Here is a 57,407-nt window from a genome sequence, read left to right as displayed (position 1 = left end):
GATGGCAGCCGCCCACTGAGCCAGCAACAGGGCCTGGTGCGCCGTTTGCGCCAGCAGGTGGGCTTCGTGTTCCAGAACTTCAACCTGTTTCCCCATCGCACCGCCCTGGAAAACGTCACCGAAGGCCCGCTGGTGGTGAAGAAGACGCCCCGGGCCGACGCCGAGGCATTGGGGCGCAAGCTGCTGGCCAAGGTCGGCCTGGCCGGCAAGGAAGACGCCTACCCACGGCGCCTGTCCGGTGGCCAACAGCAGCGCGTGGCGATCGCCCGGGCGCTGGCGATGGAACCTGCGGTCATCCTGTTCGACGAGCCGACCTCGGCCCTCGACCCGGAACTGGTGGGTGAGGTGCTGGCAACCATTCGCGGCCTGGCCGAGGAAAAACGCACCATGGTCATCGTGACCCACGAAATGGGCTTCGCCCGTGACGTGGCCAACCGCGTGGTGTTCTTCGACAAGGGCGTGATCGTCGAGCAAGGCGAAGCCAAGGCCTTGTTCGCAGCGCCCCGGGAAGAACGCACCCGGCAGTTCCTCAGCAAGTTCCTCTCCGCCGGACATGAGGCGCAGTAAGTTAGTCCCCTGCAAACTTCCAGGGACGGAAGTTAACACCCCCTCTCGCACCTGTTATCACGATACAACTTGCAACTTCCATGCTGAATAAAAGCGTCGACCATCCCTGCCTACGGCGCAACATTCCCGTTGCTTCATTGCCATTCATTACCGCAATAAGATGCCCAACCAGCGGGCGTCATAACGGAATAATCCGAGGAAAAGTAACTTTACCGCGGAGCTTTCCTGACATTAGTGCGTAGGAACATTCTGAAGCCTGGTTCAATGTTTTATTCGGCAAGTTGCTCTATTGACACCGAAACTGACGAGCCCTTATCTAGTGTCCTGTCTCACAGGCGAGGCACACTTTTTTAATTCTGCGCAGCCATTAATCGTCATTTGTTTCAATAACTGTGCACGACTAAAAATATGTCGCGAACACCCGCGCCTTTGATCTTCCCGAAACGGACTTCGTTTTAAGCATCAAGGAGAACACCATGACATGTACGTCGAATCTTCCCGGGCTGGCCGCACCGACCCTGGCCAATGCCCATCCCGCCGGCATCAACATCACCAGCGCCGCCTGCCTGGAGGTCGCCATCGCCCCCTACCCCGGCATGGACGCCGGCGACCTGATCGAACTGTTCTGGGACAACTGCTACGTGGGTTCCCGCCTGCTGGCGCCGGAGGATCTCCCGGGCAGCGTCACGTTGCGAGTGCCCGAGAGCTTCATCGTCCATGGCACCGCGCACCTGCACTATCGGGTGATGCAGGTCGGGCGCGGGCCGGCGTTGTCCGCCACGCGAAAGGTGCAGGTGAAGCTCGATTGCCCCGGCGGCCAGCCGTCCGCCTTGAGCGGTGATGAAAACCAGGGGCTGGCGCCGGTGCGCATCCCCGAGACCATTCGCCGCAAGGGCGTGAACCCGAGCCAGGTCAAGCGCGGCGTACCGCTGACGATCGAACCCTACCTGAACATGGCGGCCGACGACGCGATCACCCTGCGCTGGGGCGACGTGCGCATGGACCTGCCGCGAATCAAACCGAGCGAGGTGGGCCAGCCGATCCACGTGTGGGTGCCGCCGCAGCTCATCCTCGAAGCGGGCGAGGATCTGCGCCTGGAAGTGAGCTATTGCATCCTCGACCGCGTGGGCAACAACTCCCAATGGGCACCGCCGCGGACGTTGAAGATCGGTTGCGCCAATGCGTACCTGAAAACCCCGGCGAAAGAAGCCCTCATGGTTGCCGAGTCCCCCCGAACGTAAGTCTGTGAGGCGATGTGGCGAGGGGCTTTATCCCCGTAGGGCTGCGCGGCAGCCCCAATGCAGCGGCCTCCTGCTTAACCCATGCAGGGAGTCGCAGCCGACGGGGATAAATCCCCTCACCACAAGGCGCTCGGCAAAATCTCTCTATTTATATTCCCAAAAGTTAGTTCATAAATTATTTATACGCGTTTAGGGTATATGCACCGGACCACCGGACATTCTTGATTTTTTTGCTCGCCGCCTTCATCGCGGCGTTTTTCAGAGATGTGAGGTGGGTATGGTACGGAACACAAACACCCCAGCGCAGTGCACCCAGGCACTGCCAGCAGCCACGGAGTGGCTGTAATGTCGGACTTGGCCCAGGCAAATGTCCACAGCGACCTGGACATCGCACCGCTGCTGTTGCCCGCACACGTGCTGCGCAACGATGCCGAGGCGATCGAAGCCGCCCACGAACTGGCCCGCGTCGCTCGCCAGCAGGCCGCACGCCGCGACCAGCAACGCAAGTTGCCCTGGTCGGAAATCGAACAGTTCACCCGCAGCGGCCTGGGCAGCATCACCCTTCCCCGGGCATACGGCGGCCCACAGGTTTCCTTCGTCACCCTCGCCGACGTGTTCGCGATCATTTCCGCTGCCGACCCGGCCCTCGGGCAGATTCCCCAGAACCAGTTCGGCGTGCTCCAACTGATTCTCGGCACTGGCACCGAACGGCAAAAACAGATCCTGCTGCAAAGCGTGCTCGAAGGCTCGCGCATCGGTAACGCCGGGCCAGAACGAGGCGTTCGCCATACCCTTGAACTCAAGGCGCGGATCACCGCCGACGGTGACGACTACGTCATCAACGGCCAGAAATTCTATTCAACCGGCGCGCTGTTCGCCCATTGGGTGGCGGTCAAGGCCTTGAATGACCAGGGCCGGCAGGTGCTGGCGTTCGTGCGGCGCGGCACCCCGGGGCTGCGCATCGTCGACGACTGGTCGGGTTTCGGCCAGCGCACCACGGCCAGCGGCACGGTGCTGCTGAACAATGTGCGGGTCGAGGCCGAACTCGTCCTCGACAACTGGCGCATCAACGACGTGCCGAACGTCCAGGGCGCGATTTCGCAACTGATCCAGGCAGCCATCGATGCCGGGATCGCCCGGGGTGCCCTCGACGATGCGATCGCCTTCGTGCGCGAGCGGGCCCGGCCCTGGATCGACGCCAAGGTCGAGCGAGCCAGCGACGATCCCTATGTGATCGCCGACATCGGCAAATTGAAAATCGAATTGCATGCCGCCGAAGCGCTGTTGCGCAAGGCCGGACGAGTGCTGGACCAGGTCACGGCCGCCCCGGTCACCGCGCAATCGGCGGCCCACGCTTCGATTGCCGTGGCCGAAGCCAAGGCGCTGACCACCGAGATCGCCCTGCAAGCCAGCGAAAAACTCTTCGAGCTGTCTGGCAGCCGCGCCACCCTCGCCGAATTCAACCTCGACCGCCACTGGCGCAACGCGCGGGTCCATACCCTGCACGACCCGGTGCGCTGGAAGTACCACGCCATCGGCGCCTATCGCCTCAACGGCAGCTTGCCGGCCCGGCATTCCTGGATCTGACGACCCGACCTCTGGAGCAGCACATGACGCTTTCCCATCACGTCGCGGTGATCACCAGCGATGAACAAGCCCTGATCGTGGCCAGCGACCTGGCCGATGACTTCAAGCGCGACAGCGCCCTGCGCGACCGGGAGCGCCGCCTGCCGCATCCGGAACTGGAAGCGTTTTCCCGTTCCGGCTTGTGGGGCATCAGCGTACCGAAGGCCTATGGCGGCGCCGGGGTGTCCAACGTCACCCTGGCCAAGGTCATCGCCCTGATCGCCCAGGCCGACGGGTCCCTTGGGCAGATTCCGCAAAACCACTACTACGCCCTGGAAGTGCTGCGGGTAAACGGCAGCGAAGCGCAGAAGCAACGGCTGTACGCCGAGGTGCTGGCCGGCCAGCGCTTTGGCAACGCACTGGCCGAGCTGGGCACCAAGACCGCCCACGACCGCACCACCCAACTGCGCAGCGATGGCGGCGGCTATCGCATCAACGGGCGCAAGTTCTACGCCACGGGGGCGATCTACGCCCAGCGCATTCCCACCTCGGTGGTGGATGAAAACGGCGTGCAGCAACTGGCGTTCGTCCCTCGCGACAGCCAGGGCCTGACGGTGATCGACGACTGGAGCGGCTTCGGCCAGCGCACCACCGGCAGTGGGTCGGTGGTGTTCGAGGACGTCCAGATCGCCGCCGAGGACATCGTGCCGTTCCAGAGCGCCTTCGAGCGCCCGACCCCGGTAGGGCCGCTGGCACAGATTCTCCACGCCGCCATCGACACCGGCATCGCCCGCGCGGCCTACGAAGATGCCTTGCAGTTCGTCCGCACCAAGACCCGGCCCTGGATCGACGCCACCAGCGACGTCGCCACCGAAGACCCGCACACCCTCAAGAGCTTCGGCCAATTGAGCGTTCGCCTGCACGCCGCCGAAGCCCTGCTGGAACGGGCCGGCGAATGCCTCGACCAGGCCCAGGCCGACACGAATGCCGACACGGTCGCCGCCGCCTCGATCGCCGTGGCCGAGGCCCGCGCCATCAGCACCGAAGTGTCCCTGGCCGCCGGCAGCACCCTGTTCGAACTGGCCGGCAGCCAGGCGACGCTCGCCGAACATGGCCTCGATCGGCACTGGCGCAATGCCCGCGTGCATACCCTGCACGACCCGGTGCGCTGGAAATACCATGCGGTGGGCAACTTCTATCTCAACGACGAGAAGCCGCCGCTGCGGGGGACGATCTGATGGCGGCCGGCAAGAAAAAGATCCTCCTCAATGCGTTCAACATGAACTGCATCGGGCACATCAACCATGGCCTGTGGACGCACCCCGAGGACACCTCGACCCAGTACAACACCCTGGAATACTGGACCGGCCTGGCGCAATTGCTCGAGCGCGGGCTCTTCGACGGGCTGTTCATCGCCGATATCGTCGGCGTCTATGACGTCTACCAGCAGTCGGTGGACGTCACGCTGAAGGAGTCGATCCAGCTGCCGGTCAACGATCCGCTGCTGCTGGTCTCGGCGATGGCCGCCGTGACCCGCCACCTGGGTTTCGGCCTTACCGCGAACCTGACCTACGAACCGCCGTACCTGTTCGCCCGGCGCATGAGCACCCTCGACCACCTGAGTCGCGGCCGGGTCGGTTGGAACATCGTCACCGGCTACCTGGACAGCGCCGCCAAAGCCATGGGCTTGAGCGCGCAGGTCGAGCACGACCGCCGCTACGACCAGGCCGACGAGTACCTGCAAGTGCTCTACAAGCTGTGGGAGGGCAGTTGGGAAGACGGCGCGGTGCTCAACGACCGCGAACGGCGGATTTATGCGCAACCTGAAAAAGTCCACAAGGTCCGGCACCACGGCGAGTTCTACCAGGTCGAGGGCTATCACCTCTGCGAACCGTCGCCCCAGCGCACGCCGGTGCTGTTCCAGGCCGGCAGTTCGGAACGGGGCTTGCTATTTGCCGGGCGGCATGCCGAATGCGTGTTCATCAGCGGCCAGAACAAACCGGCGACCAGGAGCCAGGTGGACAAGGTCCGCGCCAGTGCCGTCGAGGCCGGGCGCAACCCTGACGACATCAAGGTGTTCATGGGCCTGAACGTGATCGTCGGCGAGACCGAAGCCGCCGCCTGGGCCAAGCATGCCGAGTACCTGGGCTACGCCAGCGCCGAGGCCGGGGTGGCGCATTTCTCCGCGTCGACGGGGATCGATTTTTCCGAATACACCCTGGACGAACCGATCCAGTACGTGAAGAGCAACGCCATCCAGTCCGCGACCAAGACCCTGCAGAACAACGACTGGACCCGGCGCAAGTTGCTCGAACAGCACGCTCTGGGCGGTCGCTACATCACCGTGGTCGGCTCGCCCGAACAGGTGGCCGATGAACTGGAATCGTGGATCGCCGAGACCGGCCTCGATGGCTTCAACCTGACCCGCATCGTGACACCCCAGAGCTACGCCGACTTCATCGACCTGGTGATCCCCGAACTGCAACGGCGCGGTTCTTACAAGACCGAATATGACAACGGCACCCTGCGCGAAAAACTGTTTCGCGCAGAAGCTCATTTACCCGAGCAACACACCGGTTCGAGCTATCGGCACTGACATTGCGGGAGCAAGGCACTGTGGGAGCAAAGCTTGCTCGCGATGCAGACACCTCGGTTTTTGAGAGACCGCATCAACTTCATCGCGGGCAAGCCTTGCTCCCACAGGGCTGTGTTCGCCACAAAAAACGCACCGCCCCATTAATGACTGGAATACCCGACATGACCAAGCAACGCCTGACCCTGCCAGTCAAAGCACTGGCCCTGACCCTCGGCCTGTTCAGCTCGGCCCTGTTCGCCGCCGATGGCCCCTTGAAGATCGACACCACCGCCGCCTTCGCCATTCCCCTGGAGGCCGCCGTCGAGGAGGCCGGCAAGCAAGGCCTGAAAGTCGAGCTGGTGGAGTTCAGCGACTGGATCGCACCCAATGTCAGCCTGGCCGCCGGTGATATCGATGTGAATTACTTCCAGCACATCCCGTTCCTGGAAAACGCCAAGGCCGCCGCCGGGTTCGACCTGGTGCCCTTTGCCCCGGGGATCATCAACAACGTCGGCCTGTATTCGAAGAAATACAAAAGCTTCGACGAGTTGCCCGAGGGCGCGAGCGTGGCCATTGCCAACGACCCGATCAACAGCGGTCGTGGCCTGCAACTGCTGGCCAAGGCCGGGCTGATCAGCCTCAAGCCCGGGGTGGGCTACAAGGCCACCGAAGACGACATCATCGCCAACCCGAAGAAGCTCAGGATCCTCCAGGTCGAAGCCGTGCAACTGGTGCGCGCCTATGACGACGCCGACCTGGTGCAGGGCTACCCGGCCTACATCCGCCTGGCGAAAACCTTCGATGCCACGTCGGCCCTGCTGTTCGATGGCCTCGATCACAAGGAGTACGTGATCCAGTTCGTGATCCAGCCCAAGAGCAAGGACGACCCCAGGCTGGCCAAGTTCGTCGATATCTACCAGCACTCGCCCGCCGTTCGTGCGGCCCTCGACAAGGCCCACGGCAAGCTCTACCAGGCCGGTTGGGAAGGTTGAACATGAATGCCATCAACGCCAGGCTTCGCGAGCAAGCCCCCGCCCCGGCGAGCGCCGACCCGACCGAACTGCACCCGGATCTGAACCGTGCCCATGTGCGCTTCATCGGCCTGGGCAAGACCTACGACGGCGCCCAGGGCCCGGTGGCCGCCCTGCAAGGCATCGACCTGGCGATCCAGCGCGGCGAGGTGTTCGGCATCATCGGCCGCAGTGGCGCGGGCAAGTCATCGCTGATCCGCACCATCAACCGCCTCGAACAACCGAGCAGTGGACGGGTGCTGATCGACCAGGTGGACATCGGCCAGTTCGATGAGGACCACTTGGTGCAACTGCGCCGGCGCATCGGCATGATCTTCCAGCATTTCAACCTGATGTCGGCCAAGACCGTGTGGCAGAACGTCGAATTGCCGCTGAAGGTGGCGGGCGTACCCAAGGACCAACGCCAACGAAAGGTCCGTGAACTGCTGGAACTGGTCGGCCTGCAAGGCAAGCACCAGGCCTACCCGGCGCAACTCTCGGGCGGGCAGAAACAACGCGTCGGGATCGCCCGGGCGCTGGTCCATGACCCACAGATCCTGCTCTGCGACGAAGCCACCTCGGCCCTGGACCCGGAGACGACCCAGTCGATCCTCGGGCTGCTGCGCGAGATCAACCAGCGCCTGGGCCTGACCATCGTCCTGATCACCCATGAAATGGCGGTGATTCGCGAAGTCTGCGACCGGGTGGTGGTGCTCGAACAAGGCCGGATCGTCGAGCAGGGACCGGTCTGGGAAGTGTTCGGCAACCCCCGGCATGCCGTCAGCAAGACGCTGCTCGCGCCCTTGCAACACGCGGTGCCCGAGGAACTGCAAAACCGTTTGCAAGCGCAACCGGCCTCGGCGCAAGCGGCGACCGTGCTGCGCTTGCAGTTCACCGGCATCGACCAGCACGAGCCCGACCTCGCCGCCCTGTTCAACGCCCTCGGCGGGCGAGTGCGCTTGCTGCACGGCGGCATCGAACGGATCCAGGGCCACGGGCTGGGGCAATTGCTATTGGCGGTGAGCGGCTCGTCGTGGGGCGCCGAGGAACTGCGGCAGCGAGCGGGCGATTGGGCACAACGGGTGGAGGTGCTGGGTTATGTGGTTTGATCGGTTATTGCAGGGCTTTATCGACACGTTCCTGATGGTCGGGGTGTCGTCGCTGATCGCGTTGCTGGCGGGCATACCGCTGGCGGTGATCCTGGTCACCAGCGGCAAGGGCGGCATCTATGAAGCGCCCGCCTTGAACAAGGCCCTGGGCGCATTCGTCAACCTGTTCCGCTCGATCCCTTTCCTGATCCTGATGGTGACGCTGATCCCGTTCACCCGGCTGATCGTCGGCACCACCTACGGCGTCTGGGCCGCCGTGGTGCCGCTGACCATCGCCGCCACGCCGTTCTTCGCCCGCATCGCCGAGGTCAGCCTGCGGGAGGTCGACCATGGGTTGATCGAGGCCGCCCAGGCCATGGGTTGCCGGCGCTGGCACATCGTCTGGCACGTGCTGCTGCCCGAAGCGCTGCCGGGCATCGTCGGCGGCTTCACCATCACCCTGGTGACCATGATCAACTCCTCGGCGATGGCCGGGGCCATCGGCGCCGGCGGCCTGGGCGACATCGCCTACCGCTACGGCTACCAGCGTTTCGACAGCCAGATCATGCTCACGGTGATCGTGTTGCTGGTGGCACTGGTGGCGCTGATCCAGGTGGGTGGGGACCGCCTGGCGCGGGGCTTGAACAAGCGCTGAAACGCGGTTCATTGTGGGAGCGAGCTTGCTCGCGATTGGCCGCGAAGCGGTCAGGAGGCTTGCGGTATAGTCAACTGACACTCCCCACCCAAGCCCTTGACCATGAAACACACCACCGACGACCTGCACGCCATCACCGCCACGACCCTGGGCCATTACAACGCCGTGGCAGAGAGCTTCCGCGAAGATACCCGCGACCACGATGTCAGCCAGAACATCGACGCCTTGCTGCGGCACATCCAGGGCCAAGCACCGCTGCACATCCTGGATTTCGGCTGCGGCCCGGGGCGCGACCTTCGCACATTCACAGCCATGGGCCATGTCGCGGTCGGCCTCGACGGCTCGGAAGCGTTCGCCCGGATGGCGCGCCAGGACAGCGGTTGTGAAGTGTGGCAACAGGACTTCCTGGCGCTAGACCTGCCGGCCGAGCACTTTGACGGGATTTTCGCCAACGCGGTGCTCTTTCATGTTCCCGTCCAGGAGCTGCCTCGGGTGCTGGCGCAATTGCATGCCACGCTCAAGCCCGGCGGCGTGCTGTTCAGCTCCAACCCGCGAGGCGAGAACCAGGAAGGCTGGAATGGCCAGCGTTTCGGCGCCTACCACGACCTGGAGGCTTGGCGCGCATTGCTCAGCGAGGCCGGCTTCGTCGAACTGGAGCACTACTACCGACCGGCGGGGCTGCCGCGCGAGCAACAGCCGTGGCTGGCGAGTGTGTGGCGTAAAAATTGAGGACTAACCCCTGTGGCGAGGGGATTTATCCCCGTTGGGGTGCGAAGCACCCCTAGTAGCCGCTGTCTCGGCGCTTCAAATGGAATGCAGCGCTTGCATAGGGGCGCTTCGCACCCCTGCGGGGATAAATCCCCTCGCCACAAAGGACGGTGCTTGAATCATTCCTGCTCTTTCAACCACTTCTGCGACAACTGCTCCAGCCTCCCGTCATCCTTGATACGCCCCAGTGCGTTGTCCAGGCTGGCCTTGAACGCCGGGTTGCCCTTCTGGAACGGGATCACCAGGTGCGGCGCCGGGCCACTCTTTTCCTCTGGCTGGAAAGACTGCGCCATCATCAGCGGGCGCTGGGTTTCATCCTTGCTCGCCAACCATTGCGCATCCGGTTGACTGTAAGCGGCACTGGTGTCGAAACGTTCGGCCAGTTCCGGGGTCATTGCTATGTGGTTGATGGCGACGTCGTACTTGCCGCTTTCCACACCGGTCAGCAGGTCCGCGGCATCGGTGACCACGAAGTCGGCGCGCACATCCAGCTCACTGGCGAGCATTTGGCCCAGTTCCACTTCGAAACCGGTGAGCTTGCCGTCTTCCTTGAAATTGAACGGCGCGGCATTGGCCTCCAGGGCGATGCGCAGCTCGCCACGGTCGTTGATGTCGTCGATCAACTCGGCATGAGCCAAAGGGCTCAAAAGGGGTAGCAGGCAGATCAGGCCAGGCAGGAAACGCATGGTCACTCCTTGGTATTTATACAAGCGACGCTCGTTTCAGGCTCGCTTTGCTATGGTTGTTGCAGCCTTCGACAACGATTGGTCATGAAGTTGTCATGACCCTGCGGATTTCATGAAAAAACTGGAGAAAAAAATGAAAAGCTTTATGTCTCGTACCGCGTTGGCCAGCCTGTTGCTGGGCGCTTCGATGCTGGCGACCGCCGCGACTCCCGCCCCCAAGGGCGCTGAAGTATTCATCGTTTCCCCGGCCGACGGGGCCACTGTCCCCCAGGAATTCAAGGTCAAGTTCGGCGTCAAGGGTATCGCACTGGCGCCGGCAGGTGACGTGACCAAGAATACCGGGCATCACCACCTGCTGATCGACGTCGACCAATTGCCGGCCGCCGGCGCAGCGATTCCGAACGACGCCAACCACATGCACTTCGGCAAGGCCCAGACCGAGGAGATCATCAAACTGGCCCCGGGCAAGCACACCTTGCAACTGGAACTGGGCGACAGCGGCCACATGCCGTTCGATCCGCCCATCGTCTCCAAGAAGATCACGGTGAATGTGAAGTAACGGCCTATCGGCTGGCCCAACACAGCCCCCTGTGGGAGCGAGCTTGCTCGCGATGACAGTCTGTCCGACACGTTAATATTGGCTGACATGCCGCCATCGCGAGCAAGCTCGCTCCCACAGGTTTCCAGGTTGTGTCATAAAAAAACGGGAGCCCCTGCGGGCTCCCGTTTTTCACTGCAGGCCAGGCCGGCTTAGAACAGCACGCGGCACCGGATGGTGCCCTTGATGTGCTGCAGTTTCTCTTGCGCCAGGTCCGAATATTCGGCATCGACGTCGATCACGACGTAGCCGACTTTCTCGTTGGTCTGCAGGAACTGGCCGGAAATGTTGATGCCGTTTTCGGCGAAGACCTTGTTGATCTCGCTCATCACACCCGGGATGTTTTCGTGGATGTGCAGCAGGCGGTGCTTGCCAGGGTGAGCTGGCAGGGCCACTTCCGGGAAGTTGACGGACGATACCGACGTACCGTTGTCGCTGTACTTGACCAGCTTTTCCGCCACTTCCAGGCCGATGTTGGCTTGCGCCTCAGCGGTGGAGCCACCGATGTGCGGGGTCAGGATCACGTTGTCCAGGCCGCGCAGCGGGCTTTCGAAGATGTCGTCGTTGGAGCGCGGCTCCACCGGGAACACGTCGATGGCGGCGCCGATCAGGTGCTTGTCCTTGATCGCTTCGGCCAGGGCTTCGAGCTTGACCACGGTGCCACGGGCGGCGTTGATCAGGATCCCGCCCTTCTTGATGGCGCGGATTTCCTTCTCGCCGATCATCCACTGGGTGGCGGGGGTTTCCGGCACGTGCAGGGTGACGATATCGGACATGCCCAGCAGCTCGTGCAGGTCGTTGACCTGGGTGGCGTTGCCCAGCGGCAGCTTGGTCACGGTGTCGTAGAAGTAGACCTGCATGCCCAGGCCTTCGGCCAGGACCGACAGTTGGGTGCCGATCGAGCCGTAGCCGACGATCCCCAGCTTCTTGCCGCGGATCTCGAAGGAGTTGGCCGCACTCTTGATCCAGCCGCCACGGTGGCAGGAAGCGTTCTTCTCGGGGATACCACGCAGCAGCAGGATCGCTTCGGCCAGCACCAGTTCGGCAACGGAACGGGTGTTGGAGTACGGCGCGTTGAACACCGCGATGCCGCGCTCGCGGGCCGCGTTGAGGTCAACCTGGTTGGTGCCGATGCAGAAGCAGCCGACCGCGACCAGTTTCTTGGCGTGGTCGAAGATCTCTTCGGTCAATTGCGTGCGGGAGCGAATGCCGATGAAGTGAGCATCGGCGATCTTTTCCTTGAGCTGGGCTTCCGGCAGAGAACTGGTGATGTACTCGATGCTGGTGTAGCCCGCCGACTTGAGGACGTCGACAGCCGATTGGTGGACGCCTTCGAGAAGAAGGAACTTGATCTTGCTCTTATCGAGAGAAGTCTTGCTCATCTGCGTAAACCTGTGTCCCGGGGAAAAATGGCAGGGAATCGGACAGCGCGGGGCTGGCCCGACCGGCGTGACAGCCGTCGCCGCAGAACAGCCGTTGGGCACTACGCTGCGGGGTCGGTATGCTAGCATACCGACCCTGCTAATCACTCATTCCTGCGACGTGAAGCGTTCTCAGGATGACCATGAATTGTTCGAGAGTTCTGTCGATGACCATTCCTGACCTGATAGCTGAGTTGAAGACCCTGGTCGAGCCCGGCAAGGTCCTGACCGACGCCGACTCCCTGAACGCTTACGGCAAGGACTGGACCCGGCATTTCGCCCCCGCGCCAAGCGCGATCGTCTTCCCCAAGAGCATCGAGCAGGTGCAGGCCATCGTGCGCTGGGCCAACACCCGCCAGGTCGCCCTCGTACCCTCGGGTGGACGTACCGGGCTCTCTGCCGCCGCCGTGGCCGCCCATGGCGAAGTGGTGGTGTCGTTCGACTACATGAACCAGATCCTCGACGTGAACCTCACCGACCGCACCGCCGTGTGCCAGCCAGGCGTGATCACCGAACAGTTGCAGAACAAGGCCGAGGAGCACGGGCTGTACTACCCGGTGGACTTCGCCTCGGCCGGTTCGAGCCAGATTGGCGGCAACATTTCCACCAATGCCGGCGGGATCAAGGTCATTCGCTACGGCATGACCCGCAACTGGGTAGCAGGCCTGAAGGTCGTCACCGGCAAGGGCGACCTGCTGGAACTGAACAAGGACCTGATCAAGAACGCCACCGGCTACGACCTGCGCCAATTGTTCATCGGCGCCGAGGGCACCCTCGGTTTCGTGGTCGAGGCCACCCTGCGCCTGGACCGGGCGCCGAAGAACCTCACGGCGATGGTGCTCGGCACGCCGGACTTCGCCTCGATCATGCCGGTGCTGCACGCCTTCCAGGGCAAGCTCGACCTGACCGCCTTCGAATTCTTCTCCGACAAGGCCCTGGCCAAGATCCTCGGTCGCGGTGACGTGCCGGCGCCGTTCGAGACCGACTGCCCGTTCTATGCCCTGCTGGAGTTCGAGGCCAGCACCGAAGACGTTGCCAACCAGGCGCTGGAAACCTTCGAGCACTGCGTGGAACAGGGCTGGGTGCTGGACGGCGTGATGAGCCAGAGCCAAACCCAGTTGCAGAACCTGTGGAAACTGCGCGAGTACATCTCCGAGACCATCTCCCACTGGACGCCATATAAGAACGACATTTCGGTCACGGTGTCGAAAGTCCCGGATTTCCTCCGGGAAATTGACGCCATCGTTGGCAAACATTACCCGGATTTCGAAGTCGTCTGGTACGGCCACATCGGCGACGGCAACCTGCACCTGAACATCCTCAAGCCGGAGAACCTGAGCAAGGACGAGTTCTTCGCCAGATGCGCCACGGTGAACAAGTGGGTGTTCGAGATCGTCGAGAAGTACAACGGCTCGATCTCGGCCGAACATGGCGTGGGCATGACCAAGCGCGACTACCTGGCCTATAGTCGTTCGCCCGTGGAAATCGAATACATGAAGGCCGTGAAGGCGGTCTTCGACCCGAACGGCATCATGAACCCGGGCAAGATCTTCGCGGCTTGACCCCTTGAACCACCTGAATTTCAGCAGCAGGAGTCGGTAATGAGCTATCAGCACCAGTACGTCGACGGCACACGCATTCACTTCCCGGTGGGAAAAGTGGTGTGCATTGGCCGCAACTACGCCGAACATGCAAAGGAACTGGATAACCCGGTGCCCACTGAACCGCTGCTGTTCATCAAGCCGGGCAGTTGCGTGGTGCCGCTGGAAGGCGGCTTCAGCATTCCGTCCGAGCGCGGCGCGGTGCACTACGAGGCAGAGATCGCCGTGCTGATCGGCAAGCCGCTGTCGACACGGCCGAGTGCCGAGGAAATCCTCGACGCCATCTCCGGCTTCGCCCCGGCCCTGGACCTGACCCTTCGGGACAAGCAGGCCGAGCTCAAGGCCAAGGGCCTGCCCTGGGAAGTCGCCAAGTCGTTCGACGGCGCGGCCGTGATCGCGCCGTTCGTGCCCAGCAGCACCTTTGCCGACCTCACCGACATCCCCGTGCGCCTGACCATCAACGGCGAAGTGCGCCAGGACGGCAACAGCCGCCTGATGCTCAACCCCATCGTGCCGATGATCCAGTACATGGCCGGCTGCTTCTCGCTGCAGGCCGGCGACGTGATCCTCACCGGCACCCCGGCCGGTGTCGGGCCGCTGAATGCCGGCGATGAATTGGTGCTGGAACTGCCGGGCGCGAGCCGCTTCGAGAGCAGCGTTCGCTAACGCGGTTTTGTTACCTCAGCATCAAATGTGGGAGCGGGCTTGCTCGCGAATGCGGCGCATCAGACACATAAAGGTCGACTGACACACCGTATTCGCGAGCAAGCCCGCTCCCACAGGTGTCTGGCTTTCTTCCTGAAGACTGTCGTTTTACTGTTTTTTCACATGCCACCCGGATAATTCCGGCGAATGCGGCATCTGAGCCAGCCATTCCCTTAGCCCGAATTCCCTGGAACGCATTCTCCCCATGGCCAAACCCCACGCGCTGTCCACCACCAAGCCCGCCCGTCGTTCCCGCTTCGCCCTGCCCTGGTATGCCTGGTCATTGCTGGCCGTGGCCGCGGCCTATGGCCTGGTGTTCGCGATGCACTGGGATGACCGCGGCCTGCTCTGGCTGGCGGAACGCTTCCAAAGCCCGGCCCAGCGCCAGGAAAGTGTCTGGCTGCCGGACTATCGCGCCGTGATCGACGCCAAGCCGCTGCCTGGCATGGAGAAGGACGAGGCGTCCGATGTGACCTACAACCCGCAGACGAGGACATTGTTCGCCGTCATGGGCAAGAATCCGTTCCTGGTGGAGCTTTCCCTGCAGGGCGACGTGCTGCGCAAGATGCCGCTGGTGGGCTGGAGCAACCCGGAGGGCGTGACCTATATGGAGAACGGCCTGCTGGCGATTACCGATGAGCGCGATCACAGCCTGTCGATCGTCCAGGTGGGGGCCGACACCCGCGAGCTGAACAGTACCGATTTCCCGCGCTACGACCTGGGCCCGTCGAAGAACCAGAACAAGGGCTTCGAAGGGATCGTCTGGGACCCGCGCAACCAACAATTGGTGCTGGGTGAAGAACGGCCACCGGCGCTGTTCACCTGGAAAAGCGACGGCAGCCAATCGCTCAAGGGCGACAAGCAGATCCATGTCAGCAATGAGCTGGACCTGCGCAACCTCTCGGCCCTGGCGATCGACCCTCGCACCGGTCACATGCTGGTGCTTTCGGCCGATTCCCATCTGCTGCTGGAGCTCGACGAGAAAGGCGACCAGGTCAGCTTCATGACCCTGCTGGGCGGCTTCAACGGCCTGAAGGACACGATCCCTCGCGCCGAGGGCGTCACCGTCGATGAGGCGGGCAACCTGTACATGGTGAGCGAACCGAATCTGTTCTATCGTTTCGAAAAACAACGCTGACCTTGTAGGATTATTCCTCCTTCGCTGTAGGGTGTGGCACACGGCCATTAAGCTTCAGTTCAGGTAGTCGTGATATTTCAGCCGCCTGTTCTTATCCGAGCCCACCCCAACATGCGTCGATTCGCCCGCCCCAAGCCCCTGATCCTGATGCTGCTGGCCATCGCCCTGATCGCCGCGATCGCAGTGGGACAGCACCTGCGCCTGTTCGAGCGCGCCTGGTTCAACCTCAATGCTCTCTGGAGCCCCGCCCACGGGCAGGCCATTGCACTGGACCAGTACCGGGTCACGGTGGAAGCACAGGTCATCGAGGGCCTGGCCGACGATGTCTCGGCGCTGACCTTCGATCCGATACGCAAGAGCCTGTTCACCGTCACCAACCAGAATCCGGAGCTGGTGGAGCTGTCACTCGATGGCCGGATCCTGCGGCGCATCGCCCTGGTGGGCTTCGGCGACCCGGAAGCGGTGGAGTTCATCAGCGAAGACACCTACGTCATCACCGACGAACGCCAGCAGCGGCTGATCAAGATCCACCTGGACCAGGACACCCGCTTCCTCGACGCCGCCGACGCCGAGCAGATGACCCTCGGCGTGCACATGAGCAGCAACAAGGGGTTCGAAGGGTTGGCCTACGACTCGGTGGGCAAGCGGCTATTCGTGGCCAAGGAACGCGACCCGATGCTGATTTATGAAGTGCACGGGTTTCCCCATCTGAATCCAGAAAAGTCCTACGCGGTCCATGTGATCAACAACCCCAAGCGCGATGCCGGCCTGTTCGTGCGCGACCTTTCCAGCCTGCAATACGATGAGCGCAGCGGTCACTTGCTGGCGCTGTCGGAGGAATCGCGATTGATCATCGAACTGGATATCGACGGCCGCCCGCTCAGCACGTTGTCGCTGAGCAAGGGGCGCCAGGGCTTGCAGCAGACCGTGCCCCAGGCCGAAGGCCTCGCCATGGACGACGACGGCACTTTGTACCTGGTGAGCGAGCCGAACCTGTTCTATGTGTTCAAGAAGCCGCAGCCTTGAGCCACTGATCCTGAACAACAAACCAATGTGGGAGCGAGCTTGCTCGCGATAGCGGTATGCCGGCCAACATTAATGTGCCGGCTAGACCGCTATCGCGAGCAAGCTCGCTCCCACAAGGGTTGCTTCACTCAAGAGAGCAGGTTATTCCGCCCGCAGGGTCTTCACCCCTTCAGCCGTGCCCAACAACAGCACATCGGCCGGGCGCGCCGCGAACAGGCCATTGGTGACCACGCCGACGATGGCGTTGATCTGGCTTTCCAGCTCCACCGGGTGGGTGATCTGCAGGTTGTGCACGTCCAGGATGATGTTGCCGTTGTCGGTCAGCACGCCTTCACGGTAGACCGGGTCGCCGCCCAGCTTGACCAGTTGGCGGGCGACATGGCTGCGAGCCATCGGGATGACTTCCACCGGCAACGGGAACGCGCCAAGCACCGGCACCAGCTTGCTGGCATCGGCGATGCAGATGAACGTCTTGGCCACGGCGGCGACGATCTTCTCGCGGGTCAGGGCCGCGCCGCCGCCCTTGATCAGGTTCAGGTGCGCGTCGCTTTCATCGGCGCCGTCGATGTAGAACTCCAGGTCGCTCACGGTGTTGAGCTCGTACACCGGGATCCCGTGGCCCTTCAGCCGCGCGGCGGTGGCCTCGGAGCTGGCGACCGCGCCATCGAATGCGCCCTTGTGCCTGGCCAGCGCGTCGATGAAGCAGTTGGCCGTGGAGCCGGTGCCGACCCCGACGATGCTCTTGTCATCCAGTTTCGGGAGGATGAGGTCGACGGCGGCCTGGGCCACGGCCTGTTTGAGTTGATCCTGGGTCATGCGGGCTCCGAAAACGGGCAGGGAGTTAAGAGGGGCGCGAGTATAACCCAACAAAACCTCGGGATTCGTGTGGTCGCCCGGCCAAAAGCCGGGTTAGACTCCTTGGCCCTGCCCAACCCGCCCAGTGATGCTTTCCGATGCTTGAACAGTACGTCAAAAAGATCCTCACCTCGCGCGTTTACGACGTTGCCGTAGAAACCCCGCTGCAGACCGCTCGCCAGTTGTCCGAACGGCTGGGCAACGACATCTGGCTCAAGCGCGAAGACTTGCAGCCGGTGTTCTCGTTCAAGATTCGTGGGGCCTACAACAAGCTGACCCAGCTCAGCGACGAGGAGCGCGCCCGCGGCGTGGTCACGGCCTCGGCGGGCAACCATGCCCAGGGCCTGGCCCTGGCGGCCAAGGTGCTGGGGGTCAAGGCCACCATCGTGATGCCCAAGACCACCCCGGAGATCAAGGTCGAAGGCGTGCGCTCCCGTGGCGGCAAGGTGGTGTTGCACGGCGACTCGTTCCCTGAAGCCCTGGCCTACTCGCTGAAACTGGTCGACGAAAAGGGCTACGTCTACATCCACCCGTATGACGATCCCCACACCATTGCCGGGCAGGGCACGGTAGCGATGGAAATCCTGCGCCAGCACCCCGGGCGCCTGGACGCGATTTTCGTCCCGGTGGGCGGTGGCGGGTTGATCGCCGGGATCGCGGCCTACGTGAAATACCTGCGGCCGGACATCAAGGTCATCGGCGTCGAGCCGGACGACTCCAATTGCCTGCAAGCGGCCCTGGCCGCCGGTGAGCGCGTGGTGCTGCCGACGGTGGGGCTGTTTGCCGATGGCGTCGCCGTGGCACAGATCGGCCAGCACACCTTCGACATTTGCAAGCACTATGTGGATGAAGTGATCACCGTCAGCACCGACGAGATCTGCGCTGCAATCAAGGATATCTACGACGATACCCGCTCGATCACCGAACCTGCCGGTGCCTTGGGCGTGGCCGGGATCAAGAAGTACGTCGAGTCCCGAGCCATCAGCGGCCAGACCCTGGTGGCCATCGATTCCGGCGCCAACGTCAACTTCGACCGTTTGCGCCACGTGGCCGAGCGCGCCGAACTGGGCGAAGGCCGCGAGGCGATCATCGCGGTGACCATCCCCGAGCAGCCGGGCAGCTTCAAGGCTTTCTGCGAAGCCATCGGCAAGCGCCAGATCACCGAATTCAACTACCGCTACAACACCGGCAGCGAAGCCCACATCTTCGTGGGCGTGCAGACGCACCCGGAAAACGACCCGCGCACGGCGCTGATCGCCAGCCTGACCGAGCAGGGCTTCCCGGTGCTGGACCTGACCGACAACGAATTGGCCAAGTTGCACATCCGCCACATGGTCGGCGGGCACGCGGCCCACGTCATCGACGAAGTGGTGCTGCGCTTCGAATTCCCGGAACGCCCGGGCGCGCTGTTCAACTTTCTCAACAAGCTGGGCGGGCGCTGGAACATCTCGATGTTCCACTATCGCAATCACGGCGCGGCGGATGGCCGCGTCGTCGCCGGGCTGCAAGTGCCTCACGATGAGCGCCACCTGGTGCCGGCGGCGCTGGAGGAAATCGGCTACCCCTACTGGGATGAAAGCGACAACCCGGCGTACCAGCTGTTCCTGGGCTGATAAAGCCAGGATCGGGGCTAGGCTATTGGGCAGGACTTGAGGAAATCGAACGATGGAAACGCTGACTGCGCTGAAGATCGCTCACGTCGTCGCCACGGTACTGCTCCTGGCGGGCGCGGTGGGGCTGGCCATCTGGGTCTGGCGGACACGCCGCAATGGCGATGCCACGGCACCGGCCCGTACCCTGCAACGCCCTCGGCTGTTTGTCTGGCTGGCGATGGGCCTGTCCCTGGCGAGCCTGCCGTTCACCGGCTGGCAGATGGTGCATCAGGTCGGCTGGCCACTGGGGCAGACCTGGCTGCTGGCTTCCAGCGTGCTTTATACCCTGGCGGCGCTGGCGGGGTTCTGGCTGCTGGTGCGGCTGAACACATTGCGCAGGGCGCCGGGAGGTAGTGGCAAGTTTACCTTTGCCTTGGCGTTGTTCAGTGTTCTCTGCTTTATCGCCATTGCAGGGTTGATGGGGGCCAAGCCGGTTTAAGGCTTTGGACTGTGTTGCCTTTATCGCGAGCAAGCTCGCTCCCACAGGGTTCTGTGATCGACGCAAATCCCCTGTGGGAGCGAGCTTGCTCGCGATAGGGGCTTCAGCCACGCAACGAAATCACCGGCCAACCCCGCTTCTGGGCCTCGGCCCGCAGGTTCGGATCCGGATCGACCGCCACCGGATGTGTCACCACCTCCAGCAACGGCAGGTCATTCATCGAGTCGCTGTAGAAGTAACTGTCCTCCAGCGAATAGCCGGTCTCTTGCAACCAACGATTCAGCCGGGTCACCTTGCCTTCGCGAAAGCACGGGATATCGGTGCTGCGGCCACTGTAGCGGCCGTCGATCATCTCGCACTCGGTGGCGATCAGGGTCTCGACCCCCAGGCGCTCGGCGATCGGGGTGGTGACGAAGCGGTTGGTGGCAGTGATGATCACCAGCTTGTCGCCGGCGTCACGGTGCTTTTTCAACAGGTCCAGGGCCTGGGGCAACACAATCGGCTCGATGCAATCGCGCATGTAGTCCAAATGCCACTGGGCCAGCACGTCCATCTCGGTGCGGCCCAGGATTTCCAGGCAAAAATTCAGGTACTCGGCGTTGTCGAGCTTGCCGGCCAGGTAGTCCTGGTAGAACGCGTCGTTGCGCGCCTTGTAGGCGACGGCGTCGAGAAAGCCGCGCTCACACAGGTAATCGCCCCACGCGTGGTCGCTGTCGCCGCCCAGCAAGGTGTTGTCCAAGTCGAATAAGGCCAGCCGCATTGCAGTTACTCGCTGAAAAATCTGAAGAAAGGTGTCCAGAATACGGACTTTTCACAAGAGTGCACATAAGGTAGGCCGGCGCGTTGCTGCTTTCACAACCTTTGTGGAACAATGCGGCGACATGCGTTTGCGAGGTTGTTGCCGTGATCGACCCCGATGGTTTCCGCCCCAATGTGGGGATCATTCTGACGAATGATGCAGGGCAGGTGCTATGGGCTCGCCGTATCAATCAAGACGCCTGGCAGTTTCCCCAGGGCGGGATCAACCCCCAGGAGACGCCGGAAGAGGCCTTGTACCGCGAGTTGAACGAAGAAGTGGGGCTGGAGCGAGAAGATGTCGAAATACTCGCCTGCACCCGCGGCTGGTTGCGCTATCGTTTGCCGCAACGCCTGGTCCGCACCCACAGCCAACCGCTGTGCATCGGCCAGAAGCAGAAATGGTTTCTCCTGCGCCTGATCTCCAACGAGCAGCGGGTGCGGATGGATTTGACCGGTAAACCGGAGTTCGATGGCTGGCGCTGGGTCAGCTATTGGTATCCGTTGGGCCAGGTGGTGACATTCAAGCGCGAGGTGTATCGACGCGCTCTCAAAGAGCTTGCCCCGCGCCTGCTGACGCGCGACTGACGACGGAGTTCGACCCCGAGCCATGCTCAATACGCTGCGCAAGATCGTCCAGGAAGTTAACTCCGCCAAGGATCTCAAGGCGGCGTTGGGGATTATTGTATTGCGCGTCAAAGAGGCCATGGGCAGCCAGGTCTGCTCGGTCTACCTGCTGGACCCCGAGACCAACCGTTTCGTGCTGATGGCCACCGAGGGCTTGAACAAGCGCTCGATCGGCAAGGTCAGCATGGCCCCCAACGAAGGTCTGGTCGGCCTGGTCGGCACGCGCGAAGAACCCCTGAACCTCGAGAACGCCGCCGACCACCCGCGCTACCGCTACTTCGCCGAAACCGGCGAGGAACGCTACGCCTCGTTCCTCGGCGCCCCGATCATCCACCACCGCCGCGTCGTCGGCGTGCTGGTCATCCAGCAAAAGGAGCGGCGCCAGTTCGACGAGGGTGAAGAAGCCTTCCTCGTGACGATGAGCGCGCAACTGGCCGGGGTGATCGCCCACGCCGAGGCCACCGGCTCGATCAGTGGCCTGGGCCGCCAGGGCAAGGGCATCCAGGAAGCCAAGTTCGTCGGCGTGCCCGGTTCGCCAGGTGCGGCGGTGGGCACGGCGGTGGTCATGCTGCCGCCCGCCGACCTCGACGTGGTGCCGGACAAGACCATCACCGACATCAACGCCGAACTGGCGCTGTTCAAGACCGCCATCGAAGGCGTGCGCGCCGACATGCGCGCCCTGTCGGCCAAACTGGCGACGCAACTGCGCCCCGAAGAGCGCGCACTGTTCGACGTCTACCTGATGATGCTCGACGACGCCTCCCTGGGCAGCGAGGTGACCACGGTCATCAAGACCGGCCAATGGGCCCAGGGCGCGCTGCGCCAGGTGGTGACCGACCACGTCAACCGTTTCGAACTGATGGACGACGCCTACCTGCGCGAGCGCGCCTCCGACGTCAAGGACCTCGGCCGCCGGCTGCTGGCCTACTTGCAGCAGGAGCGCCAGCAGACCCTGGTCTACCCCGACAACACCATCCTGGTCAGCGAAGAGCTGACCCCGGCCATGCTCGGCGAAGTGCCCGAAGGCAAGCTGGCGGGGCTGGTCTCGGTACTGGGCTCGGGCAACTCCCACGTGGCGATCCTGGCCCGGGCCATGGGCATCCCGACGGTGATGGGCCTGGTGGACCTGCCGTATTCCAAGGTCGACGGCATCCAGATGATCGTCGACGGCTACCACGGCGAGGTCTACACCAACCCCAGCGACGTGCTGCGCAAGCAGTTCGCCGACGTGGTGGAAGAAGAGAAGCAACTGGCCCTGGGCCTGGATGCGCTGCGCGACCTGCCTTGCGTGACGCTGGACGGCCATCGCATGCCGCTGTGGGTCAACACCGGCCTGCTGGCCGACGTGGCCCGGGCGCAGAAGCGCGGTGCCGAGGGCGTAGGCCTGTACCGCACCGAAGTGCCGTTCATGATCAACCAGCGCTTCCCCAGCGAGAAGGAACAGCTGGCCATCTACCGTGAACAACTGGCCGCCTTCCATCCGCAACCGGTGACCATGCGCAGCCTGGACATCGGCGGCGACAAATCGCTGTCCTATTTCCCGATCAAGGAAGACAACCCGTTCCTCGGCTGGCGCGGCATCCGCGTGACGCTCGACCACCCGGAAATCTTCCTGGTCCAGGCCCGCGCCATGCTCAAGGCCAGCGAAGGCCTGAACAACCTGCGCATCCTGCTGCCGATGATCTCCGGCACCCACGAGCTGGAAGAAGCCCTGCACCTGATCCACCGGGCCTGGGGCGAAGTGCGCGACGAAGGCACCGACGTACCGATGCCGCCGGTGGGCGTGATGATCGAGATCCCGGCAGCGGTGTACCAGACCAAGGAACTGGCACGCCAGGTGGACTTCCTGTCGGTCGGCTCCAACGACCTGACCCAGTACCTGCTGGCCGTGGACCGCAACAACCCACGGGTGGCCGACCTGTACGATTATCTTCACCCCGCGGTGCTGCAAGCACTGCAGACCGTGGTCCGCGACGCCCATGCCGAAGGCAAGCCGGTGAGCATCTGCGGCGAAATGGCCGGCGACCCGGCAGCGGCCGTGCTGTTGATGGCGATGGGTTTCGACAGCCTGTCGATGAACGCCACCAACTTGCCGAAAGTGAAGTGGATGCTGCGCCAGATCAACCTCAGCAAGGCCCAGGAACTGCTGGCGGAAGTCATGACCATCGACAACCCGCAAGTGATCCACAGCTCCCTGCAACTGGCGCTGAAGAACCTCGGGTTGGCGCGGATGATCAATCCGGCTTCGAACAAGACCCTCTAGTTTGTGGCGAGGGGATTTATCCCCGCTGGGCTGCGAAGCGGCCCCCTGCTTTGGATCGGCGCCTGCGGTGCCAGACATGTCCGAGGGCCGCTTCGCGCCCCAGCGGGGATAAATCCCCTCGCCACGGGTAGCCCTTCAGACGAGCAATTCCACCTCCCCCAAATGCCCCCCATGGGGCCCGAAACTGCGCTCGACCAGGTGCCGTGTCCCATCGGCATGGACGATCAGCGCTGTACTCGCCCGCGTCCCATAGGCGGGGCTGGCGATGAACACGCTCGACAGCAGTGTCTCGGTCGCCAACCCCACGCCGGTGTCCGGCAATTCAGCCACCGGGGCGGGATGTGGGCCGCCCAGCAGCGCCAGCAATGCCTCGGGACGTGGATCGTCCAGCACTTGCGCCAGCGCAGCGCGCGCCTTGAGCAACTTGGGCCATGGGGTGTCCAGCCCGGCGTTCGATAAACCGTAGACCCCCTCGGCCAATCGCTGGGGCTGGGTATCGCGGGCGTTGTGGTGCCACAGCTCGGAGCCGTCGCCGAGCAGCAGGTTGAAGCCACCGTATTCGCCGGCGCGGGGCACGACTTCCCCCAGGTAGTCGGCGATCGACAGATTTGCGGTCAGGAACCGCGCCACCAATTCACCCCGCGACTTGAAGGCCGGCAATTGGCCTGGATCACGGATGTTGGTCAACGCGGCAAAGCGGCCCTCGGCACCAACGCCCAGCCAGGTGCCACCGGCCTCGAGATCGCGCCCGGCATGAACGTGCGGCGCATCGGGCCACTGGCCCAGGGGCAAGGTCGGCCGGGCGTAGAACTCGTCGCGGTTGGCCGCCAGGACCAGCGGCTGGGCGTGGCCGGGACGCCAGGCAAATACGATCAGGCACATCAGGTTGTCCTGTTAAAAAGGCCAGTCGGCAGGGAACGAAGCGAACACCGTTGTGGCGAGGGGATTTATCCCCGCTGGGTTGCGCAGCGGCCCTAAAACCTGGCAACGCGGTGTACCCGATTGATTGAGTTGAAAATCTCGGGGCTACTGTGTAGCCCAACGGGGATAAATCCCCTCGCTACAGAGGTTATCTGTAAGTCCATCATGGACCACTCTACCCACACATCCCCCATGCTTCCATCGCCTTAAGTGGAGCCCAAGGCCATGGATCCGTTACCATGCCGCTCTTGTTTCGGGGATGGCTGGGGGAGACGCTGGTGGAATTCGTGCTCTATCTGCTGCTCGGCGCCTGTGCCGGCGTGCTGGCCGGGCTGTTCGGCGTGGGCGGCGGGATGATCATCGTGCCGGTGCTGGTGTTCAGCTTCACGTTGCAGGGCTTCGATCCGCAGGTCCTGACGCACCTGGCCGTGGGCACCTCCCTGGCGTCGATCATCTTCACCTCGGTCAATGCCGTGCGCGAGCACCAGCGCAAGGGCGCGGTGCGCTGGCCGATCTTCGCCTGGATGACCCTCGGGATCCTGGTGGGGGCCGGTGTCGGGGCCATCACCGCCGAGGCGATTTCCGGCCCGAACCTGCAGAAGATCATCGGTGTGTTCGCCATGGTCGTCGCGGTGCAACTGGCCCTGGACTTCAAGCCCAAGGCCAGCCGCACGGTGCCGGGCAAGGCCGGGCTGACCGTGGCCGGTACGGTGATCGGCTGGGCCTCGGCGATTTTCGGCATCGGCGGCGGTTCGTTGACCGTACCGTTCCTGACCTGGCGCAGCGTGCCGATGCAACAGGCGGTGGCGACGTCATCGGCCTGCGGCCTGCCGATCGCCCTGGCCAGTGCGACAAGTTTCATGATTCTGGGCTGGCACGATCCACTGCTGCCGCCCCATAGTCTCGGTTTTGTGTATTTGCCGGCGCTGTTGGGCATCGCCCTGACCAGCATGGTCTTCGCCCGCTTCGGCGCGCGGCTGGCCCATCGCCTGTCACCGCGCTTGCTCAAACGGCTGTTCGCCGCTTTGCTGTTCTGCGTGGGCTTGAGTTTCCTGCTCTGACGCAATCCTGGCTTAATCCCGAGGTGGCACGGTCGCCCGGGTATTTTTGACGTTTACGAGGAATATCAATGCTGCCTTACCCGCAGATCGATCCGGTGGCCCTGGCCATCGGCCCGCTGAAAATCCACTGGTACGGCCTGATGTACCTGGTCGGCATCGGCGGCGCCTGGCTGCTGGCGTCGCGACGGCTCAACCGCTTCGACCCGACCTGGAACAAGGAGAAGCTCTCCGACCTGGTGTTCTGGCTGTCCATGGGCGTGATTGTCGGCGGGCGCCTGGGCTACGTGCTGTTCTACGACCTGAGCGCCTACCTGGCCAACCCGACGCTGATCTTCGAGGTCTGGAAGGGCGGCATGTCGTTCCACGGGGGGTTCATCGGCGTGATGCTCGCGGCGGTGTGGTTCGGCAAGCGCAACAACAAGTCGTTCTTCGAGCTGATGGACTTCGTCGCGCCGATGGTGCCGATCGGCCTGGGCGCCGGGCGCATCGGCAACTTCATCAATGCCGAACTGTGGGGCAAGCCAACCGACGTGCCATGGGCGATGGTCTTCCCGCCGTTCAGCGACCCGGCGCAGTTGCCGCGCCATCCGTCGCAGCTGTACCAGTTCGCCCTTGAAGGCGTGGCCCTGTTCCTGATCCTCTGGCTGTTCTCGCGCAAGCCGCGGCCCACCATGGCGGTGTCGGGCATGTTCGCACTGTTCTACGGGATCTTCCGCTTCATCGTCGAGTTCGTCCGGGTACCGGACGCCCAGCTCGGCTATCTGGCGTGGAACTGGCTGACCATGGGCCAGGTGCTGTGCCTGCCGATGATCGTCGGCGGCCTGGTACTGATCTGGCTGGCTTATCATCGTGCGCCGGCTGCGGCGGCCAAGGCTTAAGAAAATCGAACCCCGGGGCGCTGGCCCCGGGTTCAAGGACACAGGTAACCCATGAAGCAATATCTCGATCTGGTGGCCCACGTCATCAAGAACGGCACCAAGCAAGCCAACCGCACGGGCGTGAACACTATCAGTTTCCCCGGGGCGATGCTGCGCTACGACCTGAAGGACGGTTTCCCGGCCATCACCACCCGCAAGATGGCGTTCAAATCGGCCATCGGCGAGATGTGCGGCTTCCTCCGTGGCGTCAACAACGCCGCCGAGTTCCGGGCACTGGGCTGTAAGGTCTGGGACCAGAACGCCAACGAAAACGCCCAGTGGCTGGCCAATCCGTTCCGCCAGGGCGATGACGACCTCGGCGAGATCTACGGCGTGCAATGGCGCAAGTGGCCAGCCTACAAGCAGATCCCGGTGAACAATCGGGCGGCCATCGAGCAGACGCTGGCCCAGGGTTACCGGCAGATCGCCGAAGGCGAAGAAAACGGCCAGGCCTACGTGGTGCTGTACAAGGCCATCGACCAGGTTCGCCAGTGCGTCGACACCATCATCAAGGACCCGGGCAGCCGGCGCATCCTGTTCCATGGCTGGAACTGCGCCCAGCTCGACGAGATGGCCCTGCCGCCGTGCCATCTGCTCTATCAGTTCCACCCGAATGTCGAGACCCGGGAAATTTCCCTGACCCTCTACATCCGCTCCAACGACCTGGGCCTGGGCACGCCGTTCAACCTCACCGAGGGCGCCGCGCTGCTGAGCCTGATCGGCCGCCTGACCGGCTACACGCCGCGCTGGTTCACCTATTTCATCGGCGATGCGCACGTCTACGAAAACCACCTGGACATGCTCAACGAACAGCTCACCCGCGAACCGTTCCCGATGCCCAGGCTGGTGATTGCCGAACGGGTGCCGGAGTTCGCCAAGACCGGCGTGTACCAGCCCGAGTGGCTGGAGCGGGTGGAGCCAAGCGACTTCAGCCTCGAAGGCTACCAGCACCATGCGCCGATGACCGCGCCGATGGCGGTCTGAAAGAACCCCATCATCGCCCCTGTGTACGGACCTGTGGGGGCAAAGCTTGCTCGCGATGGAAACGCCTCGATCCGTCAGAAGATCGCGTTATCGTTCATCGCGAGCAAGCTTTGCTCCCACAGGCTTACACCAAGCTTTGCTCCCACAGGCTCACACCAAGCTTTGCTCCCACAGGCTCGCCATAGGCGGCACTGTGTATTCGGATTGGCGGCAAGGGCTCAATGCCCGTGACTGCGCCCCACATGCGAGGGCTCTGCCTCCGGCACCACCGCCCCGCTCACCTCCAGGCGCTGCAAGATCCCACACTGTTCCAGGTCCGGCCCTTCGCCACAGCGATGGCGCAGGTCGATCAGCTGTGCCTGCAAGGCCAGCAGGCCATCGATGCGCGCCTTGACGTGGTGGATGTGTTCATCGATCAGGGCATTGACGCTTTCGCATTGGTCCTGGGGGCTGTCGCGCAGGGCCAGCAGGCTGCGGATTTCCTCCAGGGTCATGTCCAGGGTTCGACAGTTGCGGATGAACGTCAGCCGCTCGGCGTGGGCCTGGGTGTAGACGCGGTAGTTGCCGTCGCTGCGGGCCGGTTCCGGCAGCAGGCCTTCGCGCTCGTAGTAGCGGATGGTTTCGACCTGGCAGTCGGTGATTTTCGCCAGTTCGCCGATCTTCATGGCAGTGCCTCCCGAATAGGTGCTTGACCCTATAGTGGCTACAGGGTCTTTACTGTGCAACAGGCACTTTTCACGGACGCAACCCGATGAGCGATTCCCTTCATACCCACAAGCCGGACCACGGCCATGACCACGGGCACTCCTGCTGCTCCACGAAAGCAGCCCCGTCGGTGGTCAAGCTCGGCAAAGCGCCGACAGACGGCGCGCGGTCGAGCAGTTTTCGCATCGAGGCGATGGACTGCCCCACCGAACAGACGCTGATCCAGAACAAGCTCGGCAAGCTCGGAGGCGTGCAGCAGCTGGAATTCAACCTGATCAACCGCGTGCTGGGCGTGACCCATGACCTGCCCGACGACGCGCCGATCATCAAGGCCATCGAATCCTTGGGCATGCAGGCCGAGCCGCTGGTGCCGGGGCAAGAGAAACCCACCCATCAACCGCCGGCCCCGGCCAAGCCCTGGTGGCCGCTGGCGCTGTCCGGCGTCACGGCCCTGGCCGCCGAGGTCATCCATTTCACCCATGCCGCGCCCAGCTGGGTGGTGGCCGTGGTGGCGCTGGTGTCGATCCTCAGCGGGGGCCTGGGCACCTACAAGAAGGGCTGGATCGCCCTGAAGAACCGCAACCTGAACATCAACGCGCTGATGAGCATCGCCGTGACCGGCGCCGTGCTGATCGGCCAGTGGCCGGAAGCGGCGATGGTGATGTTCCTGTTCACCGTGGCCGAACTGATCGAAGCCAAATCCCTGGACCGGGCGCGCAACGCCATCAGCGGCCTGATGCAGATGGCTCCGGAACAGGCCACCGTGCAGCAGGCCGACGGTCGTTGGCAGGTGCAGGAGGTCAAGGCCATCGCCCTGGGCACGCGGGTCCGGGTTCGCCCGGGCGAGCGCGTGGCCCTGGACGGCGACGTGGTCGCCGGTCGCTCGACCCTCGACCAGGCGCCGATCACCGGCGAAAGCCTGCCGGTGGAAAAAACCGTGGGCGACAAGGTGTTCGCCGGCACCATCAACCAGGCCGGCGAACTGGAATACACCGTCACGGCGGCCGCGAACCAGTCCACCCTGGCGCGCATCATCCACGCCGTGGAACAAGCCCAGGGCTCGCGGGCGCCCACCCAGCGTTTCGTTGATCAATTTTCAACCTATTACACCCCGGCGGTGTTCGCCCTGGCCCTGGCAGTGGCGGTCATCCCGCCGCTGTTCATGGGCGCCCCGTGGTTCGACTGGATCTACCGGGCGCTGGTGCTGCTGGTGGTGGCCTGCCCGTGCGCGCTGGTGATTTCCACGCCGGTGACCATCGTCAGCGGCCTGGCGGCAGCGGCGCGCAAGGGCATCCTGGTCAAGGGTGGCGTGTACCTGGAGGGTGGCTACAAGCTCGACTACCTGGCCCTGGACAAGACCGGCACGATCACCCACGGCAAGCCGGTGCAAACCGACTGCGTGGTGCTGGACGCGACCGTGGAAACCACCGCACCGGCCCTGGCCGCCGCCCTCGCCGCCCGCTCGGACCACCCGGTGTCCCGGGCAATCGTCGACGCGGCTGTGGATAAGAACGCCCCGGCGCGGCCTGTGGATAACTTCCAGGCACTGCCGGGACGGGGTGTACGTGGCGACATCGACGGCCAGACGTATCACTTGGGTAACCACCGCCTGGTGGAAGATCTGGGCCTGTGCTCTCCCGAACTGGAAGAACAGCTCTTCGCCCTGGAAAAACAAGGCAAGTCGGTGGTGCTGTTGCTCGACGCCAAGGGCCCCCTGGCGCTGTTCGCCGTGGCCGACACCGTGAAGGAATCCAGCCGCGAAGCCATCCGGCAATTGCACGACCTGGGCATCAAGACCCTGATGTTGACCGGCGACAACGCCCACACCGCCGATGCGATCGCGGCGCAGGTGGGCATGGACCAGGCCCGGGGCGACCTGCTGCCGAGCGACAAGCAGCAAGCCATCGAAGCGCTGTACGCCAAGGGGCACCGGGTCGGCATGGTGGGTGACGGCATCAACGACGCCCCGGCCCTGGCCCGCGCGGAAATCGGCTTCGCCATGGCGGCGGCCGGGACCGACACGGCCATCGAGACCGCCGATGTCGCGTTGATGGACGACGACCTGCGCAAGATCCCGGCCTTTATCCGCCTGTCGCGGCAGACGTCGAGCATCCTGAAGCAGAACATCGCCCTGGCGCTGGTCATCAAGGCGATTTTCCTCGGGGTGACCTTCGCCGGCCTCGCCACCATGTGGATGGCGGTGTTCGCCGACATGGGGGTGAGCTTGCTGGTGGTGTTCAATGGGTTGCGGTTGTTGCGCAAGTAAAAGGCCGGGGTGACAGGGCTGGCCTCATCGCGAGCAAGCTTTGCTCCCACAGTTGGAGCTTTGTGAATACAGAGTTTTGAACTCACTGCAGATCTGCTGTGGGAGCAAAGCTTGCTCGCGATGGGCTGCACAGCAGCCCTGAGGGCTCAACACCCATTCAGTCACGCTTGGGCTCGCGAATCTTGTACCAGGCCACATACAACGCCGGCAGGAACAGCAAGGTCAGCAGGGTAGCGATGATGATCCCGCCGATCATCGCGTAGGCCATCGGCCCCCAGAACACTTCGCGGGCGATCGGGATCATCCCCAGGCTCGCGGCGGCGGCCGTGAGCAGGATCGGCCGGCGCCGATGCTCGGTGGCTTCCACCACCGCGTCCCAGGGCTCGTAGCCGTCGCGCTCGTACTCGTCGATCTGGGTCACCAGGATCACCGAGTTGCGGATGATGATGCCGATCAGCGCCAGGATCCCCAGGATCGCCACGAAGCCCATGGGCGTGCCCGTCGGCACCAGCGCCAGGACCACGCCGATCAGGCCGAGGGGAGCCACGCTCGCCACCAGGAACAGCTTCTGCACGCTGTGCAGCTGGATCATCAGGAAAGTCGCCATCAGGAACAGCATCAGCGGAACGACGCTGGCAATCGGCCCCTGGGCCTTGCTGCTTTCTTCCACCGTGCCGCCGGTGGCGACCTTGTAGCCCACTGGCAAGCCGGCGGCGAACTTGTCGATGTCCGGTTGCAGCTGCTTCACCAGGTCGGTGGGCTGGATCTCGTCGCGCACTGCGGCCTTGATGGTGATCGTCGGCTTGCGGTCGCGACGCCACACCAGCGGCTGCTCCAGCTCGTAGCGCACAGTGGCGAATGCCAACAGCGGGATCGAGACACCACCGGGGGTGACGATCTGCAGGTTCTGCAAGGTTTCCGGCGAGCCCCGCTCGGCGTCGGTGGCGCGTCCCACCACGTTGATCAGGTAGATATCGTCGTCGACCTGGGTCACGGGCGAGCCGCTGACGATGCTGTTCATCAGCCGCGCGACGTCATCGGAGGACAAGCCCAGTTGCCGCGCCTTGTCCTGGGCGATGTCGACGCGCAGCACCTTGCCCGGCTCGTTCCAGTCGTAAATGATTTCGCCGATGTGCGAGTTCTTGTCCAGTTCGGTAGCCAGTTCGATGGCGTGCTTGCGCACCTGGTCGATGTCCTTGCCGCTGACCCGGTATTGGATCGGCCGGCCCACCGGCGGGCCCATTTCCAGGGCCTGGACGTAGCTGCCGATGCCGACGAAATCCTCGCGCAAGCGTTTTTGCAGGCGCTCGGTGAGGGCCGTGCGCGATTCCAGGCCCTTGCTGACGATCACCAGTTGCGCGTAGTACGGGTTCTGTAGTTGCTGGTCCAGGGGCAGGTAGAAGCGAATCGCGCCTTCGCCGATGTAAGTGCTCCAGCGCTCGATGTCCGGGTCACCCTTGAGGGTGGCTTCCAGGCGATCGACCGCCCGGCGCGTCTCGTCCATCGAGGCGTTTTGCGGCAGGTTCAGGTCCACCAGGATCTCCGGGCGGTCCGAGGACGGGAAGAACTGGTTCTGCACGAAGCGCATGCAGAACACCGCCAGCACGAACAGCAGCACGGTGATGCCGATGGCCCACCAGCGATTGCGCATCGCCCACAGCAGGCCGCCGTTGAACGCCCGGCCGATCCGCCCCGGCTCGGTGCTATGGGGTTTCACGTTGGTGCTGAGGATGTGCACGCCGATCACCGGTGCGAACAGCACCGCGACGATCCAGGACACCAGCATCGCGACGGCGATAACGGCGAACAGGGTGAAGGTGTACTCGCCGGCGGAACTGGCGTTCAGGCCGATGGGCACGAAACCGGCCACGGTCACGAGGGTCCCGGTGAGCATCGGGAACGCCGTGGAGGTGTAGGCAAAGGTGGCCGCCTGGTCCTTGCTGTCGCCTTTCTCCAGGCGCGTGACCATCATCTCCACGGTGATCATCGCGTCGTCCACCAGCAGCCCGAGGGCGATGATCAACGCGCCGAGGGAGATCCGCTGCATGGTGATGCCGCTGTACTCCATGAACAGGAAGACCATCGCCAGCACCAGCGGGATCGAGCAAGCCACCACCAGCCCGGCGCGTATGCCCAGGCTGATGAAGCTGACCACCAGCACGATGACCACTGCCTCGAACAACGCGCTGGTGAAGCCGCCGACGGCCTCCTCCACCACCTCGGCCTGGTCCGACACGGTGTGCACGCCCACGCCCACCGGCAGGTCGGCCGTCAGCTCGGTCATGCGTGCGTGCAATGCCTTGCCGAACTGCTGGATGTTGCCGCCCTTCTTCATGGCGATGGCCAGGCCGATGGCCGGCGTGCCGTTGAAGCGGAACATTGGGGTGGAGGGGTCGACGTAGCCGCGACTGATATCGGCGATGTCAGCCAGGCGATAGAACCGATCGTTGAGCCGCAGGTTGACGTTGGCCAGGTCTTTTTCCGACTGGAACTGGCCGGAGGTGCGCACGGAAATCCGCTCGGGACCGGCGTCGATCACCCCGGCGGGGGTCACCGCGTTCTGCGATTGCAGGCTCTGCACCACCTGGCGCTGGTCGATGCCCAGCGCGGCGAGTTTGCGCGTGGAGAAGTTCAGGTACAGCACTTCATCCTGCTCGCCGATCATTTCCACCTTGCCCAGGCCCGGCACGTCGCGGATTTCGGCGCGGACCTGCTCCACGTAGTCACGCAACTGGCGCATCGACAAGCCGTCGCCGGTGAAGGCATACACCGAACCGTACACGTCGCCGAATTCGTCGTTGAACCCCGGCCCCTGCAAGCCCTCGGGGAAGTCGCCGCGAATGTCGTTGATCTTCTTGCGCACCTGGTACCAGATCTCGGGGATGTCCTTGGCGCTGGTGGTATCGCGCAGGTACACGAACACCGTCGACTCCCCCGGACGGGTGTAGCTCTTGACGTAGTCGAGGGAGTCGAGCTCTTCGAGTTTCTTCTCGATGCGATCGGTGACCTGCTTGAGGGTTTCCTCCTGGGTCGCGCCGGGCCAGCGGGTCTGGATGACCATGGTCTTGATGGTGAACGACGGGTCTTCTTCACGACCCAGGTTCAGGTAGGAAAACACCCCCATCAGCAACGCGACGAACATCAGGTACCAGACGAACGACTGATGCCGCAGGGCCCATTCGGATAAGTTGAAAGGCCCTTTCATCGTGCGTCCTCGTCCAGTTTCACTTTCTGCCCCGGCTTGAGGCTGTTCACGCCGGCGCTGACCACGCGGTCGCCAGGCTTGATGCCATTGGCGACCAGCACCGAGTTCGCCGAACGCTCGATGATCCGCACCTCGCGCGGCGTTACTGTCTGGCTCTGCGGATCGATCAGCCAGATCCGGGCCTTGCCATCAACCTCTTGCAGCGCACTGAGGGGCAATTCGATCCGCGGCTCGATGGCCGAACTCAAGGTGACGCTGATGGCCGTGCCCAGGCGAAAGCCCGGCGGCGTCTCGGTCAGCGTCAGCCGGGCGCGGCGCGTGCGAGTGGCACTCTGGGCCTGGGGTTCGATCTCGCGGACGATGGCGGTGGTGTGGGTGGTCGGGTCCAGTTGCGCGGCGACTTCGAACACCACGTCGGCGGGCAGCCGGTCGACGAGGTCGGCCGGCAGGTCGATCACCGCTTCCTTGATGTCCGGGCGGGCCAGGGTCACCACTTGCTGGCCGGCGGTGACCACCTGCCCGACTTCGGCGTTCCAGGCCGTGACGACCGCGTCGTGATCGGTGTGCAGTTCGCTGTAGTTGAGTTGGTCACGGGCTTGCGTCACCGCCGCCTTGGCTTGTTCGAGGGCGGCGCCGGTGGTCTTCAGGTCGGTCTGGGCGATGTCCAGTTGCGCCTGGGCGCCCACGCCACGGTCGAACAATTGCTGCTGGCGACGGGCATTGGCCTGGGCATTGATGTACTGCGCCTCGATCCGCGCCAGGTCGCCCTGGGACGCGCGCAACTGGTTCTGCTGGTCGGTGGGGTCGAGGGTGGCGAGCAAGTCGCCTTTCTTCACCTCGGCACCGACGTCGACATTGCGGCTGGCGATTCGCCCCGGCACGCGGAAACCCACGTTGGTTTCGTAACGCGCCTGGATATTCCCGGCGAAGCGTCCAAGGGCCTGTTGGTCCAAGGCCTGGACCTCGACCGACAACACCGGGCGCACCGGCTCGGGCGGGGTTTCTTCCTTCGAACAGGCGACCAGGAGCAACGCCGCCAGGAGCGTCCATGGACCTTTCATGGCTGGGCTCCTGTCGGGGATTTCGCGGCAGTGTTGTCCGCTATTTCGACGCGTACGCCGGGATGCAGCAACTGCCCGCCCGCGGTGACGACTTTCTCGCCGCCCTTGAGCCCGTCGCTGACGATGACCTTGCCCGTCAGGTAACGGCCGACGGTGACCGAATGCAGCTGCGCCTTGCCCTCGCCATCCACCAGCCACACGGCCGGTTCACTGAGGTTCTTGGTCAATGCCGACCAGGGCAGCTCGACGGCGGTCTTGCCGGCGGATTTGGCCGTGGCGCTGACCACCGATCCCAGGCGCATGCCTTCGGGCAGGCTGTCGAGGGTGACCTTGACCTGGACCGTGCCGGTCTGGGCGGACACCGCCGGGGTGATCTCGCGGACCTTGCCGGTGGTCTGGATGGCCGGGTTGTCCAGCAGGCTGATGACAATCGCCGGATCCGAGGGCGGCTCACGCAACAGCGATTCGTAGATATTGAACACCGCCTCGCGCTCGCCGTCCTGGGCCAGGCTGAAAATCGGCTCGGTGGCCTGCACCACCTGGCCCACTTCGGCCTGGCGCGCCGTGATGATGCCCGGCATCTCGGCCACCAGCGCGGTGTAGCTCAGTTGTTCGCGGGCATTGGCCAATTGGGCCTGGGCCGCGGTCAGGGCGCTCTGGCTGCTGCGCAGTTGCGCCTGGGCCGTGTCATATTCGCTCTGGCTGGTGTAGCCCTTGGGCAGGAGTTTCTGCTGGCGCACGAACGCCGCCGCGCTCTGCTTGACCCGTGCCTGCTCGGCGGCCACCTGGGCCTCGGCGGAGTCGACGTTGGTCTGCAAGTCACGCGGGTCGAGCCGGGCCAGCACTTGCCGGGCCGAAACCCGGTCGCCGACATCCACCTTGCGCTCGATGATCTTGCCGCCCACGCGAAACGAAAGATCGGTCTGCACCCGCGCCTGGACATCACCGGTCAGCGTCACCGAAGCGGCGTATTCGCTGGGCACGGCCTGCTGCACGAACACCCGTGGCAAGGCTTTTTCCGCAGGTTTTTCATCACCGCATCCCGCCAACAGCGCGCACAAGCCCAGGCCAACAACCAGTTTGATTCGGGGACCACCCATGCAGACTCCTTGCATTGCACGAACGTGCCAGTGACGATACGACTGTGAGCTTAGAACAGGGTTCCACGGATGCACAGACGCTAACCAGGCAGCAGGAAATCGCCCATGCTCAAAACCCTCGCGGTGGCCAACTACCGATCCATCAACAAGCTGGTGATCCCGCTGGGCCGGCTGAACCTGATCACCGGCCCCAACGGCAGTGGCAAGTCCAACCTGTACCGCGCCCTGCGCCTGCTGGCTGAAACCGCCCAGGGCGGGGTGGTCAACGCCCTGGCCCGCGAAGGGGGATTGGATTCGACGTTCTGGGCCGGGCCGGAACAAATAAGCCGGCGCATGCGCAACGGCGAAGTGCCTGTCCAGGGCATCGTGCGACAGGGCACCAAGCGCCTGCGCCTGGGCTTTACCGGTGAAGACTTCAGCTATTCGATCGCCCTGGGCTTGCCCGAGCCCAGCCGCTCGGCGTTTTCCCTGGACCCTGAAATCAAGCGCGAATGCATCTGGGCCGGGCCGGTGTTTCGTCCCGCCAGCCTGCTGGTGGACCGCAACGGCCCGATGATCCGTGCCCGCGAGGGTCGCGCCTGGGATGTACTGGCCCAGCACACGCCGACCTTCGACAGCCTGTTCGACCAGGTCGGCAGCCTGCGCAGCTCGCCGGAAGTGTTCCAGATGCGTGAATTCATTCGGCGCTGGCGCTTCTACGACCACTTTCGCAGCGACGCCGATGCCCCGGTGCGCCAACCGCAACTGGGCACCCGCACGCCGGTGCTGCACCACGATGGCCGCGACCTGGCCGCCGCCCTGCAGACCATTCTTGAAATCGGCGACGGCGAGGCGTTGCACGCAACCATCGGCGACGCGTTCCCCGGCGCCAGGCTGCACGTCGAAACACTGCAAGGGGGGCGCTTCGCGATCGCGTTCCAGCAGCATGGCTTGCTGCGCCCGCTGTCCGCCGCCGAACTGTCGGACGGCACCCTGCGCTACCTGTTGCTGGTCGCCGCCCTGCTCACGCCACGGCCACCGTCGCTGATGGTGCTCAACGAACCCGAGACCAGCCTGCACCCCGATCTGCTGCCCGCCTTGGCACGGCTGATCATCCGGGCTTCGGCCAGTTGCCAGGTCTGGGTGGTGTCCCATGCCTCGCGCCTGAACGCCGCCCTGAAACAGGATGAGCAGTGCAATTGCATCGTCCTGGAAAAGGAGCTGGGGCAGACCGCGATTGTCGGGCAACGGGCGCTGGACGAGCCGGCGTGGCATTGGCCGGATTGATCAGGGCCAGACAGACCGCCATCGCGAGCAAGCTCGCTCCCACAGATGGCCGAGCGAATCGGACGAACGCGATCCAATGTGGGAGCGAGCCTGCTCGCGAAGCGGCCGTCGGGACGCTGCAACTGTCAGCAATTCACCCCTGCCACTTGCCCCCTTCGACAATCACACTCTCAGGCTTGGTGTCATCGCTCAGTTCCTTGCGCACATATTGGTCGTACAGCTTGAGCAGGTATTTCTCCTCGCCCAGCTTCGCCAACTCGGCATTGACCCAATCACGAAGCTCGATATTGCCCTTCTTCACCGCCGGCGCAATCGGCGCTTCGGCGCCCAACGTCTGCTCCAGCACGCGGTAGCCGGGGTTCTGCTTGGCCCAGCTGAACAGCACCAGGTTGTCCTGGGCATACGCGTCGCCACGGCCGTTGGCCAGTGCCTGCAACGACTCCGAATTTTTCTCGAACTTGAGCAGTTTCCAGTCCGGGTGATTCTTGGTCAGCCAGATATCCGCCGTGGTGCCGGTGGTGACGATGGTGGTGCGGGTCGCCAGGTCATCGAGGCTTTTCACCGCGCTGGCCTGGGGCACCAGCGCCTGCACCGCGACTTTCAGGTTCGGGTTGGTGAATTCCACCGCCTCCTTGCGCTCCGGGGTCACGGTCATGTTGGCCAGGATCAGGTCGACCTTGTCACTTTGCAGGAACGGAATCCGGCTCGCCGGCTCGACCGCGACGAACTCGACCTTGTTTTCATCGCCGAGCAAGTCCTTGGCGAATCGACGGCCGATGTCGGTATCGAAGCCGACATAGCGCCCAGCCTCATCGACGAAACCGAACGGCGGCTTGTCGGTGAAGACACCGACGATCAATTTGTCCCGGGCCTTGATCTTGTCCAGGTAGCTGGCCGACGCGGCGCTCGGCTTCGGCGGTTCCTCAGTCTTGTTGCAGCCGGCCAGCAGGAAAGCGGCGAGCAATGGCAGTAGCAGCAGGGAAGACTTGGCAGTTTTCATGACAGTTGCAGTTCCTTTTCTTGAGTCGTTTTGGGCAGTGCGGCGACGTAGGAGAACTTCTCCAGGAACTGCTGCGCTCGTGCGGTTTGCGGGTTCGTAAAGAAAATCTCGGGGGGGTTGTGTTCAAGGATCCGCCCGGCGTCCATGAACACGATGCGGTCAGCCACGGCACGGGCGAAGGCCATTTCGTGGGTGACGATCAGCAGGGTCATGCCCTCGCGGGCCAGGCCCTGGATGACTTCCAGCACCTCCTTGACCATTTCCGGGTCAAGGGCGGCGGTGACCTCGTCGAACAGCATGACCCTGGGGTTCATGCACAGCGAACGAACGATGGCGATGCGTTGCTGCTGGCCGCCGGAGAGTTGGCGGGGAAAGGCATCGCGCTTGTCCAGCAGGCCCACTCGGGCGAGCAAGGCCTCGGCCTGGCCGCGCGCTTCGCGGCGGTCGCGTTTTTGCACCTTGACCGGGCCGAGCAGCAGGTTATCGAGCACGCTCATGTGCGGGAACAGGTGGTAGCTCTGGAACACCATGCCGATTTGCTGGCGCACTTCGCGCCAGTCGGTGCCCTTGTCCAGCAACTCACGCCCGGCGAAGCTCAGGCTGCCGCCGTGGGCCACTTCCAGCCCGTTTAGGCAACGCAGCAAGGTACTTTTGCCGCAACCGCTGGGGCCGAGGATGACGATCACTTCCCCCGCCTGCACCTGCAGGTCGATGCCGTCGAGCACCTGCTGTTCACCGAAAAACTTGTTGAAGCCCTTGAACTCGATCAATGCGCTCATGCTTGCGTCCAGCGCCGCTCCAGCACGCGGGAGGCGGCCGAGAGCGGGTAGCAGATGAAAAAGAAAAACAGGAACAGCGCACCGTAGACCAGCACCGACTCATAGGTGCGCTCGATGATCTGCTGGCCGACCTTGATCACGTCCACGACACCGATCAGCACGGCCAGGGAGCTGGTCTTGATCAGCCGCGTGTAGACATTGATGGTCGGCGGTGTCATGCGCCGCAGCGCTTGCGGCAGCAGCACATGGCCGTAGAGTTGCGGCCCGTTCAGGCCAATGGACAAGCCCGCCTCGCGCTGGCCCCGTGGCAGCGAATGCAAAGCACCGCGCACCACTTCGCCGACTTCACTGGTGCCCCACAGCGACAACACCAGGACCGCGCACCAGAAGCTGGGAATGCTCAGGGCGAAAACGATCGGCAGGCCGAAGAACAGCAAATACAACCAGACCAGCACCGGAATCGCCCGGAACAACTCCAGGTAGACCCGCAGGACGACGTCCACAGCCTTCACGCCCATCGTGCGCAACACCCCATAAAGCACGCCGCCAACGGTGCTGAAGGCGATGCTCAGGAAGGAAATCGACAGGGTTTGCGCGGCGCCCTTGCCCAATTGCGGCAACGACACCCACAGCAACTCAAGACCCGAACTGGCCATGCTGGAGCCTCCTTTCCAGGCGGCTGAGCAACAGCGACAGCGGCAAGAACAGCAGCACGCAAATCAGCGTCAACACGGTGAGCATTTCGTAGGTTTTGTAGTAGAGCGCGATGTAGCTTTTGGTGGTGTAGAGAATCTCCGGCACCGCGACGGCCGAGACCACGGTGGTTTCCTTCAGCAGGAAAATGAAATTGGCGAACAGCGACGGCAAGCTGAGGATCCCGGCCTGGGGCAGGATCACGTAGCGCAGCAACTGCCCGTGGGACAGGCCGATGGAACGACCGGATTCCAGCTGCGCCGCCGGCACCGCGTCCACGCCCGCCCGCAGCACTTCCGTGAGGTAGGCGCCGCCCAGGAACGTCATGGTGATGATCGCGGCGGCAAACCCGGACACCTTGATGCCCAGGGCCGGCAAGGCGAAGTAGACGAAGAACAACTGGATGAGCAGCGGCGTGTTGCGGGCCAACTCCACATACAGCCCCACCAGGCGTTGCAGGTAGGGCGTGCGTGACACCAGGATCGTCGCGTTGACCAGCGCCACCAGCAGCGACGTGGCGATGGCGACAAGGCCGACCTGCAGCGTCACGCCCACGGCCTTGAGGAACGCCGGTAGCGTGCTGAGGATAAAAGCGTAATCGAAGTTCATTGAACATCCTGGACGCCGCTCGGTAAGCGGCGGTCGTGCGGTCCATGGGCAGCGGATAGCGACCCGGCAGGCAGTGACTTTATAGCTATAAGAAGCGCAATTTAAATACCGTTAAAGCATATTGATATCACGCAAAAAACTATTCCCCCGGATTTGCCGCGAAGGGTAAAGACGACTATTTTTCCTGGCGCCGAAGGGAGGATCCTTTCGACATCCCTCCCTCACATGACAAGGAAGCACACATGGCAGACGTAAAAGTGCCGCAGCGATTGGAACCGCAGGACATCGTGAAATTGTTGGTGGCGTTGCGCAGGGCGTTGAAGGGCGGGACGGCTTGATCGATCGGCCATCTGGCCCCTGTGGGAGCGAGCTTGCTCCGGGCGGCGATCCGACGATGTCTCAGTCACCTCGATGCTTATTGACCCATCGCCATCGCGAGCAGGCTCGCTCCCACAATAAAAACGCCGACGCTGGATCAGCCGTCGGCGTTTGGACCGTGACAGGGCCTGGCGGGCGAATCAGAACGCCGGCAGTACCGCGCCGCTGTATTTCTTCTCGATGAACGCCTTCACTTCAGGGCTGGTCAGGGCCTTGGCCAGCTTCTGGATGGCCGGGCTGTCCTTGTTGTCAGGACGGGCCACCAGGAAGTTCACGTAGGGCGAATCCGAACCTTCGATCACCAGGGCATCCTTGGCCGGGTTGAGACCGGCTTCCAGGGCGTAGTTCGTGTTGATCATGTCCAGGTCGACCTGGTCCAGCACACGCGGCAGCATGGCCGATTCCAGTTCCTTGAACTTGAAGTTCTTCGGGTTCTTGGCGATGTCCTTGGGCGTGGCCAGGGCGTTTTTCGGATCCTTGAGCTCGATCAGGCCAGCCTTTTGCAACAGGATCAGGGCGCGGCCGCTGTTGCTGCCTTCGTTAGGGATGGCAATGGTGGCGCCGTCTTTCAGCTCGGCCAGGCTTTTGACTTTCTTCGAGTAGCCACCGAAGGGTTCGACGTGCACGCCGATGACGGTCACCAGGTGGGTGCCTTTGCCTTCGTTGAAGCTCTTGAGGTACGGCAGGGTCTGGAAGTAGTTGGCGTCCAGGCGCTTCTGATCCACTTGTACGTTGGGTTGCACGTAGTCGGTGAAGACCTTGATCTGCAGGTCCACGCCTTCCTTGGCCAGGGTCGGCTTGATCAGTTCGAGGATCTCGGCGTGGGGCACCGGAGTGGCGGCCACGACCAGTTTCTCTGCGGCCTGGGCCAGGCCCGACGCCAGGGCTGCCGCCAATGCGGTAAACAACAGAACCTTTTTCATGCAGTGTCCTTATCGAGAATCACCGTCGCCGGCGGCGACAGCCAAAGAGTGAGAGTGCCAGCGAAATGCTATCGCTGGCGTGAGACGGACAATACCGATATTTTTTATGCCTTAACAATATCTTTTATTCAAGTTCATATTCATTTTAATCATATAGAAAAACACGGGTGTGCATCCTGATCTACAGCGCTTGGCCCAATCGAGTCAGCAGCGCCTTCAAGGCGGTGCGCTCCGCGTCAGTGCCCTGGGCGACGACCTGTGCCACCTGGCGGTCGATCGATTCGAGGACCGAGGGCTGGGACGGCAGGTTCAAATGCGCCGGCAGAATTTCATCCCCCGTGCTCACCAGCAACGCGAAGTGAATGACGTTTTCCAGCTCACGGGTGTTCCCCGGCCAACTGTGCCGTTCCAGGGCGCGTTGCGCCGCCTCGCTGATCAGCGGCACCGCCAGGCCGAGGCGCTGGCTGTAGATACCCAGGAAGTATTCGGCCAGGGACAGGATGTCGCCCACCCGTTCGCGCAGGGCTGGCAGCTCCAGCCGACCTTCGCCGAGGTAATCGTAGAGCCGCTGATGGAATTTCCCCGCCTCCACCGCCTGCGCCAGGTCGATGCTGGTGGCCGCGACCAGGCGTACATCCACCGGGCTGGGTTGGTGCGCACCGACGCGGGTGACTTCGTGGTTTTCCAGGGCGGCGAGCAACTTGACCTGGATCGGCAGCGGCAGGTCGCCGATCTCATCCAGGTAAAGGGTGCCGCCATTGGCCGAACCGAACCAACCGGCGCGGCTGCTGGCCGAGCCACTGTAGCTGCCGGCGGCATAGCCGAACAATTCGGCATCGGCGTAGGTCGGGCTGATGGCGCCGCAGTTGACGGACACGAACAACCCGCCGCGCTCGCTTTCGCGGTGGATGTGCCGGGCCAGCAATTCCTTGCCGGTGCCGCTTTCCCCGCGGATCAACACCGAGATCGCCCGCGGCGCCAGTTGCTCCAGCGCCTGGCGCAATTGCCGCGAACGCGGATCGACGAACACCAGCGCCTTGGCGCGGATGCTCAGCGGGCTCTTTTCCGCATCGGGAAAGGTCAGCAACGGCTGACCGAAGGTTTCATGCAAACTCATGGCAGTCTCCGCGCCCTACCGCCGGGAGACGGGGCGCTAACAATTCAGGCGCGACGCAGGGCGTGATGCTCCATGCGGTTCTGCAAGCGATAGAGATAGGCGAAGCCCTGCTCCCAGCGCTGGTGGCCGGACTTCACATTGATGTGCCCGGCCCCACCCAGGATGCCGGCCTCGGCGCCCCAGTGGCGCGCCAGTTCCACGGCGCGCGAGGCGCTCACGGCGGGGTCGTTGTCGGAACCGACCACCTGGCTGGGAAACGGCAGCACTTGCAGGGGGATCGGCGCGAAATTGCGCAACGCCGGGGCGCAGGCCGGCCGCTCGACGTCCGCCGGAGCCACCAGCAACGCACCGCGCACCTGGTGCAGGCAGTGCGCGGGCGCAGTGGCGGCCCAATGGGCAACCGTGATGCAGCCCAGGCTGTGGGCAATCAGGATGACCGGCGTGCTGTCGCTGGCGATGGCCTCGGCCAGCGCCGCGACCCAGTCCTCGCGCCGAGGCGTCAGCCAATCGGCCTGCTCGACCCTGGCGCTGTTGGGCAGGCTGTTCTGCCAGTGGGTTTGCCAATGGTTGTCTGGCGATCCTTGCCAGCCCGGCACAATCAGGTAGCGAATCGATTCGTTGCGCATGGGGATGCTCTCCTGCGTGTCTGTTCCCGAAGGAGTATAGGGACGAGAGTTATATTGTTTAAGGAATAAGAAGCTATTTATTAATAAACAAAAAGAATATATCTTTTGCTCTGGCAGCGAGCGGGCTCGCTCCCACAGGTTTCGCGTATGCCCCATTCGTTCGGCCCCACTGACCGCCAGACTGATCAAAAATCAAGCAGCGCCGCCCTCGACTAGACTCAAGCTAACGTCCCGACGAATACGCGTGGAGGGTCCGGTGAATATTCGCTGCTTGACGGTCGCGCTGCTGCTCACGAGCGGGCCGGTCCTGGCTGCCGAGGGTCTCGTGCCGTCGGGGGTCGATCCGCTGGGCTTCTGGTTGATTGCCGTGGGCGTGGCCTTGCTGGCCGCCGAGGCGGCGCTGCCCAACTACGGGATCGCCGGCCTGGGCGGCATCGTCTTGTGCGTGATCGGCGCGGTCATGCTCACCAACGCCGACGTCCCGGTACCGTTGATGATCGGCCTGGGCGTGATCAGCACCGTGCTGCTGGCGGCCCTGTTGTTGCGCGCGCTGAAAACCCGACCGCGCCAAGCCGTCACTGGCGACGCCGCGCTGTTGGGCCATGTCACGACCGTCACCGCGCTGCAGGCCGGCAACCACCATCATGGCTGGGTCCAGTTGGAAGGCGAACGCTGGCAGGTGACCTGCGTGACGCCGCTGCGGCTCGGGCAGGCGGTACGGGTCACGGCTCGCAAAGGCCTGCTGCTGGAAGTGGCCCCCGCTGATTCACAAGGAGCATGAGATGGGTATGCAAATCGGTTTCACGCTGCTGCTGTTGCTGGTCATCGCACTGGCGGCCTCGACGTTCCGGATCCTGCGCGAATACGAACGCGCAGTGGTGTTCCAGCTGGGCCGGTTCTGGCAAGTGAAAGGGCCGGGGCTGATCCTGCTGATTCCGGTGGTGCAGCAGATGATCCGCGTCGACCTGCGCACGATCGTACTCGATGTGCCACCCCAGGACGTGATCACCCGGGACAACGTCTCGGTGAAGGTCAACGCGGTGTTGTACTTTCGCGTGCTCGATCCGCAGAAGGCCATCATCCAGGTCGAGAACTTCCTCATGGCCACCAGCCAATTGGCCCAGACCACCTTGCGGGCGGTCCTCGGCAAGCATGACCTGGACCAGTTGCTGGCCGAGCGCGAGCAGTTGAACAGCGATATCCAGCAAGTGCTCGACGCCCAGACCGACGCCTGGGGCATCAAGGTGGCGAACGTCGAGATCAAGCACGTAGACCTCAACGAATCGATGATCCGCGCCATCGCCCGCCAAGCCGAGGCCGAACGGGAACGCCGGGCCAAGGTGATCCACGCCGAGGGTGAGCTGCAAGCCTCGGAAAAGCTCATGCAAGCCGCAGAGATGCTCGGCCGTCAGCCGGGCGCCATGCAACTGCGCTACATGCAGACGCTGGGGTCGATTGCCGGGGACAAGTCGTCCACCATCGTCTTCCCGCTGCCGATCGAGTTGCTCAAGGGGATGGCGGAGTTGTCGCCGAACAAGCCTTGAAACATTGAGAATGGACTGAAGGCTGGCCTTTGTGGCGAGGGGATTTATCCCCGCTGGGTTGCGCAGCCGCCCTAAAGCAGTGAATTCAGTCTTCCTGGCACACCGAGTTGGCTGGTTTGGGGGCCGCTTCGCAGCCCGGCGGGGATAAATCCCCTCGCCACAAAAGCGTGTCCGGTCCCACTACAGGGGCAGCGACTTCAACGCTTCATACGGCCCCTGCGCCCAGCGCATGACCCCCTCACGCAATAGCGCCGAGGCCTCCCGGCGCTTGTCCGCGCTATCGTCGACAAACGCCTGGGCCGGCTGCTTGGCATGTTGCCCCACCGCCGCGAAGATGTTCGCGCATCGTTCATCATCAAGGCCGAAAAACGCCGCCAGCCTGCCCGTCATCGCCCCGGGCAATTCGGTGTAGTTGACCGCCAGTCCCGCCAATGCCTGGCAGTGTTGCAGGCCCGCCGCCAACAACCGCCCCAGCCGCCGCGGGATGAAATCTTCCTGGTTGCCGAACGGCAGCCCATCATCCAGCACGCTCGGGCCGATCATGCCCGGCACCATGTGCATGCCGGGGCGGCGCAAGTGAGACACGGCGATTTCCAGGGGATTGCGGTACAGGAACAACCAAGGGGTGTCGGGGAAACAGGCGCGCAACAGCGGCAGCTCGCCGATGTTCCAGGCATCGAGCTTGATCACCAGGCGTTGCTCCAGGCCGCGACGGCGCTGCCCATAGGCCGACAGCAAGCCCTTGAGCGCCACGCAACGTTCGGCGGCGGGCAGGTCACTGCGCAGCAGCCGATCCAGCGGCGGTGGCTCGGAGATGACGATGTGGTCGTCCAATTGCGCCAGCATCTGGCTGACCAGGGTCGAGCCGCAGCGCGAGGCATGGAAAATGAACCCGCTGGGCGCAAGTCCGGGGCTCTGCCGCTGCCACTGGCCGAGTGCGGCCAACGGTGTCTGGCGCCGGAACGCCTGATTGAAGGGCAGGCGCAGGGCGTCTTCCACCGCATCGCCGAAGAAGGGTTGGGACAAGGGCGTGTCGCCGAACCAGCACCAGTCGACCCGCCATTGACCGGTGTCTTGCCACACGCGAATCGGCAGCCAACCGTCCAGGTTCAAGCCTTCCATTGTTCACTCCATTGCCGGCGTCCATCGCGCATCGCTGCGCGCAGTTCTTCCCGGGTGAAATGCAGGCCCTGTTGCGCACCCAATGCAATGGCCCGCTCAATGAAGGTGTCCGGCTCGTGCAGGCTTCGCAAGGCCTCGGCGAGTTGCGGATCGGCGTCGACGCGCTGGTGGAAAAGGCCAAGGTCGCTGTGCCCGACACCCGGGGCCGGGGTGGTGGGCAAACCGTCGATGATCTGCTGTTGCAACCAGGGCCCGGGGCGGCAATCGAGCACCAGGTGAATCCGCGCCTGATGGCTTCGATTGACCACGCGATGCGGTCGCGACAAGTCGAGAAACCAGCACTCGCCGGCCTTCATCGGAATCACCTGCCCATCCAGCCAGAAGTCCACGGCGGGCGGGCTGAGCAACGGCACGTGCAAGCGCAGATCGGCGTCCGGGCCGCCCAGGTCATAGTCGCGATGCTCATGAATACACCCGCCAGGGCCCAGGCGCAGCAACCGGGCCGAGACGATCGCCAGGGGCCAATCGCGCAAGGCCTCGTGCCAACGGCCATCCCGGGTCCAGGGCGTGCGGTGCGTAGGCTGACCGCTGCCAGGGGACAATTCGGTCAGGGCATCGGCCGCCGAGATCAGCGCCACGCCGCTCCAGTCGCCGCTATGGAACGCGCTGTTGAAATGCCCCTGCCAACGCTCGTCCTCGACGGCCGCCAGCGCCTGCAACAGCAACGGCAGGTTCACCGTCGCTGGCAGGCGGGAAAACGCCGGGCGCGTCATGGGCACGCGCCGTTATTGGGCGACCGGTGCGGTTGGCACGGTGATGTTGCCCTGTGCCCAGGCCGATTCACGGTTGGCCAGCGCCGTGGCGATCGACTGCACCTGGGTCGACTGCACTTCGTTGGGCAGTGGATCGAGGCCGGCGCTGGCGAAGATCTGGCCATAGGCGTTGCGCAGGTCGGCATAGGCCAGGTCGCGGCGCAGATCGGCCTGCAGGGTGTTCAGCTCGCCCTGGATCAGGTCCAGTTCGCCAATGCCCGCAGCCTCGTGACGGCTGCGCAACTGGCCGACGATCTGCCCGTCGATGTCCGCCAGTTGCTGGCTGGTCTTGAACTGCCGCAGCGCCTCGCGATAGTTGGCGTTGGCCACGTACAACTGCGCCAGCACGGCGATGGACATCGCCTGGCGCCGCGCCGAGGCGACTTCTTCACCGGCCTTGGCCACGTCGATGGCCGCCGGGGCGGAGATCACGTTGAACAGGTTCCAGGTGACCTTGACGCCATAGTCCGCCCAGCCTTGCTCCACCAGGAACGAGTTGCTGTCGTAGTGCCCGCCGGCGGAAAACTCCAGGCCTGGCAGCAGGCGCAGCATGGCCTTGCGGGTTTCGGCGGCGGTGATGCGGGTCTGGTAGTCCTGCTCGCGCAGTTCCGGACGGCTGGCCAGGGCTTCCTGTTCGAGGCGAGCCAGGTCGACCTTGAGCTCCGGGATCTCGTACTCATCCTGGGTGGCCAGGGTCAGTTCGGTGCCCAGGGGCAGGTTGATCAGCGTCGCCAGTTCGGTCTTGGCCAGCGACAGCGCCCGGCGCTGCTCTTCGAGCTGGCGGGTGGCCTGGATCAGCGAACGCTGGTAACCCAGGGCCTGCACCGGGTCGCCAATGCGCTGCTCGCTCATGCTCTGGCTGTTGCCGCGTGCCGACTCGACACGGGCCATCAGGCTGTCGATCTGCTTGAGCAGCCGCTCGGCGGCCATGGCGCGCCAGTAGGCCGAACGCACGTCCTGGACAATGGTGTTGATGACTTTGCGCCGGCGTTCCTGGACGATCAGGCGCTGGTCGCCGGCCTGCTTGGCGCTGATGTAGCTGACGCCGAAGTCGAGCACGTTCCAGACCATGGTCAGGTCCGCCACCTCGCGGTCGCGGTCCTGGGAGGTCGACGGTTCCAGGGACTGGGTGCCGGTCTGCACGCTCTGGCTGCTGGAGGCGTTGACGTTGTTACGTCCAACGTAGCCGGCATCCAGCGCCATGCGTGGCAGCATGTCGAAGCTGGCGAGGTCCATCTGACGCTTGGCCAGGGCCTCTTCCATGATTTTCAAGCGGCCTTCCAGGTTGTACTTCACCGCCCGGGCCATGGCCTGGTGCAGGGTCAGGGGCCCGCTGAGGGGCTCCTGGTCCTTGTACATGTTCTGCAGATCGGTTCGGGCGCGCTGTTCGCTGACGCTACGATCGATCGGCTCGCTGGTGACCGCACATCCGCTGACGACCAACGCCAGCAAACTCATACCGAATAACTTCTGACTTCTATTCATTCCCTGGTTTGCCCCTGGCTGCCGCTCATTTTCTTGAAATTGTTCAAGCCTGCACTTCGCTGATGCCGGCCTGTTGTAGAGCCAGTGCCAGGCTATCGACCTGACGCTGCTCGGTGTCCTTGAGATGCTGCAACTGCTGGCCCAGGGTTGGCGCGCCGAACAGGCCGCGCTGTCCTTGAATAGCGTCCCCGCCCTGGATCGAGCGGTTGCCGAAGGCATCCATCGATTCGGTGTCCGAACCGAAGTCCTTGTTGAACAGGCTCGACAGCGTGCTGCTGCCGAACACCCCGCCATCGCCGCCACCGAAGCCCAGGAACCCCTGGCCAGAGCCATCGCCGGCGGCGTCATTGCTGAACACCTGGGCGATATAGCTCGGCGCCAGTTCGCCACGGTTGATGAAGATGTCGCCAATCGGCCGCAGGCCGCCGCCCACGTCCCGTTGCTCGAACAGCGGCGGGAAGCCCAGCGGCGAACCCAGGTCGCCGGTCGGCGGATTGAAGACGATCGGCTGCAACGGCACCTCGGACGATGGCAACGCCACGACCGGATCCGTGGTCAGGAACTCCGGCGGCGGCTTCACATCGTTGGGCACCACGGTGTCGATCTGGTAATTGTTGGACACCGACACCCCGGAGCCGGCGTTGCCCGCCAGGTCGCTGACATTGCTAGTGTCCAGGGCGATGAAATTGCTCGGGTCGGTGAGGTTGCCCGTCGGCGTGAACGTCGCCGTCCAGGTCTTGCCGCCGTCGCTGCTGGTCAGGTTGCTCAGTTCACCATTGGTGACACTGAGGTCCGACAGGTCGAAACCGCTCACTGGCTCGCTGAAGGTGATGGTCACCTGGGTCGTCTCGCCCACGCCCAGGTTCGAGTCGGCGACCACGATGGTCGCTGTCGGCCGGCTGGCGTCCAGGGCGTAGTTCGCCGAGATCGCGATGCCAGCGCCCGCGTTGCCCGCCAGGTCCTGGACAGTGCCGCTGTCGAGCAGGATCAGGTTGGTGGCATCGTTGACGCCCGCGGTCGGTGTCAGGGTCGCGGTCCAGGTCAGGCCGCCGTCGTTGCTGGCCAGGTTGGACAGCACGCCATTGGCCACGCTCAGATCTGACAGGTCGAAACCGGAAACGGCCTCGGTGAAGGTGATCGTCACCGTGGTGGTCTGGCCAATGCCCAGGGTGGTGTCGCCCAGCGTGATGGTGGCGCCGGGGCGAAGCGTATCGATCGCGTAGTTGTTGGAATCGACCACACCCACGCCGCTGTTGCCCGAGGCGTTGACCACGCCGCTGGTGTCCAGGCTGATCAGGTTGGTGGTGTCGGTGACGTTGGTCGCCGGGGTGAACGTCGCCGTCCAGGTGATGCCGCCGTCGCTGGACGAAACGTTGCTCAGCGTACCGTTGCTCACGCTCAGGTCGCTGTTGTCGAACCCGCTGACGGCCTCCGAGAAGGTGATGGTCACCAACGAGGTTTCACCGGCCTTGAGCGCGCTGTCGGCCACCACTACCGTGGCCGTCGGCACCTGGGTCTCGACGGCGTAGTTGGCCGATTGGGTGACGCCGGTGCCGGCGTTGCCGACCGCATCGCTCACGCCAGAATTGTCCAGGGTGATCAGGTTGGTGGTGTCGGTCACGCCCGGGGTCGGGGTGAAGGTCGCGGTCCAGGTGAGCCCGCCATCGCTGCTGCTGACCGCGCTCAGCGTGCCGTTGGCCACGCTCAGGTCCGAATTGTCGAAACCACTCACCGCCTCGCTGAAGGTGATGACCACCTGGGCCGTCTCACCCGGTTTCAAGGTCGAATGGCTCAGGGCAATGGTCGCGGTCGGACGCTGGGTGTCGACGCTGTAGTTGTTCGAATCGGTGGTCCCGCTGCCGGCGTTGCCCGCCAGGTCGGCAACGCCGCTATTGGCAAGGGTGATGACGTTGCTGGTATCCGTGATGCCAGTGGTTGGCGTAAGGGTCGCGGTCCAGGTAATACCACCGTCACTGCTGCTCAACCCGCTGAGCGTACCGTTGGCAACGGTCAGGTCAGCGTCGGTGAAACCGGTCACGGCCTCGTTGAAGGTGATGGTCACCAGCGACGTCTCGCCCGCGGCAATGGCCGTGTCGGCGACGACGATGGTCGCCGTTGGACGCACGGTGTCGATGGCATAGTTGTTCGAGTCGGTGGTGCCGACACCGGCGTTGCCCGAGACGTTGACGACACCGGTATTGTCCAGGGTAATCAGGTTGCTGGTATCGGCAATGCTCGCGCTCGGGGTGAACGTGGCCGTCCAGGTAACGCCGCCGTCGGACGACGATACGTTGCTCAGCGTACCGTTGCCGACGGTCAGGTCGCTGTTGTCGAAACCGCTCACCGCTTCGTTGAAGGTGATGGTCACCAGGCTGGTTTCACCGATGCTCAGGGACGTATCGGCCACTACGACGGTCGCGGTCGGCACCTGCGTGTCGATAGCGTAATTGGCCGAGTTGGTCGTACCGGTTCCGCTATTGCCCGCCGCGTCGCTGACGCCGGTGTTGTCCAGGATGATCAGGTTGGACGTATCCCGCACGCCCAGGGTCGGCGTGAAAGTCGCAGTCCAGGTCAGGCCGCCATCGCTGCTGCTGACCGCGCTGAGGGTGCCGTTGGCAACGCTCAGGTCAGCGTTGGTGAAACCGGTCACCGCCTCGCTGAAGGTGATGGTCACCAACGAGGTTTCGCCGACACTGAGGCTGGAATCGGCCATGACGATGGTCGCCGTCGGGCGCACGGTGTCGATGGCATAGTTGTTCGAATCGGTTGTGCCAACGTTGAAGTTGCCTGCCAAGTCAATGATGCCGCCACTGTTGAGCGCGATGACATTGCTGGTGTCATTGATGCCCGCGGTCGGCGTGAAGGTGGCGGTCCAGGTGATGCCGCCGTCGCTGCTGCTCAGCCCAGAGATCACACCGTTGGCGACCGTCAGGTCGGCGCCAGTGAACGCCGTCACGGCCTCGTTGAAGGTGATGGTCACCAGCGACGTCTCGCCAGCGGCAATGGCCGTATCGGCGACGACAATGGTTGCCGTTGGACGCACGGTATCGACGGCGTAGTTGTTCGAATCGGTGGTGCCCACGCCGGCGTTACCCGAAGCGTTGATCAAGCCGGTATTGTCCAGCGTGATGACGTTGCTGGTATCGGAAATACCCGCGCTCGGCGTGAACGTGGCGGTCCAGGTTACGCCGCCGTCGGTGCTGCTCATGGTGCTGAGGGTGCCGTTGCTGACAGTCAGGTCCGAATTGTCGAAACCGCTGACCGCCGAGTTGAAGGTCACGGTGACCAGTGACGTCTCGCCGATGCTCAGGGTGGTATCGGCAATCACGATGGTCGCCGTCGGCACGTTGGTGTCGACCTGGTAGTTGTTGGAGTTGGTGGTGCCGGTGCCGGTGTTGCCTGCCGCATCGCTGACTCCGGTGTTATTCAGGGTAATGACGTTGGACGTGTCGGTGACGCCGAGGGCCGGGGTGAAGGTGGCTGTCCAGGTGAAACCGCCGTCACTGCTGCTGACCGCACTCAGCGTACCGTTGGCGACGCTCAGGTCCGAATTGTCGAAGCCGCTGATGGCCTCGGAGAAGGTAATGGTCACCAACGAGGTTTCGCCGACGCTCAGCGCCGTATCGGCGACTACGATGGTGGCGGTCGGGCGCAGCGTGTCGACGACGTAGTTGTTGGAATCGGTGGTCCCGCTGCCGGTATTGCCCGCTCCGTCCACCACGCCCGTGTTGTTCAGCGTGACCAGGTTGGTGGCATCGTTAACGCCCACGCCCGGGGTGAAGGTGGCGGTGTAGGTGATGTTGTCGCTGGTGCTCAGGCCGCTCAGGCTGCCGTTGGCCACCGTCAGGTCGGCCAGGGTAAAACCCGTCACAGGCTCGCTGAAGGTAATGGTCACCACCGTGGTTTCGCCAATGCCGATGGTCGGGTCGGCGACCACGATGGTGGCCGTCGGACGCGCAGTGTCGATGGCGTAGTTGTTGGAGTCGGTGGTGCCACTGCCTGCGTTGCCCGCCGCGTCCGTCACACCGGTGTTATCCAGGGTGATCAGGTTGGTGGTGTCGCTGACGCTGGCACTTGGCGTAAGCGTGCCGGTCCAGGTGATGCCGCCGTCGCCGCTGCTCAATCCGGTGATCGTGCCGTTGGCGATCGTCAGGTCAGCGGTGGTGAAACCCGTCACCGCCTCGTTGAAGGTAATGGTCACCAGAGACGTTTCGCCAACGCTCAAGGCGTTGTCGGCCACGACGATGGTCGCGGTCGGACGCGCAGTGTCGATGGCATAATTGTTGGAACTGGTGGTGCCGCTGCCGGCGTTACCGGCCAAGTCCACAATGCCGGTATTGGCCAGGACGATCAGGTTGGTGGCGTCGGTGGTGCTGGCGCTCGGGGTGAGCGTCGCGGTCCAGGTGATACCGCCGTCGCTGCTGCTCAGCCCGCTCAGGCTGCCATTGGCCACCGTCAGGTCGGCCAGGGTGAAACCGGTCACGGCCTCGCTGAAAGTGATCGTCACCAGAGAGGTTTCGCCGATTCTCAGTGCGTTATCGGCCACCACGATGGTGGCGGTCGGGCGTAGCGTGTCGATCGCGTAGTTGTTCGAGTCGGTGGTACCGGTGCCGGTGTTTCCAGACAAGTCGGCAATACCGGTATTAGCCAGTGTGATCAGGTTGCTGGTGTCGCTGACGCTGGCACTTGGCGTAAGCGTGCCGGTCCAGGTGATGCCGCCATCGCTGCTGCTCAGCCCGGTGACCGTACCATTGGCCACCGTCAGGTCGGCGGTGGTGAAACCGCTTACCGCCTCGCTGAAGGTAATGGTCACCAGCGACGTTTCGCCGACACTCAACGCCGTGTCAGCTACCACGATCGTGGCCGTCGGACGCTGGGTATCGATGGCATAGTTGTTGGAGTTGGTGGTGCCCACGCCAGCGTTGCCACTCAAGTCCGCAACGCCGGTGTTGTCGAGGACCACCAGATTGGTGGTGTCAGTGATGGCCGCGTCCGGCGTCAAGGTTGCCGTCCAAGTGATGCCACCGTCGCTGCTGCTCAGGCCGCTGAGCGAGCCGTTGGCCACGGTCAGGTCGGCGGCGGTGAAACCACTCACCGCTTCGCTGAAGGTGATGGTCACCACTGAGGTTTCACCGACCCTGAGGGCAGTGTCACTGACCACGATGGACGCCGTCGGCGCCACGGTGTCGTTGACCACGTAATTGTTCGAGAGGGTGGTACCCACGCCAGCGTTACCGGCCAGGTCGGTGACCCCGGTGTTGTTGAGGGTGATGACGTTGGTGGTGTCGGCGATATTGCTGGCCGCGGTCAACGTGCCGGTCCAGGTGATGCCGCCGTCGCCACTGGTGAAGGCGCCGACGGTGCCGTTCTGCACCGTCAGGTCCGCCGCGGTAAAGCCCGTCACGGCCTCGGAGAAGGTGACGGTCACCAGCGACGTGCCACCGGAGTTCAAGCTGGTATTGGCCACCACGACAGTCGCCGTGGGCGGCGTCTCGTCCGGCACATAGTTGGTATTGATGGTGCCGCCATCACCGTAGACGTTGGACACCGACGCCGGCGAAACACCCGCGGTCCCCGCGCTCGTGCCACCCACGCCACTGCCACCGACGTTGCCGGCCAGGGCCGCGAAGTTGGCGGCAGTGATCAGGATCGAGCCTTTGTTCCAGATGGCGCCGACACCAACGCCGCCAGCACCACCCGTATGGTTGTAGCCGCCACCGGCGCCACCGCCACCACCGCCGCCGCCCGCGCCGATGTTGTTGGAAATTACCGAGTTGCCGATGATCCGCAGGGTCGCGCCGGTATCGTTGTAGATACCGCCAACCGCTCCGCCACCGGCACCGCCGATGTCGTTATAGCCATCGCCACCGCCACCGCCGCCGATGGACAGGCCGGCGCTGGACGCCGTGCCGCCGGCCGAACCGGTGCTGTAGCCAGGATAGGCGGCACCGCCAGCACCGCCAGTAGAGGAACCGCCTCTCCCACCCATGTTGAAGAAGCCACCACCGGCCCCGCCTTGACCAGACGAGCCGCTGGAGCCCGTGGCGTTGAGCGTATTGCCGCCGTTGCCGCCGTTGCCGAAACCGCTGATCGCGCCACCGCCGCCACCACCGCCACCGGCGTATATCGGCGTCACACCGCCACCGCCGCCACCGCCCGACGCGGCGTTCGCGGTGACCGTGACGTTCTTCAGGGTCAACGTCCCGGCGTTGTAGATCCCGCCGCCCTTGGCCACCAGCGCATCCGCGCCGCCGTCGCCGCCGTTGCCCGCCACCAAGCCGCGGGTGATCACCAAGCCATCGAGGGTGGCCGTCGTGCCGGACGTCACATTGAGGATCTGCGTGCGGAATTGTCCGTCGAGGGTCACGTCGGCGACGTTATCGTTATTGAGGTCGCCATCGATGGTCACGTTCTTGTTGACCACCAGCACCTGGGTCAGCGCCACAGTCATGCCGCTGCTGAAGGTGACGATATCGCCGTTCTGCGCGGATGCCAGGGCCGTGCGCAGGGAACCGACGCCGGAGTTGGCGTTGTTGGTGGCGGTCCAGGTGGCGAGGCCCCATTGGTATTCGCTCATGGCGGTGGCCGACAGCACGTTGGCGCTCTCGATGTTACCGGTGGCGATTTCCAGGTCCCAGTCGCCGCCCACGCCCGTGCGATCATTTGACGCCGCCACGTCGCGGCCGGTCAACTGCGCCAACGAATCGACCAGTGCCAGGCCCCGGTCGCCCTCGGCGGTGTAACAGCCGTAAATCAGGATATCGCCACCGGCATTCATATCCTGGCCGATCTGCGCCAGCACTTCGCTGCGGGCCTGGACGTTATCCGCCGAGAGGTAGCTGTTGCCTAGCCATAAATCACCGGCGTTGCCGTGGGCGATGATCTGCACCGAGCTGATGCCCTGGTGGGTGTCCAGGTAATCGGCGATCTGCTGCAAGCCGTCCTTGGTGGCGTCCAGCTGCACGACCTGGGTGCCGGGCGTGACGCCTTCGAGCAGGCTGGCGGAATCCTTGACCCGGGAATCGACGAACACCACGGACTTGCCGGGCAGGGCAGCCTGGGTGGCATCGGCCTGGCCCTGAGGTGCATGACTGTCTGAAGCCTGGTCAGCCGTGGGGGTCTTGGCTGCGTCAGCGGTGGGATGGGCATCCGGTTGCGCGGCCTCGGCCACGGTAGCGGCCACCGCGCCGTCGAAGAGCATTCGCGGCTCCAGGGACATGATCATTGGCGATGCCAGGGCCTGTGCGCCCTCGGTTACCCGCGATTTGCCTTTGCTCCACCACATGACGATCACCTGGACTCGAACTTCTTGAACACGCAAATGGAAAAAACCGCGATCAGCTGGTCGCGGCGTCGGTTTTCATACGAATGACATTGGCGGCACTGGCGGAACCATCACGCCAGAACGACAACTCGGCATACTTTTCAAACAGATCCGGCGGCAGCAAGGTCCGCCGGGCTTGCGGCGCGACCTTGGGCTTGACCTTGTGCAGGCCGGCAACGCCCAGCGCCTGGTCGAAGGCCGGGGCGTCGTAGGTCAAGTGATTGAAATCGTGTTCGAACCAGGGCTCGCCGATGAACTCGTACACCAGCCGCATCACTCGCTCCGGTGCCTGGCTCAGCAGGTCGTAATCGACGATCAACAGCGACTCGGCGTTCTCGCCGTAATAGGCCTCTTTGAGCGCCGTCCAGGCGAATCCCACCAGGCGGTTGCGCTGGGCCAGGGTTTCGCAGCGGCTGTAGACCGTGCTGCGCTCGTCATCGTCGTTGAACAGCTTGGTGTTCTCGAACGGATTGGCGCGGTAGAGCCGCTCCAGGCTGTCGAGTACCCAGGCGACATTGCGCACGCAGGCGATGGTCTTGGCTTGGGGGAACAGATCCTGCAGGGCCGGCAGGCGCGCGCACCACTGGCGGTTGGTATCGAAGATGACGGGTTTGTCGGCCTTGTCGGCATAGTAGGAGTCGAACAACCCGCGCAACAGGCGGCGGCGCAGGTCGGTGTCGATCACCGAGCCAAACTCGCTGCCGGCGCTGCATTGATGCAACACACTGCTGAACAGCGAACCGACGGGGCTGGTCATACCGGCGTGAAAGCGCGGGTTCTGCAATAGAATCGCAGAAAGCAGGGTCGAGCCTGAGCGGGGCAAACCGGAAATAAAGTGAAACTGCGACAATCCATTCACCGTTTGCAGTCCTTTTGTGTCCGAAGCGTAGCTTAGGAAACAAGCGCCGCCTAGTAGTACTTTGATATCAAATAGGCCTCATTCCGTAAAAAAGATGGACGGTACAGGCCCTAGCCGTACCTGAATCGATTTAGCCGTCTTATCAGAATTTTCCTCGCGTCTAGCCAGCAAAATCAGGCAACCCGGTCTACGCTCAGCCGTGCGTGACAGGCCAGGGAATAGAGGCGTCGGGCTGATCGTCCTTTCCCCTCATACCTTGCTTGCCGCACGACAGAGCAATCACCTGAGGGATGAGGAGTCTATGGAAGTATTCATCGGAACCATTCAAGCATTTGCCTTCAACTTCGCGCCCAGGGATTGGGCCCTGTGCCAGGGCCAGACGCTCAGCCTTGCCCAGTACCAGACGCTTTTCGCGCTGATCGGGGTGAGTTACGGAGGCAATGGCCAAACCACCTTCATGTTGCCCAACCTGCAAGGCCGCATGCCGATGGGCCAGGGCAACGGCCTGGGCCTGACCCCACGCGTCATCGGCGAGGTTTCCGGCACCGAAAACGTCACCGCGACCCTGAACAACCTGCCCAACCACACTCACGCCCTCACCGGTATCACCGCCTCGACCACCCTGCAACTGGCGAACCCGGCCAGCAATCCGGCGAATACTCCCACGGCCACCAACTCGTTCATCGGCACTTCGGGCACCGGACCGGGTGCGGCGAATATCTATTCCGACCAGCTCGGCGCCTCGCCGGTGCCGCTCAAAGGCGTGACCACGACGGTCAGCGGAACGGTGGCCCCGACGGGCAATGGCTTGCCGATGGCGATCATGAACCCGTTCCTGGCGATCAACTTCAGCATCGCCCTTCAAGGTTACTTCCCGTCCCGAAACTGATGACCCGCCGCAGGGCCCAGGCCCTTCGGCCCGTTGGAGTACTCACATGCTGCAAGCGGTTAATAGCTACCATTTCCAAGCGTTGCTGGGCCAGACCAGCAACCTGACCCTGCCCGACGGCAGTTGCCTGCCCATACGGATCGAGACCCTTGAGGAGGCGCCCGGGGCCAAGTTGCCGAACACTGAGCGCATGCCGTTCAGCGTGGAACTCAACAGTTTGCAGGCCACCGAGTTCGTCGATGGCCTGTGTGCGCTGGACGTGCCCGAACTGGGCAGGCTCGAAGGCGTGTTCGTGTCACGGATGCCACCGATGGGACGGGACCCCACGGTCGGCTATTTCTACATCGCGTTCAATTAAGCTCTGTCTGAAATGTGTCTGCGCGAAGGCCAGACAAGGCGAAACGGGGCGAGGAAGCGCAGTGTACTGGCGTACATGAGCATTCCGAGCCCCGTTTCAACGCAGTATGGGCGAGTGCAGACACATT

Annotated in this window: 48 protein-coding genes (1 of these 48 running past the window's edge); 27 read left to right on the top strand and 21 right to left on the bottom strand. The window is 63.6% G+C overall.

Features of this window, described 5'->3' with window-relative positions:
* The 9 genes from tcyN to Q6A48_RS17345 form a co-directional block, all read left to right on the top strand.
* Nucleotides 1–567, top strand: the 3' portion of a protein-coding gene (gene tcyN, locus Q6A48_RS17385) for an L-cystine ABC transporter ATP-binding protein TcyN (protein ID WP_304555378.1). 195 nt of this gene lie to the left of the window's left edge; 567 of the gene's 762 nt are visible here — the last part of the coding sequence; the start codon falls outside the window, past its left edge; its stop codon occupies nt 565–567.
* A gap of 476 nt (nt 568–1,043) precedes the next feature.
* Entirely contained in the window at nt 1,044–1,808 is a 765-nt protein-coding gene (locus Q6A48_RS17380; RefSeq protein ID WP_304555377.1) for a hypothetical protein, read from the top strand.
* Nucleotides 1,809–2,153: 345 nt separating this feature from the next.
* Nucleotides 2,154–3,395, top strand: coding sequence for an SfnB family sulfur acquisition oxidoreductase (locus tag Q6A48_RS17375; RefSeq protein WP_304555376.1), 1,242 nt, complete (start codon nt 2,154–2,156; stop codon nt 3,393–3,395).
* Between the two features lie 23 nt (nt 3,396–3,418).
* Entirely contained in the window at nt 3,419–4,612 is a 1,194-nt protein-coding gene (locus tag Q6A48_RS17370; RefSeq protein ID WP_304555375.1) for an SfnB family sulfur acquisition oxidoreductase, read from the top strand.
* Nucleotides 4,612–5,970: an LLM class flavin-dependent oxidoreductase gene (locus tag Q6A48_RS17365; RefSeq protein WP_304555374.1), complete on the top strand. Its 1,359-nt coding sequence runs from the start codon at nt 4,612–4,614 to the stop codon at nt 5,968–5,970. The genes Q6A48_RS17370 and Q6A48_RS17365 overlap by 1 nt, the downstream gene beginning before the upstream one ends.
* A gap of 161 nt (nt 5,971–6,131) precedes the next feature.
* Nucleotides 6,132–6,941, top strand: a complete 810-nt coding sequence (locus Q6A48_RS17360) for a MetQ/NlpA family ABC transporter substrate-binding protein (RefSeq protein ID WP_304555373.1) — start codon at nt 6,132–6,134, stop codon at nt 6,939–6,941.
* 2 nt (nt 6,942–6,943) lie between these two features.
* Nucleotides 6,944–8,068, top strand: a complete 1,125-nt coding sequence (locus Q6A48_RS17355) for a methionine ABC transporter ATP-binding protein (protein ID WP_304555372.1) — start codon at nt 6,944–6,946, stop codon at nt 8,066–8,068.
* The gene (locus Q6A48_RS17350) at nt 8,058–8,702 is read left to right on the top strand and encodes a methionine ABC transporter permease (RefSeq protein WP_304555371.1); all 645 of its coding nucleotides are present in this window, start codon (nt 8,058–8,060) and stop codon (nt 8,700–8,702) included. The genes Q6A48_RS17355 and Q6A48_RS17350 overlap by 11 nt, the downstream gene beginning before the upstream one ends.
* A 102-nt stretch (nt 8,703–8,804) precedes the next feature.
* Nucleotides 8,805–9,431: a class I SAM-dependent methyltransferase gene (locus Q6A48_RS17345; protein WP_304555369.1), complete on the top strand. Its 627-nt coding sequence runs from the start codon at nt 8,805–8,807 to the stop codon at nt 9,429–9,431.
* Nucleotides 9,432–9,589: 158 nt separating this feature from the next.
* Here the strand turns inward: Q6A48_RS17345 and Q6A48_RS17340 are convergent, their stop codons facing one another.
* Entirely contained in the window at nt 9,590–10,156 is a 567-nt protein-coding gene (locus Q6A48_RS17340; RefSeq protein WP_304555368.1) for a transporter substrate-binding domain-containing protein, read from the bottom strand.
* Between the two features lie 133 nt (nt 10,157–10,289).
* Between Q6A48_RS17340 and Q6A48_RS17335 the strand changes: the two genes are divergently transcribed.
* A complete protein-coding gene (locus Q6A48_RS17335) occupies nt 10,290–10,715 on the top strand; it encodes a DUF4399 domain-containing protein (protein WP_304555367.1) in 426 nt (141 codons plus the stop codon).
* Nucleotides 10,716–10,906: 191 nt separating this feature from the next.
* Here Q6A48_RS17335 and serA read toward each other — a convergent pair whose 3' ends face one another.
* Nucleotides 10,907–12,136 (bottom strand): phosphoglycerate dehydrogenase, encoded by a 1,230-nt coding sequence (serA, locus tag Q6A48_RS17330; protein WP_304555366.1) that lies wholly within the window; start codon nt 12,134–12,136, stop codon nt 10,907–10,909.
* A gap of 206 nt (nt 12,137–12,342) precedes the next feature.
* Here serA and Q6A48_RS17325 point away from each other — a divergent pair, with 206 nt between their 5' ends.
* From Q6A48_RS17325 to Q6A48_RS17310, 4 genes are all read left to right on the top strand, one after another.
* The gene (locus tag Q6A48_RS17325; protein WP_304555365.1) at nt 12,343–13,737 is read left to right on the top strand and encodes a D-2-hydroxyglutarate dehydrogenase; all 1,395 of its coding nucleotides are present in this window, start codon (nt 12,343–12,345) and stop codon (nt 13,735–13,737) included.
* 39 nt (nt 13,738–13,776) lie between these two features.
* The gene (locus tag Q6A48_RS17320) at nt 13,777–14,442 is read left to right on the top strand and encodes a fumarylacetoacetate hydrolase family protein (protein ID WP_304555364.1); all 666 of its coding nucleotides are present in this window, start codon (nt 13,777–13,779) and stop codon (nt 14,440–14,442) included.
* A gap of 244 nt (nt 14,443–14,686) precedes the next feature.
* Entirely contained in the window at nt 14,687–15,619 is a 933-nt protein-coding gene (locus tag Q6A48_RS17315) for an SdiA-regulated domain-containing protein (protein ID WP_304555363.1), read from the top strand.
* Nucleotides 15,620–15,730: 111 nt separating this feature from the next.
* Complete coding sequence (locus Q6A48_RS17310) at nt 15,731–16,645, top strand: SdiA-regulated domain-containing protein (RefSeq protein WP_304555362.1); 915 nt, start codon at nt 15,731–15,733, stop codon at nt 16,643–16,645.
* A 141-nt stretch (nt 16,646–16,786) separates the two neighbouring features.
* On the opposite strand, the gene rpiA is transcribed toward Q6A48_RS17310, so the two are convergent.
* Nucleotides 16,787–17,461 carry a ribose-5-phosphate isomerase RpiA gene (gene rpiA / locus Q6A48_RS17305; protein ID WP_304555361.1) on the bottom strand — a complete coding sequence of 225 codons (675 nt, stop codon included), beginning with the start codon at nt 17,459–17,461 and terminating at the stop codon, nt 16,787–16,789.
* Between the two features lie 137 nt (nt 17,462–17,598).
* Between rpiA and ilvA the strand changes: the two genes are divergently transcribed.
* On the top strand, nt 17,599–19,113 hold the full coding sequence (gene ilvA / locus Q6A48_RS17300; RefSeq protein ID WP_304555359.1) for a threonine ammonia-lyase, biosynthetic: 1,515 nt from the start codon (nt 17,599–17,601) through the stop codon (nt 19,111–19,113).
* A gap of 52 nt (nt 19,114–19,165) precedes the next feature.
* On the top strand, nt 19,166–19,591 hold the full coding sequence (locus Q6A48_RS17295) for a DUF2269 domain-containing protein (protein ID WP_304555358.1): 426 nt from the start codon (nt 19,166–19,168) through the stop codon (nt 19,589–19,591).
* A 103-nt stretch (nt 19,592–19,694) separates the two neighbouring features.
* Here the strand turns inward: Q6A48_RS17295 and Q6A48_RS17290 are convergent, their stop codons facing one another.
* Complete coding sequence (locus Q6A48_RS17290; protein ID WP_304555356.1) at nt 19,695–20,351, bottom strand: histidinol-phosphatase; 657 nt, start codon at nt 20,349–20,351, stop codon at nt 19,695–19,697.
* A 143-nt stretch (nt 20,352–20,494) separates the two neighbouring features.
* Between Q6A48_RS17290 and Q6A48_RS17285 the strand changes: the two genes are divergently transcribed.
* Both Q6A48_RS17285 and ptsP read left to right on the top strand, forming a co-directional pair.
* Nucleotides 20,495–20,974, top strand: a complete 480-nt coding sequence (locus tag Q6A48_RS17285) for an RNA pyrophosphohydrolase (RefSeq protein WP_003186867.1) — start codon at nt 20,495–20,497, stop codon at nt 20,972–20,974.
* A gap of 22 nt (nt 20,975–20,996) precedes the next feature.
* Nucleotides 20,997–23,276 carry a phosphoenolpyruvate--protein phosphotransferase gene (gene ptsP / locus Q6A48_RS17280; RefSeq protein ID WP_304555355.1) on the top strand — a complete coding sequence of 760 codons (2,280 nt, stop codon included), beginning with the start codon at nt 20,997–20,999 and terminating at the stop codon, nt 23,274–23,276.
* Nucleotides 23,277–23,411: 135 nt separating this feature from the next.
* Here the strand turns inward: ptsP and Q6A48_RS17275 are convergent, their stop codons facing one another.
* On the bottom strand, nt 23,412–24,158 hold the full coding sequence (locus Q6A48_RS17275; RefSeq protein WP_304555354.1) for an NRDE family protein: 747 nt from the start codon (nt 24,156–24,158) through the stop codon (nt 23,412–23,414).
* Between the two features lie 317 nt (nt 24,159–24,475).
* Between Q6A48_RS17275 and Q6A48_RS17270 the strand changes: the two genes are divergently transcribed.
* The 3 genes from Q6A48_RS17270 (at nt 24,476) to Q6A48_RS17260 (ending at nt 27,159) form a co-directional block, all read left to right on the top strand.
* On the top strand, nt 24,476–25,258 hold the full coding sequence (locus Q6A48_RS17270) for a sulfite exporter TauE/SafE family protein (protein ID WP_304555402.1): 783 nt from the start codon (nt 24,476–24,478) through the stop codon (nt 25,256–25,258).
* Between the two features lie 68 nt (nt 25,259–25,326).
* Entirely contained in the window at nt 25,327–26,136 is an 810-nt protein-coding gene (gene lgt / locus Q6A48_RS17265; protein ID WP_042730278.1) for a prolipoprotein diacylglyceryl transferase, read from the top strand.
* A gap of 51 nt (nt 26,137–26,187) precedes the next feature.
* Nucleotides 26,188–27,159, top strand: coding sequence for a thymidylate synthase (locus Q6A48_RS17260; RefSeq protein WP_304555353.1), 972 nt, complete (start codon nt 26,188–26,190; stop codon nt 27,157–27,159).
* 218 nt (nt 27,160–27,377) lie between these two features.
* Here Q6A48_RS17260 and cadR read toward each other — a convergent pair whose 3' ends face one another.
* On the bottom strand, nt 27,378–27,824 hold the full coding sequence (gene cadR / locus Q6A48_RS17255; RefSeq protein WP_304555352.1) for a Cd(II)/Pb(II)-responsive transcriptional regulator: 447 nt from the start codon (nt 27,822–27,824) through the stop codon (nt 27,378–27,380).
* Between the two features lie 86 nt (nt 27,825–27,910).
* Here cadR and Q6A48_RS17250 point away from each other — a divergent pair, with 86 nt between their 5' ends.
* A complete protein-coding gene (locus Q6A48_RS17250) occupies nt 27,911–30,130 on the top strand; it encodes a heavy metal translocating P-type ATPase (RefSeq protein WP_304555351.1) in 2,220 nt (739 codons plus the stop codon).
* A gap of 157 nt (nt 30,131–30,287) precedes the next feature.
* Here the strand turns inward: Q6A48_RS17250 and Q6A48_RS17245 are convergent, their stop codons facing one another.
* The 3 genes from Q6A48_RS17245 to Q6A48_RS17235 are packed head-to-tail and all read right to left on the bottom strand — an operon-like array spanning nt 30,288 to nt 35,496.
* Nucleotides 30,288–33,335 carry an efflux RND transporter permease subunit gene (locus Q6A48_RS17245; RefSeq protein WP_304555349.1) on the bottom strand — a complete coding sequence of 1,016 codons (3,048 nt, stop codon included), beginning with the start codon at nt 33,333–33,335 and terminating at the stop codon, nt 30,288–30,290.
* Nucleotides 33,332–34,396, bottom strand: a complete 1,065-nt coding sequence (locus tag Q6A48_RS17240) for an efflux RND transporter periplasmic adaptor subunit (protein WP_304555348.1) — start codon at nt 34,394–34,396, stop codon at nt 33,332–33,334. Before Q6A48_RS17240 ends, Q6A48_RS17245 begins: the two co-directional genes overlap by 4 nt.
* Nucleotides 34,393–35,496, bottom strand: coding sequence for an efflux RND transporter periplasmic adaptor subunit (locus Q6A48_RS17235; protein WP_304555347.1), 1,104 nt, complete (start codon nt 35,494–35,496; stop codon nt 34,393–34,395). Before Q6A48_RS17235 ends, Q6A48_RS17240 begins: the two co-directional genes overlap by 4 nt.
* Before the next feature lie 105 nt (nt 35,497–35,601).
* Here Q6A48_RS17235 and Q6A48_RS17230 point away from each other — a divergent pair, with 105 nt between their 5' ends.
* Nucleotides 35,602–36,762, top strand: a complete 1,161-nt coding sequence (locus tag Q6A48_RS17230) for an AAA family ATPase (RefSeq protein WP_304555346.1) — start codon at nt 35,602–35,604, stop codon at nt 36,760–36,762.
* Nucleotides 36,763–36,895: 133 nt separating this feature from the next.
* Here the strand turns inward: Q6A48_RS17230 and Q6A48_RS17225 are convergent, their stop codons facing one another.
* The 7 genes from Q6A48_RS17225 to Q6A48_RS17195 form a co-directional block, all read right to left on the bottom strand.
* Nucleotides 36,896–37,762 carry a transporter substrate-binding domain-containing protein gene (locus tag Q6A48_RS17225; RefSeq protein ID WP_304555345.1) on the bottom strand — a complete coding sequence of 289 codons (867 nt, stop codon included), beginning with the start codon at nt 37,760–37,762 and terminating at the stop codon, nt 36,896–36,898.
* Nucleotides 37,759–38,541 carry an amino acid ABC transporter ATP-binding protein gene (locus tag Q6A48_RS17220; protein ID WP_304555344.1) on the bottom strand — a complete coding sequence of 261 codons (783 nt, stop codon included), beginning with the start codon at nt 38,539–38,541 and terminating at the stop codon, nt 37,759–37,761. The genes Q6A48_RS17225 and Q6A48_RS17220 overlap by 4 nt, the downstream gene beginning before the upstream one ends.
* Nucleotides 38,538–39,197 carry an amino acid ABC transporter permease gene (locus Q6A48_RS17215; protein WP_304555342.1) on the bottom strand — a complete coding sequence of 220 codons (660 nt, stop codon included), beginning with the start codon at nt 39,195–39,197 and terminating at the stop codon, nt 38,538–38,540. Before Q6A48_RS17215 ends, Q6A48_RS17220 begins: the two co-directional genes overlap by 4 nt.
* Nucleotides 39,178–39,843, bottom strand: coding sequence for an amino acid ABC transporter permease (locus Q6A48_RS17210; RefSeq protein ID WP_304555341.1), 666 nt, complete (start codon nt 39,841–39,843; stop codon nt 39,178–39,180). Before Q6A48_RS17210 ends, Q6A48_RS17215 begins: the two co-directional genes overlap by 20 nt.
* 518 nt (nt 39,844–40,361) lie before the next feature.
* Nucleotides 40,362–41,144 carry a MetQ/NlpA family ABC transporter substrate-binding protein gene (locus Q6A48_RS17205; protein ID WP_304555340.1) on the bottom strand — a complete coding sequence of 261 codons (783 nt, stop codon included), beginning with the start codon at nt 41,142–41,144 and terminating at the stop codon, nt 40,362–40,364.
* Between the two features lie 181 nt (nt 41,145–41,325).
* The gene (locus tag Q6A48_RS17200) at nt 41,326–42,261 is read right to left on the bottom strand and encodes a sigma 54-interacting transcriptional regulator (RefSeq protein ID WP_304555339.1); all 936 of its coding nucleotides are present in this window, start codon (nt 42,259–42,261) and stop codon (nt 41,326–41,328) included.
* 44 nt (nt 42,262–42,305) lie between these two features.
* Entirely contained in the window at nt 42,306–42,887 is a 582-nt protein-coding gene (locus tag Q6A48_RS17195) for an alpha/beta hydrolase (protein ID WP_304555338.1), read from the bottom strand.
* A gap of 256 nt (nt 42,888–43,143) precedes the next feature.
* Here Q6A48_RS17195 and Q6A48_RS17190 point away from each other — a divergent pair, with 256 nt between their 5' ends.
* Nucleotides 43,144–43,668, top strand: a complete 525-nt coding sequence (locus Q6A48_RS17190; protein ID WP_304555337.1) for an NfeD family protein — start codon at nt 43,144–43,146, stop codon at nt 43,666–43,668.
* Between the two features lies 1 nt (nt 43,669).
* Complete coding sequence (locus Q6A48_RS17185) at nt 43,670–44,431, top strand: slipin family protein (RefSeq protein WP_042730291.1); 762 nt, start codon at nt 43,670–43,672, stop codon at nt 44,429–44,431.
* Between the two features lie 180 nt (nt 44,432–44,611).
* Here the strand turns inward: Q6A48_RS17185 and Q6A48_RS17180 are convergent, their stop codons facing one another.
* From Q6A48_RS17180 to Q6A48_RS17160, 5 genes are read right to left on the bottom strand one after another with little or no spacing between them, the layout of a single operon-like run.
* Entirely contained in the window at nt 44,612–45,553 is a 942-nt protein-coding gene (locus Q6A48_RS17180) for a sulfotransferase family protein (protein ID WP_304555336.1), read from the bottom strand.
* Entirely contained in the window at nt 45,541–46,326 is a 786-nt protein-coding gene (locus Q6A48_RS17175) for an aspartyl/asparaginyl beta-hydroxylase domain-containing protein (protein WP_304555335.1), read from the bottom strand. Before Q6A48_RS17175 ends, Q6A48_RS17180 begins: the two co-directional genes overlap by 13 nt.
* A gap of 12 nt (nt 46,327–46,338) precedes the next feature.
* Nucleotides 46,339–47,850 (bottom strand): TolC family protein, encoded by a 1,512-nt coding sequence (locus Q6A48_RS17170; RefSeq protein WP_304555334.1) that lies wholly within the window; start codon nt 47,848–47,850, stop codon nt 46,339–46,341.
* Nucleotides 47,851–47,893: 43 nt separating this feature from the next.
* Nucleotides 47,894–55,135 carry an Ig-like domain-containing protein gene (locus Q6A48_RS17165; RefSeq protein ID WP_304555333.1) on the bottom strand — a complete coding sequence of 2,414 codons (7,242 nt, stop codon included), beginning with the start codon at nt 55,133–55,135 and terminating at the stop codon, nt 47,894–47,896.
* A gap of 52 nt (nt 55,136–55,187) precedes the next feature.
* Nucleotides 55,188–56,033, bottom strand: coding sequence for a sulfotransferase family protein (locus Q6A48_RS17160; protein ID WP_304555331.1), 846 nt, complete (start codon nt 56,031–56,033; stop codon nt 55,188–55,190).
* Between the two features lie 301 nt (nt 56,034–56,334).
* Here Q6A48_RS17160 and Q6A48_RS17155 point away from each other — a divergent pair, with 301 nt between their 5' ends.
* Both Q6A48_RS17155 and Q6A48_RS17150 read left to right on the top strand, forming a co-directional pair.
* Nucleotides 56,335–56,922, top strand: coding sequence for a phage tail protein (locus tag Q6A48_RS17155; protein WP_304555330.1), 588 nt, complete (start codon nt 56,335–56,337; stop codon nt 56,920–56,922).
* A gap of 46 nt (nt 56,923–56,968) precedes the next feature.
* A complete protein-coding gene (locus tag Q6A48_RS17150) occupies nt 56,969–57,280 on the top strand; it encodes a DUF6916 family protein (protein WP_304555329.1) in 312 nt (103 codons plus the stop codon).
* Nucleotides 57,281–57,407 lie beyond the last annotated feature (127 nt).

The sequence above is a fragment of the Pseudomonas citrullilanati genome, assembly GCF_030580855.1.
GTDB lineage: Bacteria > Pseudomonadota > Gammaproteobacteria > Pseudomonadales > Pseudomonadaceae > Aquipseudomonas > Aquipseudomonas citrulli.
This window is presented reverse-complemented; position numbering and strand designations above follow the sequence as displayed.

Bases quoted from the DNA above. Each gene is read 5' to 3' on its own strand.
- Q6A48_RS17380 (WP_304555377.1), top strand. From the start codon at position 1,044: ATGACATGTACGTCGAATCTTCCCGGGCTGGCCGCACCGACCCTGGCC.
- Q6A48_RS17375 (WP_304555376.1), top strand. From the start codon at position 2,154: ATGTCGGACTTGGCCCAGGCAAATGTCCACAGCGACCTGGACATCGCA.
- Q6A48_RS17370 (WP_304555375.1), top strand. From the start codon at position 3,419: ATGACGCTTTCCCATCACGTCGCGGTGATCACCAGCGATGAACAAGCC.
- Q6A48_RS17365 (WP_304555374.1), top strand. From the start codon at position 4,612: ATGGCGGCCGGCAAGAAAAAGATCCTCCTCAATGCGTTCAACATGAAC.
- Q6A48_RS17360 (WP_304555373.1), top strand. From the start codon at position 6,132: ATGACCAAGCAACGCCTGACCCTGCCAGTCAAAGCACTGGCCCTGACC.
- Q6A48_RS17355 (WP_304555372.1), top strand. From the start codon at position 6,944: ATGAATGCCATCAACGCCAGGCTTCGCGAGCAAGCCCCCGCCCCGGCG.
- Q6A48_RS17350 (WP_304555371.1), top strand. From the start codon at position 8,058: ATGTGGTTTGATCGGTTATTGCAGGGCTTTATCGACACGTTCCTGATG.
- Q6A48_RS17345 (WP_304555369.1), top strand. From the start codon at position 8,805: ATGAAACACACCACCGACGACCTGCACGCCATCACCGCCACGACCCTG.
- Q6A48_RS17340 (WP_304555368.1), bottom strand. From the start codon at position 10,156: ATGCGTTTCCTGCCTGGCCTGATCTGCCTGCTACCCCTTTTGAGCCCT.
- Q6A48_RS17335 (WP_304555367.1), top strand. From the start codon at position 10,290: ATGAAAAGCTTTATGTCTCGTACCGCGTTGGCCAGCCTGTTGCTGGGC.
- serA (WP_304555366.1), bottom strand. From the start codon at position 12,136: ATGAGCAAGACTTCTCTCGATAAGAGCAAGATCAAGTTCCTTCTTCTC.
- Q6A48_RS17325 (WP_304555365.1), top strand. From the start codon at position 12,343: ATGACCATTCCTGACCTGATAGCTGAGTTGAAGACCCTGGTCGAGCCC.
- Q6A48_RS17320 (WP_304555364.1), top strand. From the start codon at position 13,777: ATGAGCTATCAGCACCAGTACGTCGACGGCACACGCATTCACTTCCCG.
- Q6A48_RS17315 (WP_304555363.1), top strand. From the start codon at position 14,687: ATGGCCAAACCCCACGCGCTGTCCACCACCAAGCCCGCCCGTCGTTCC.
- Q6A48_RS17310 (WP_304555362.1), top strand. From the start codon at position 15,731: ATGCGTCGATTCGCCCGCCCCAAGCCCCTGATCCTGATGCTGCTGGCC.
- rpiA (WP_304555361.1), bottom strand. From the start codon at position 17,461: ATGACCCAGGATCAACTCAAACAGGCCGTGGCCCAGGCCGCCGTCGAC.
- ilvA (WP_304555359.1), top strand. From the start codon at position 17,599: ATGCTTGAACAGTACGTCAAAAAGATCCTCACCTCGCGCGTTTACGAC.
- Q6A48_RS17295 (WP_304555358.1), top strand. From the start codon at position 19,166: ATGGAAACGCTGACTGCGCTGAAGATCGCTCACGTCGTCGCCACGGTA.
- Q6A48_RS17290 (WP_304555356.1), bottom strand. From the start codon at position 20,351: ATGCGGCTGGCCTTATTCGACTTGGACAACACCTTGCTGGGCGGCGAC.
- ptsP (WP_304555355.1), top strand. From the start codon at position 20,997: ATGCTCAATACGCTGCGCAAGATCGTCCAGGAAGTTAACTCCGCCAAG.
- Q6A48_RS17275 (WP_304555354.1), bottom strand. From the start codon at position 24,158: ATGTGCCTGATCGTATTTGCCTGGCGTCCCGGCCACGCCCAGCCGCTG.
- lgt (WP_042730278.1), top strand. From the start codon at position 25,327: ATGCTGCCTTACCCGCAGATCGATCCGGTGGCCCTGGCCATCGGCCCG.
- Q6A48_RS17260 (WP_304555353.1), top strand. From the start codon at position 26,188: ATGAAGCAATATCTCGATCTGGTGGCCCACGTCATCAAGAACGGCACC.
- cadR (WP_304555352.1), bottom strand. From the start codon at position 27,824: ATGAAGATCGGCGAACTGGCGAAAATCACCGACTGCCAGGTCGAAACC.
- Q6A48_RS17250 (WP_304555351.1), top strand. From the start codon at position 27,911: ATGAGCGATTCCCTTCATACCCACAAGCCGGACCACGGCCATGACCAC.
- Q6A48_RS17245 (WP_304555349.1), bottom strand. From the start codon at position 33,335: ATGAAAGGGCCTTTCAACTTATCCGAATGGGCCCTGCGGCATCAGTCG.
- Q6A48_RS17240 (WP_304555348.1), bottom strand. From the start codon at position 34,396: ATGAAAGGTCCATGGACGCTCCTGGCGGCGTTGCTCCTGGTCGCCTGT.
- Q6A48_RS17235 (WP_304555347.1), bottom strand. From the start codon at position 35,496: ATGGGTGGTCCCCGAATCAAACTGGTTGTTGGCCTGGGCTTGTGCGCG.
- Q6A48_RS17230 (WP_304555346.1), top strand. From the start codon at position 35,602: ATGCTCAAAACCCTCGCGGTGGCCAACTACCGATCCATCAACAAGCTG.
- Q6A48_RS17225 (WP_304555345.1), bottom strand. From the start codon at position 37,762: ATGAAAACTGCCAAGTCTTCCCTGCTGCTACTGCCATTGCTCGCCGCT.
- Q6A48_RS17220 (WP_304555344.1), bottom strand. From the start codon at position 38,541: ATGAGCGCATTGATCGAGTTCAAGGGCTTCAACAAGTTTTTCGGTGAA.
- Q6A48_RS17215 (WP_304555342.1), bottom strand. From the start codon at position 39,197: ATGGCCAGTTCGGGTCTTGAGTTGCTGTGGGTGTCGTTGCCGCAATTG.
- Q6A48_RS17210 (WP_304555341.1), bottom strand. From the start codon at position 39,843: ATGAACTTCGATTACGCTTTTATCCTCAGCACGCTACCGGCGTTCCTC.
- Q6A48_RS17205 (WP_304555340.1), bottom strand. From the start codon at position 41,144: ATGAAAAAGGTTCTGTTGTTTACCGCATTGGCGGCAGCCCTGGCGTCG.
- Q6A48_RS17200 (WP_304555339.1), bottom strand. From the start codon at position 42,261: ATGAGTTTGCATGAAACCTTCGGTCAGCCGTTGCTGACCTTTCCCGAT.
- Q6A48_RS17195 (WP_304555338.1), bottom strand. From the start codon at position 42,887: ATGCGCAACGAATCGATTCGCTACCTGATTGTGCCGGGCTGGCAAGGA.
- Q6A48_RS17185 (WP_042730291.1), top strand. From the start codon at position 43,670: ATGGGTATGCAAATCGGTTTCACGCTGCTGCTGTTGCTGGTCATCGCA.
- Q6A48_RS17180 (WP_304555336.1), bottom strand. From the start codon at position 45,553: ATGGAAGGCTTGAACCTGGACGGTTGGCTGCCGATTCGCGTGTGGCAA.
- Q6A48_RS17175 (WP_304555335.1), bottom strand. From the start codon at position 46,326: ATGACGCGCCCGGCGTTTTCCCGCCTGCCAGCGACGGTGAACCTGCCG.
- Q6A48_RS17170 (WP_304555334.1), bottom strand. From the start codon at position 47,850: ATGAATAGAAGTCAGAAGTTATTCGGTATGAGTTTGCTGGCGTTGGTC.
- Q6A48_RS17165 (WP_304555333.1), bottom strand. From the start codon at position 55,135: ATGTGGTGGAGCAAAGGCAAATCGCGGGTAACCGAGGGCGCACAGGCC.
- Q6A48_RS17155 (WP_304555330.1), top strand. From the start codon at position 56,335: ATGGAAGTATTCATCGGAACCATTCAAGCATTTGCCTTCAACTTCGCG.
- Q6A48_RS17150 (WP_304555329.1), top strand. From the start codon at position 56,969: ATGCTGCAAGCGGTTAATAGCTACCATTTCCAAGCGTTGCTGGGCCAG.